Genomic DNA, 56,391 nt, shown 5'->3' with positions numbered 1-56,391 from the left:
GTCCGCAGCCGCCGCAGGACCAGCGCCCAGAGGAGCGCCGAGTCGCAGCGGGCCTCCAGGGACAGCAGCTCCGCGGCGGGCAGCCCGTGGGTCAGCGGGGCGAGCGAGTGGGGCCAGCCGAGGACGGCGCCGTTGTGGCTGAACAGCCAGGTGCCGGCGGCGAACGGCGCCGCCGCGGCCTCCCCGTCCGCTCCCGCCCGGGTGGCGTCCCGCACGGCGCCGAGCAGCGCTCCGGTCCGTACGACACGGGCCAGGTCCGTGAAGGACTGGTCGCCCCAGATGGGCCCGGCGCGCCGGTACCTGGCGGGCACCGGGTCGCCTTCGGCGTACCAGCCGATCCCGAAACCGTCGGCGTTGACCGTCCCGTACCGCTGCCGTCTCGGCGCCCAGGACTGCCGGAACAGACTGTGCGGCGGTTCCGTCAGCAGCCGGCCGATCGGCGTGTCGGGCCCCAGGTAGGCCAGATGACGGCACATCAGACGCCTCCGTCGCGGGCCGTCCGGAAACCGGAGAAGATCTGCCGCCGGATCGGGTAGTCCCAGTTGCGGAAGGTGCCCCGGCAGGCGACCTTGTCCACGGCGAACGAGCCGCCGCGCAGCACCTTGTGCTCCGGCCCGAAGAACACCTCCGAGTACTCCTTGTACGGGAAGGCCGCGAAGCCGGGGTAGGGCCGCAGGTCGCTCGACGTCCACTCCCACACGTCCCCGATCAGCTGCCGTACGCCGAGCGCCGATTCGCCCGCCGGGTAGCTGCCCGCCGGGGCCGGGCGCAGATGGCGCTGGCCGAGGTTGGCGTGCTCGGGGGTGGGATCGGCGTCGCCCCAGGGGTAGCGGGTGGAACGGCCGGTGGCCGGGTCGTGGCGGGCCGCCTTCTCCCACTCGGCCTCGGTGGGCAGCCGGCGTCCCGCCCAGCGGGCGTAGGCGTCGGCCTCGTACCAGCAGACGTGCAGCACGGGCTCGTCCGGCGGTACCGGCTCGGTGACGCCGAACCGGCGCCGCAGCCACTGCCCGCCCTCCCGGTGCCAGAACAGCGGCGCCTCGATGCCGTGGGTCCGGATGTGGGTCCAGCCCTCGGGGCTCCACCAGCGTTCCGTGGTGTAGCCGCCGTCCTCGATGAACGCCCGGTAGGCGGAGTTGGTCACCGGCGTGGTGTCGATGAAGAACGCCGGGACCTCGCGCCGGTGCGCGGGCCGCTCGTTGTCCAGGGCCCATGGCTCGGTGGACGTGCCCATCGTGAACGGCCCGCCGGGGACGAGGACTTCGGCCGGTCCCGTGAACCGCGGGACGGGATCGGGGTCGGGCGCGGTGAGAGCGGCGGGACCTCTGCGTAGCTGGTGGGTGATGAGCATCGTCTCGTCGTGCTGCTGCTCGTGCTGCGCGATCATGCCGAAGGCGAAGCCCGACTCGGTCAGCGGAGTACCCCGGAAGGCGGTGCCCTCCAGGACGTCCAGCGCGCGGCCGCGGACCTCGGCGGCGTACTGCCGGGCCTCCGCGGGCGGAAGGAGCGGCAGGGTGGGCCGCTCGGCGCGCGGATGCTCGAACGCGTCGTAGAGCCCGTCTATCTCCGGCCGCATGGCGTCACGCCCCGCTACCGCGCGCAGCAGCCACAGCTCCTCCTGGTTGCCTATGTGCGCGAGGTCCCAGACCAGCGGGGACATCAACGGCGAGTGCTGGGCGGTCAGCTCGGGCTCCTCCACGCAGGACGTGAGGAGCGCGGTGCGGTCACGGGCCGTGGTCAGTGCTTCGAGCGCGCGCTCCCTGAGCGACTCGGGGTCCGTCGGTGAGGTGGGGGCGGTCATGTGCGGATGTCCTTCCCGTGGGACCGGTCCGGTGAGCGGTCGTCGGACCGGCCGCCGGACAGGTCGTGGGACCGGTCGTGGAGCCGACCGTGGAATTGGCTGTGGAAGCTGCTCAGCAGGTCGTCGGCGGGGCAGCGGCCGCGGGCCACATAACGGTCCGTGAACTCCGCGACGGCCTGCAGCACCTCGGCGCCGGCGCCGAGGCGGGGCAGCGCCTCGGCGGCCGCCGCGAAGCAGGTGACGGCGGCCTCGCGCAGTTCGGGATCGGTCAGACCGTGCCGGGCGGCGTCGATCCACAGCGGATTGCACGGAGCCGGCAGTCCGCCCGCCCGCTCCGCGAGGGGTTTGACGGTCCGGTAGGCGATCTCCGCCGCCTCCGGGTCGTCGAACAGGGCCGCCGTCACCGCCAACGGCACGATCCACCCGTCCTCGCCCGGCTGCGCGTCGATCATGCGCAGTTCCAGATGGCCGCGAGGGCGGACCGGCGGGAACAGGGTCGTGAGGTGGTAGTCCAGATCCGCCCGGGTCGGCGGGTTGCCGGACCGGGTCCACTCCCGGAAGGTCAGGCCCTCGGGAACCTCCCAGGGGCCCTCGTCCGCCCGGACGCACATCACCGGCGCGTCCAGGACGTGCCGGGCCCAGGCGGCGCGCGGGTCGCCGCCCAGCGCGGGCGCGGCGGACCGCCCCGGGTCCATGGCCGTCCACAGGGACTGCCGCGTGGAGCGCCAGCCCGTGGCGCGGCCCCGGGCGAACGGGGAGTGCGCGAACGCGGCCACCAGCACCGCGCCCAGCTGGTTCGCCATCCACCAGCGGCGCCCGTGACCGAGCGGGCCGGGCTCCTCGTACCCGGCGTCCAGGCACACCTGGACCGAGGCGGACGAACACATCATGGCCCGGCCCTCGGGGCCGGTGCGGTCCAGACAGCGCTCCATGGCTTCGTAGCGCGGCTCACGGAGGTAGCGGCTCGGGGGGTTCCAGGGTTCGTGGCCGTGGCCACTGAGACCGAGGCCGGACTCGCGCAGTACCGCGCGCACCGCGTGAAGGTCGGCCGAGACGGACCCGATGCACTCCGTCAGGGAGCCGGCGGGTGCGGAGCTGAGCTCCAGCTGGCCGCCGGGTTCGACGGTGAGCGCCGAACGCAGGGTCAGGGTCCGCAGAGCGGCGTACGCCGCTTCGAGCTGTTCGGATGTTGCCGGGAGCTGCGGCCGCCGCAGCTCGTGGACGAGCCATTCCACTTCGACACCGAGGGTGCGGGGCGGCCCGGTCTTGAAGCATATGCCCCGGACCAGCGCTTCCACCTCGGCCTCGGTGACGGCGGAGCGTCGCTCCGTACAGTCACTCACCGAATCGGACATGTAGGGATCCTCCTGAGATTCCACCATGCCGCCGGCCCGACGTCTGTGGTGCCGGACCGGCATTGCTCGTCCCACCCAAGACCCTCGCGCCGATTCGCACAAGGGTGCAAATCGGCGTGCCCGGGATCCGGTGCACCGCCGCGGCGGTGCACCCGAATCACCGCGCGCGGTGGAGCGAAACTCTGTTGCGCCGCACGACCAGCATCGCTCACGATGCGTTCATGGGCACGACGGGGGAGATCGCGCGGGGCGTTCGCGTGGCGTGTACGGGGGTGACGCCATGAGCGCACGCCTGCGCGCGATCGCACGGCAGACCGAGGAGGCCGTGGCCGGGGGTTCGTACCGCGGGCCGCGCGGGCGGCTGGTGCCGATCGCCGCGGCGGTCGAGGCCGCGCGGGCCGGCACATGGATGTTCGGACCGGGGCCGATCGGGTTACCGGCCGGTGGTCCCGCCGCCCCGGCCGCGGGGTTCGCGGGCACGTCGTTCGAGGTCACCGGCGAGAGCAGCACGGGGGCCGCGAGACGGCTGACGGCCGCGGGGGCGGACGGATCCGCCCAGGGCCCGCGGGGTCCGGTGGCCGTCCTGAACTTCGCCTCCGCGCGAAACCCCGGCGGGGGCTATCTGAGGGGCGCGCAGGCCCAGGAGGAGGACCTGTGCCGGGCCTCGGCGCTCTACGCCTGCCTGTTGGAGGTCCGTGAGTTCTACGACCACCACCGCGCCCACCCGGACCCCTTCTACAGCGACCGGGTCATCCACTCGCCCGCCGTGCCGGTCATCCGGGACGGCCGGGGTGAGCTCCTGGACGAGCCGTACACCGCGGGTTTCCTGACCGCCGCGGCCCCGAACGCCGGAGTCGTGCTCCGCACGGCCCCCGAGCGCGCGGACGAGCTGCCGGGCGCCCTCGCCGTCCGGGCCGAGCGGGTCCTGGAGACCGCCGCGGCCCAGGGGTACCGGCGCCTGGTCCTGGGCGCCTGGGGCTGCGGGGTCTTCCGCAACGACCCGGCGCAGGTCGCCGGAGCCTTCCGCGGCCTGCTGGTCGGGGGCCGCTTCCAGGGGTACTTCGACCAGGTGGTGTTCGGGATCCTGGACCGCACTCCGGGCGCCGTGACACGCACGGCGTTCGAGCGTGCGTTCTCATCCGTGGCGCAGGGGCATCCGGAGGCGGACTCGCCCGATCGGGTGAGTGACCTGCTCCGGGCGCCCGACCCCACGACCTAGTTCCAGCCGTAGCGCTCCCGCAGGCGGTGCACCACGAGGTTGAAGCGCATCCGGTCCAGCGCGCACGCCTCGCGCCGCATGCCGTCCTCGTGCAGCCGCAGCACGCGGTCCACGGCCACCCACGAGTCCCGGCCCGTCCGGTCCCACGGACCGCTGCCTATCGGTACCCACTCGCGGTCGCCGTCGTGCCGCTTGCTCGACAACTGGACGGCGAGCAGGGTGCCGGCCGCCTCGCGCGCGACGACGAGCACCGGGCGGTCCTTGCCCCGCCCGTCGTTCTCCTCGAAGGGGACCCAGGTCCAGACGATCTCGCCGGGATCGGGGTCGCCGTCGTGTGCGGGCGAGTACTCCGTCCGCACCCGGCCCACCTCACGGGGCTCGGCCTCCGTGGTGGCCGAAGGGCCGTGGCGGCCGGGGACGTGTTCGTCGGTCTCATCGGAAAAGGCGTTCACACGGGCCACCGTAGAACGCCCGCGGACCCGGCCCGCCGACGGGTCCCGCGCAACGGGTCCGGAGAGCAACCCGCACCGTCCCGTATCGCCTCGTAACGTCCCGCACCCCCACGCAGAGCTGCGCGGACGGCACTTCGGGCGTACGGGAGCCGGCTCCTGTACGCCGGTCCCGTACGCCCGAAGCCTCAGCGGGTCACTTGGCGTCCCCCTCCACCGGGACCTTCTCCGCGCGCGGCGGCACGAATCCGTTGACCGCGGTGCCGTTGCCGGCGGCGGCCCCTTCCTGGTTCATCGACGAGAGCAACTGCCGGGCCAGACCCAGGCCCGTGCCGCCCATGGTGAGTGCCTTGGCGAACAGGTCCGACATGCCGTCGGCGCCGTTGAGCAGCACCATGTGGTCGACGTTGCCGAACGCGCTCGCGCCCGCCTGGACGATCTCCGGCCAGTTCTCGGCGAGTTGCTGGGCGACCACGGCCTCCTGGTTCTCGGCCAGGGCGGCGGCCCTGGCCTTGATGGCCTCCGCCTCGGCGAGACCCTGCGCGCGGGTCGCCTCGGCGTTCGCGAGTCCCTTGGCCTGGGCCGCGGCGGCCTCGGCCTCACCGGTCGCCTTGGTCGCCAGGGCGGCCGCGGCCCCTCGCGCCTTGGTCGCCTCGGCCTCGGCGTTCGCGGCGGTCTTCACCCGGTTCGCCTCGGCCGCGGCCGCGAGTTCGGTCTCCTTCGCCTTGGCCTGCGCGGCGGAGATCCGGGCGTCGCGCTCCGCCTCGGCCCGCGCGCGGGTCTCGTAGGCCTGGGCGTCCGCCGGCTTGCGGACGTCCGCCTGGAGCTGCTGCTCGCGGCGCAGGGCGTCGAGCTCGGCGATCCGGGTCTCCTGTACGACGACGTCCTGCCGGGCCGCGGCGTCGGCGAGCGGTCCGGCCTGCCGTGCCTTCGCCGCCGCCTTGTCCCGCTCGGCCTGGTAACCGGCCTGCAGGATCTCGCTGTCCCGGGTCGCCTCCGACATCCGGGCCGCCGCCTTCTGTTCGGCCTCGGTGGCGAGCCGGTTCGCCTCCGCCTGCGCGATGCGCGCGTCCCGCTGCACGGCGGCGGCGTGCGGCATCGCGAGGTTCTTGATGTAACCGGTCGGGTCCTCGATCTCGTGGATCTGCAGCGAGTCGACGATCAGACCCAGTTTCTCCATCTCGGTACCGCACGCGGCCCGTGTCTGACCGGTCAGCTTCTCCCGGTCGCGGATCATGTCCTCGACGGTCAACCCGCCGACGATGGAACGGAGATGACCGGCGAACACGTTGTGCACCCGCTCCGACATCATCTTCTGCTGGTCGAGGAACCGCCGCCCCGCGTTGGCGATCGACACGAAGTCGTCGCCCACCTTGAAGATGACCACGCCCCGCACCTTCAGCGGGATTCCCTGGGTGGTCACGCAGTCCACGTGCAGTTCGGTCTCGTTGAGGTCCAGCGAGATCTTCCGCACCGCCTGCACACCCGGTATCACCAGCGTGCCGCGTCCCGTGACGATACGGAAACCCATACCCTCCTCGAGGCCCTCGGTCCGATGCTTCGAACCGGAGATGATGAGTGCCTCGTTGGGCTCCGCCACCCGCCACATGAGCTTGAAGACCACGACCACGAAGATCAGCGCGAGGACAGCAGCCCCCGCAACGACGCCGACAACCATCGGCATACGCCCCCTTTTGATGGTGCCCTATCGGCACCGAACGAAGGGAGTGTGCTCCTGTGCGGGAGCGGGGTGAAGACGCTGACGATTCCTTGTTGCAATCTTGACGCACACCGCTCTCACCTGGGACGGAACGCGCACAGACGAGCCCCGGCCGTGCCGCGCGGTTGTCCCGCGGAGTCAACTGTCGTACGCCGCCGAGACATAGACGGTGCGTGGCGCCAGGTACTCGACGACCATCACCACGGTCCCGCGCTCGATCCGCTCCTGGGCGACGGCGGGGTACGCGAGGAAGTGCTCGGCGCCGCCCCGCACGCGGACGATCACCTCGCCGACGAGTCCGGGCCCGACCGTGCCGGTCACGCGCCCCATCAACCCGACCATCGACGCATCGCCCATGGCCACAGCGTACGGCGTGAAGTCCCCTACACGGCAGGGGAGTCCGCCGCCGCCGCGCGTGGCGGCCACCGTTCGTGCCAGCGCTGGTCGTCCTCCAGCCGCGCGGCGAGCGAGACGAGCAACGGCTCGCTGTGCGCCGGGCCGAGGAGTTGCGCACCGACTGGCAGCCCGTCACCCACGAACCCCGCGGGCACGTTCACCCCCGGCCATCCCAGGATGTTCCACGGCCAGGCGTACGGGCAGGCGGCGATCATGGCCCGGTCGGTGTCCAGCCCGCTCAGGTTCGCCATCGACCCGACGCGCGGCGGGGGCGCGGCCGTGGTGGGTGCGAGCAGCACGTCGTACGTGTCGAAGAGCGCGCCGATCCGGCGGTGCAGGGTCGCCTCGGCGCGCCGTGCCACCCGCAGCGGCGCGCCGCCGAGCAGCCGGCCGAGTCGGGCGGCCTCACGGGTGCGCGGGTCCAGGAGGTGCGGGTGGGGCGCGTCGCGCACCCGCTCGGCGATGCCCGCCGTCGCGCGGGGGACGAACGTGAGACCGATCCGCCCGTAGCGCGGCTCGGCCTCCTCCACCGTGTGGCCGAGTGCCGCGATCCGCTCCGCGAGCGCCACCACCTTCGCCCGTACGGCCGGGTCGAGCCGCGCCGGCACCGCGGTGAACGGCGGCTTCAGCGACAGCGCGATCCGCAGCCGCCCCGGCTCGCGGCCCACCGCGTCGGAGACCCGCAGCACGGGCGGCCGGTGCAGATCGTCGTCGTGGTTGCCGCTCGCCGCGTCCAGGAGCAGCGCGGCGTCCGCGACCGAGCGGGCGAGGGTGCCGTTGACCGTGATGCCCTGGAAGGACTCGGGGCGGGGCCAGGTGGAGATCCGGCCGCGCTGCGGCTTGATCCCGATGAGATGGGTCCACGAGGCCGGGATGCGCACGGAACCCGCGCCGTCCGAACCCAGCGCCGCCGGGACCAGACCCGCCGCGACCGCCGCCGCGGACCCGCCGGAGGACCCGCCGGGAGTGTGGCCGGGGTGCCAGGGGTTGCGGGTGGCGCCGAAGGCCGGGCCCTCGGTGAACGGCCACTGGCCGAGTTCGCAGGTGTTGGTCTTGCCGACGACGATCGCCCCCGCCGCGCGCAGCCGGCGTACCGCCTCCCCGTCCCGGGCCTCGGGCGGGAAGACTCCCCGGCAGCCGAACGCGGTCGGCTCCCCGGCCACGTCCATGTCGTCCTTCACCGCCACCGGCACCCCGAGCAGCGGCCGCCGGTGGCCCGCCGCGAGCTCGCGGTCCGCCGCGTCCGCCTCGGCGAGCGCGGCCTCGGCGCGGACCAGCCGGAAGGCGTTCAGCGAGGACTGCGTCGCCTCGATCCTGGCCAGCGCCCCCTCGACCAGTTCACGCGAGCTCACCTCGCCCGCGGCGAGGGCCCGGGCACACTCCGCCAGACCTGCGGCACGGTCGTCAGCCATACGGGACACCTCCGAAGGCGGGCACATCGTCCACCGCACGGTAACCGTAACCGTCCGTACGGGCCTCCCGCACGAGGGGCGGAAGTTCCCTCCTGCAAGCGGGTGTTCCGGGGTACGCGGGCCCGGGTGTTCCCCCGGCGCCGAGGGGCGCGCGGGGCTTCTGCAAGGATGCGGGGCGTCATGGTGCAGATACCGAACCAGCCCGTCCCGACGTCGCCCGCACAACGCCCCGTGCCGACGAGCGCCGATGTGGCCCGCCTGGCGGGCGTCTCCCGGGCCACCGTCTCGTACGTCCTGAACAACACCAGCGCCGTCCGGATCAGCGAACCCACCCGGCGCCGTGTCCACGAGGCGGCCAGGGACCTCGGGTACGTCCCGCACGCGGCGGCCCGCAGTCTGCGCGCCGGCCACAGCAGGATGGTCCTGATGCCCGCCCCGACCGTGCCGGTGGGCCCGCTCCACAGCCAGTTCTTCAACGAACTGCAGGGGGCGCTGGGCCGTCTGGAGTACACCGTCGTCCAGTACGGCAGTGTCGGTCTGCGCGGGGACGAGGCCGCCCGCGCCTGGGCCGAGCTGCGGCCCGTCGCCGTGCTGGTGCCCGGCAGCGGCCTCGGCCCGCAGGGGGTGGCCGTCCTCAAGCGTTCCGGGGCCCGCGCCGTGGTCACGCTGGGTCCCGAGCGGGTCGAGGGCGCGCACGCGCTCCTCATGGACCACGACCGGGTCGGCCACAGCGCGGGGACCCATCTGGCGGCCCGCGGGCGGCGCCGTGTCGGTGTCGTGGTGCCCCAGGAGCCCGGTCTGGAGATCTTCTCCCGGCCCCGTCTCGCGGGCGTCCGCCGTGCCCTGCGCGGCACCGGAGCCACGACGACCGAGTTACCCCTCGCCTACGAGGAGGAGGCCGCGGCCCGGCTCGCGGCCCGCTGGCGGGCCCTCGGCCTGGACGGTGTGTTCGCCTACAACGACGAGTACGCCATGCTGCTGATGAGGGCGCTGCAGGACGCGGGCGTCGCCGTCCCGGAGGAGACGGCGGTGATCGGCGCCGACGACCTGATGCTCGGACGGCTGCTGCGGCCCCGGCTCAGCACCGTCCACATCGAACTGCCGTCCGGCCGGGACCTCGCGGAGCTCGTCGACCGCGCGGTGCGCGAACCCGGCGCGCCGCCCGAGACGCACGAGGTGCTCGGAGCCCGGATCGTGCAGCGGGACTCCAGCTGAGGGCGGCCGGAGCCCGTCGCCGCCGGGCGGACCGGACCGGACCGGAGGCGGGAGGCGTGCCGTGCGGACCACGATCGGCATCGTGGGCCGCGGTTCCGCCGGACCCCTGCTCGCCCGGCCGCCGCGCCGCGCGGGCGTCGACCGCGTCGTCCCGGAGAGCGGAACCCGCGCCTGCGCCGAACGCCGCCTGCGTGGCGGGACGTTGGAGCCGGGCACGGTCGAGGCGCCGCGGGAGTGCGACACCCGGCCGGCTCGGCACCGGCGGCATGCCGCGCCGCGGATCGGGCCGCGCCGCGGGCGCGAACGCCATCGCATCGACCTCCGCACGCGCACCGGCGGCAGCGGCGTCATGATCTGCCCGCGGACGGAGATCGTGCAGGACCTGATCGCACGCCAACCGGCCCACGGAACACCGCTGTTGTCCGAGGCCGAGGTGCTCGCCGCGGAGAGTCCGCGCGGCGACGCCCCGTCGCGTGGTCCCAATACGAGGGCCGGGCACGGACCCTGCGCCGTGCCCGCGCGGCCGGCCGCGACGGCGGCCACGACGTCTCCCGCGAGGCGCTCCCGGCCGGTGCGTCCCGCGCCCGCGCCCACGCCCGCCCGCACTCCTGGCCCCGGATCCTCGCCGAAGTCCCGCCGTCCGGTCTCGAGTTGGCCCGGCAGGACTAGAATGTTGCACGCTCAACCGGATGGGGACGCCTTCGACCACCGGATCCAGCGCGCCCGGCTCCGCCGGCTCCCGACATCCCGCACCGCGGCCGCCGAGCCGGCCGCGCACCCCACGGGACTGCCGCCCGGACGGTGAGCCCCGCCCGCTGGTCAGCGAACGATCGGAGCCCCGACATGACGCTGCTCGACCCCAGGTCCTGGCAGTCCCGCACCCTGGCGGGGGGCGAGCACGCCGTCACCGAGCCCGCCACCGGCGAGACGCTCGCCACCGTCACCCTCGCCGCCCCCGAGGACGTCACCACGGCCGCCCGGGAGGCCCACGCGGCCCGCTCCGCCTGGTCCGGTGCACCGCACTTCGTCCGCGCCGCCGTCCTGCGCAGGGCCGGCGACCTGTTCACCGAGCACGCCGACGAACTGCGCGAATGGATCGTGCGCGAGTCCGGATCCGTTCCCGGCAAGGCCGACTTCGAGCTCCACGTCGCCGCACAGGAGTGCTACGAGGCCGCCGCCCTCGCCTCCCGCCCCACGGGACAGATCCTGCCCTCGGAAGCCCCCCGCCTGTCGTACACCCGGCGCGTCCCGGTCGGCGTCGTGGGGGTGATCGCCCCCTTCAACGCCCCGCTCATCCTCTCCATCCGCTCGGTGGCCCCGGCGCTCGCCCTCGGCAACGCCGTGGTGCTGAAACCGGATCCGCGCACCGCGGTCTGCGGAGGCCTCGCGCTCGCCGCCGTCCTCGCGGAGGCGGGCCTGCCCGAAGGACTGCTGCACATCCTGCCCGGCGGTGCCGGGACCGGCCGGGCGCTGGTGGCCGACCCCCTGGTCCCGGTGATCTCCTTCACCGGATCGACGGCCGCCGGACGCGCGGTCGGCGAGGCGGCCGGCCGGCTCCTCAAACGCGCCCACCTCGAACTGGGCGGCAACTCGGCCCTGGTCGTGCTGGAGGACGCAGACCTCGACGCCGTCGTCTCGACGGCGGCCTGGGGCTCGTTCTTCCACCAGGGCCAGATCTGTATGACGACGGGCCGCCACCTCGTCCACGCCTCCCTGTACGAGGAGTACGTCGAACGGCTCGCGGCCAAGGCCGAATCGCTGGCCGTGGGCGACCCGTACCGCGAACAGGTGCACCTCGGACCCGTCATCGACGGCGCCCAACTCACCAAGATCCAGGGGCTGGTGGAAGCCAGCACCGCACGCGGCGCGAAGCTGGCGGCGGGCGGCACGCACGAGGGACTGTTCTACCGGCCCACCGTGCTCGCCGGAGTCGACGACACGACCCCCGCGTACGCCGAGGAGGTCTTCGGCCCCGTCGCGCCCGTACGGGCCTTCGCGGACACCGACGAGGCCGTGGCCCTCGCCTCGGCCGGCCCGTACGGCCTCTCGCTGGGCATCGTCACCCGGGACACCGCGCGCGGTCTGGACCTCGCCGAGCGCATCCCGACCGGCATCGCCCACATCAACGACCAGACCGTCAACGACGAGGCGGTCGCCCCGTTCGGCGGTACGGGCGCCTCCGGCACCGGCGCCCGCTTCGGCGGTGAATCCAACCTGGAGGCCTTCACCGAGCTGCGTTGGACGACCGTGCGCGGGGACGTGGCACCGTACCCGTTCTGACACGCGCGTGGGCCCCGGCCGGAACGGTACCGGCCGGGGCCCACGGGACGTTCCCCGAGATCACTCGCCCTGCTGAGCCTGCTGCGCCTGCTGCTGTTCAGCGATGGACTTGCGCACCTCGTCCATGTCCAGCTTGCGGGCCTGCCCGATGACGTCGTCGAGGGCGGCCTCGGGCAGCGCTCCGGGCTGCGCGAAGATCGCGACCTGGTCGCGGACGATCATCAGGGTCGGGATGGACTGGATGTCGAAGGCCGCGGCGAGCTCCGGCTGCGCCTCGGTGTCCACCTTGGCGAAGACCAGGTCGGGGTTGGCCTCGGAGGCCTTCTCGTAGACCGGGGCGAACTGGCGGCACGGACCGCACCACGAGGCCCAGAAGTCGATCAGGACGAACTTGTTGTCCGTGACCGTCTGGTCGAAGTTCTCCTTGGTCAGCTCCATCGTCCTGCTCATGGCGTGACTACCTCTTCCTGCTCTCGGGCCTCGGGGCGAAGCCGGTGTGCACAACACCGTCTCCCGGCGCCGTATTCCGCGCGCGTACCCGTGTGGCCACGGCGCACACCAACAACCAGACTGGGCCCATGACGGAAACGGAATCCATCGCCTACGACGTAGTGGTGCTCGGCGCCGGACCCGTGGGGGAGAACGTCGCCGACCGCGCCCGCGCGGCCGGCCTCTCCACCGCGATCGTGGAGAACGAGCTGGTCGGAGGCGAGTGCTCGTACTGGGCCTGCATGCCCAGCAAGGCCCTCCTGCGCCCTGCCATCGCCCGCGCCGACGCCCGCCGCGTGCCCGGCCTGAGCGGGGCCGTGCAGGGCCCGCTCGACGCCGCCGCGGTCCTCGCCCACCGCGACTACTACACCTCGAACTGGAAGGACGACGGACAGGTCGACTGGATCAACGGCATCGGAGCCGATCTCCACCGCGGACACGGGCGTCTCGCCGGGCCGCGCCGGGTGAGCGTCGAGGGCCCGGACGGTGAGCTGCGCATCCTCACGGCGCGGCACGCGGTCGCCGTGTGCACCGGCACCCGCGCGCTGCTGCCGAACCTGCCCGGACTCGCCGAGGTCAAGCCCTGGACCAGCCGCGAGGCCACCAGCGCCCACGAGGTCCCGGACCGGCTCATCGTGGTCGGCGGCGGTGTCGTCGCCGTCGAGATGGCGACGGCCTGGCAGGCGCTCGGCTCCCAGGTCACCCTCCTGTGCCGCGGCCACGGTCTGCTGCCCAGGATGGAACCCTTCGCCGGGGAACTGGTCGCCGACGCGCTCAAGGAGGCGGGCGCCGACGTCCGCACCGGCACCTCGGTGACGGGGGTGACGCGCGAGGGCCCGACGGTGGTGGCCGTCACGGACACCGGCGAGCGCATCGAGGCGGACGAGATCCTCTTCGCCACCGGGCGGGTGCCCCACACCGGCGACATCGGTCTCGACACGGTCGGGCTGGAACCGGGCTCGTGGCTCGACGTCGACGACAGCCTGCGGGTGACCGGCAGCGACTGGCTGTACGCCGTCGGGGACGTCAACCACCGCGCGCTCCTCACCCATCAGGGCAAGTACCAGGCGCGGATCGCGGGCGCCGCCATCGCCGCCCGCGCGGCGGGCGTCCCGCTCCTGGAGACCGACCCCTGGGGCGCGCACGCCGCGACCGCCGACCACGGCGCGGTCCCGCAGGTCGTCTTCACCGATCCGGAGGCCGCGGCCGTCGGCCTCTCACTGGCCGAGGCCGAGAACGCGGGCCACCGGGTCCGCGCCGTCGACGTCGACATGTCCTCCGTGGCGGGCGCGGGCCTGTACGCCGACGGCTACCGCGGCAAGGCCCGCATGGTCGTCGACCTCGACCGCGAGACCGTGGTCGGCCTCACCCTCGTCGGCCCCGGCGTGGGTGAACTCATCCACTCGGCGACGATCGCGATCGCCGGCGAGGTCCCGGTCAGCCGCCTGTGGCACGCCGTGCCCTCGTACCCGACGGTGAGCGAGGTCTGGCTGCGCCTGCTGGAGGCGTACCGGGACGCGTAGGACCGGCCTTCCGGACGGCCCGGCACCTACCTCGGGCGACCCGGCCCGGCCCGTCCGGGCGGCGGGTCGGTCGGAGCGCCCGGTCGGTCCGGGCCCCGGTCCGTCCGGTACCCAGGTCGCCCGGGCCGTCCGGATCGGGCGGGTGGTCCGGGCCGAAGCGGCACGACGGCGGGGTGGGGGCCCGCTGTCCGGGCCGGACGGCCCGCCACCCCGGGCGTCCGGGTGCCGAAGTGGCCCGGACGTCCAGGCCCCGCGTGTGTCGACCACTGGGGCCTACGCGCCCCCCCGCGACCCTCAAGTGTCCGGCCCGGGCGGCCGATCCCCGGCGTCACGGCCCCGGCGCGTACGCCCCCGGAGCCGTTCGGACGCGGAGGGCACCCGGGCCCCGGCAGCCCCGACCGGGTGGGACCCGCGGAGCCGCCGACCATCAGTCTGGCAGCGCGAAGCCCAGTGCCTCCGCGGCCTCCGCCGGAGTCGGCCGGGTCCAGCGGTCCGTCATCGCCTGGTTCGAGGACAGCGAACGCAGCTCCGCGCGGTCGAGGTAGAGCACGCCGTCCAGATGGTCCGTCTCGTGCTGCACGATCCGTGCCGGCCAGCCCGTGAACACCTCGTCGACACCGCGGCCCAGCTCGTCCAGCGCCGTCAGCCGGATCTCGGCGTGCCGGGCCACCACGGCCTGCCAGCCCGGCACGCTCAGGCATCCCTCGAAGAACGCCGCCCGGCCCGCGCCGACCCCCTCGTACACCGGGTTCACCAGCACCCGGAACGGCTGCGGGACCCGCCCGCGCGCCTCCCGTACCTCCTCGGACACCGGCGCGGGGTCCTCGATGACCGCGAGCCTCAGCCCCACGCCGACCTGCGGCGCCGCGAGGCCCACCCCCGGCGCGGCGTGCATGGTCGTGCGCAGCGCGGCGACGAACCGGCCCAGCAGCGCCGGGTCCAGCTGACCGTCGAACGGTTCGGCCGGGCGGCGCAGCACCGGGTCCCCGGCGGCGACGATGGGCAACGGGCCGTCCTGGGCGAGCAGTTCCTCGACCAGGTCGTGCAGCGGGCGGGCGGCGTGGTGACGTTCGGATGCCATCGGGCCAGCATGCCAAGCGGGACCGTGCCGGGCGAGGCGGCGCAAGCCGCACCCCGGAGATGTCCCCCTGTGACCCACGCCACGTCATCGCCCGGGAACTCGGCGCCCTCCCCTCCCGACTTCTGGACCACACCGGCCGGAGAGCCCGACTCACCGGCCGACGGCCCGAGTCCGTCCCCAGCCCCACCGGAGATGCCCGCCGATGCCCACCGCGCCCACGATCACGACGGACGACACTCCGCGCCCCGTCACCCCGACCGCCTCCAGCAGAGCCCCCCTGCGTCAGCTGGTCCTGCGCCTGCACTTCTACGCCGGAGTGCTCGTCGCCCCGTTCCTCCTGGTCGCCGCCGTGACCGGACTGCTCTACGCCGCCTCGTTCCAGGCCGAGAAGATCGTGTACGCGCACGAGCTGACCGCCCCGGTCGGCGACCGCGAACTGCCGCTCTCCGCACAGGTGGCCGCCGCCCGCAAGGCCCATCCGCAGGGCACGGTCTCCTCCGTGCTTCCCTCGCCCGCGGACGGCGCGACGACGCGGGTGCTGCTCTCCGGTGTGCCGGGCGTCGACGCGGACCACACCCTCGCGGTCTTCGTCGACCCGTACACCGCCGAAGTGCGCGGCGCGCTCGAACAGTACGGCTCCACCGGCGCGCTCCCGCTGCGCACCTGGATCGACGGACTCCACGCCAACCTCCGGCTCGGCGAGACCGGCCGCCTCTACAGCGAACTCGCGGCCGGCTGGCTGTGGGTGATCTCGGGCGGTGGCCTCGTGCTCTGGTTCGGCCGCGGACGAGCCCGGCGCAGGGTCCGCGGCACGTCGGGACGCCGCCGCACCCTGGGCCTGCACGGCACGGTCGGCCTCTGGGCGGCCGCCGGGTTCTTCTTCCTCTCCGCTACCGGACTGACCTGGTCGACCTACGCCGGGGCGCACATCGACGAGCTGCGGACCTCCCTGGGACAGGCGACACCCTCCGTGTCGGCGGCGATCGGCGGCGCACACGCGGGCCACGGCGGCGCCGGGACGGGGACCGGCACCGGGACCGTGACGAGCACGCCCGCCGACCTCGACAGGATCCTCGGGGCGGCCCGTGCCGAAGGACTCGGGAACCCCGTCGAGATCGTGCCGCCCGCCGACACCTCCTCGGCCTACGTGGTCAGGCAGGTGCAGCGCAGCTGGCCCGAGAAGCAGGACGCGGTCGCGGTGGACCCGGCCACCGGGAAGGTCACCGACGTGCTGCGGTTCGCCGACCATCCGGTGCTCGCCAAGCTGACCCGCTGGGGCATCGACGCCCACACCGGTGTCCTCTTCGGCCTCGCCAACCAGATCGCCCTGATGCTGCTCGCGCTCTGTCTGATCCTGCTGATCGTGTGGGGCTACCGCATGTGGTGGCGGCGCGGCCGCGGCTCCGCGTTCGGCCGTCCCGTCCCGCGGGGCGCCTGGCAGCAGGTGCCGCCGCTGGTCCTCGTCCCCTCGATGGCGGCCGTCGCCGTCCTCGGCTACTTCGTCCCCCTGTTCGGCATCCCGCTCGCGGCGTTCGTCGCCGTCGACGTCCTGCTCGGCGAGATCGCCCACCGGCGGGGCCGGGGCACGCCCGCGGCCAGGTAGCGTGATCGTGCACGCGAACGCCGGAGGGAGACGGACATGGCGCAGCGCGACCGCAAGGTCCCCGACCGGCCTTCGAGGCGCCGCGGGCAGGGCGAACTGGAGGGCCAGGTCCTCGGCGCGCTGCGCGAGGCGGACGCCCCCGTGACCGCCGCCTGGGTGCAGGAGAGCCTCGGCGGCGACCTCGCCTACACGACCGTCGTCACCATCCTGACCCGCCTGCTCGCCAAGGACGCGGTCGCCCGTGAACGGCGCGGACGCTCCTTCGTATGGCGTCCCACCGCCGACGTCGCGAGCCTGGCCGCGCTCAAGATGCGCCGGCTCCTCGACGGCGAGAGCGACCGCGAGGCCGTCCTCGCCAGCTTCGTCACCGCGCTGCCGCCCGACGACGAACAGGTGCTGCGCGCACTCCTGGACCCGGCGCACGCGACCGGGGCGACGGGAGCGGCCGGCGGTGCGGAGGACTGACGTCTCATGGGGGTCTTCGTCTTTCTGCCGCTGGTCCTGCCGCTCAGCGCCTGGCCGGTCGCCCGCCTCGCCGAACTCCATCTGCACCCGCGCACGGCCACCCGCCTGCTGACCGCGTTCGCCACCGTCATGGCCGTGTGCAGCACGCTCTGCCTGGCCCTGCTGATGGTCGTCGGCACCGCGCAACTGCCCGGCAACCCGCTGCCGGACGGCTGGTCGGACCCCGAGGTGCGCGCGGCCGTGCCCTACGACGAGATCGCGGGCAAGGCGGCGATCCCGGCCCTGGTGCTCGTCCTCGCGGTCTGCGGGCGGACCCTCTGGCGGCACCACCGCGTCGCCCGTGCCGCCCGCCGCGCGCTCGCCGGACTGCCCGCCTCCCCGGTGGTGGTGCTCCCGGAGGAGAGGCCCTACGCGTACGCCCTGCCCGGCGGCCCCCGCGACCGGGTGGTGGTCACCACCGCCCTGCTGCGGGGCCTGACGCCGCCCGAGCGCCGGGCCCTCTTCGCGCACGAGCGGGCCCATCTGACCGCCCGCCACCACCGGTACCTGCTCGCCGTACGCCTCGCGGCGCGCGCCAACCCCTTCCTGCGCCCGTCGCGTACGGCCGTCACCTACACCACGGAGCGGTGGGCGGACGAGGACGCGGCACGGTCGGTGGGAAGCCGCACGGTCGTGGCACGGGCGATCGGCAGGGCCGCCCTGCTGTCCGCCGCGGGGGCCGCGCCAGCCGGGGCCCCGGGGTTCGCGGGGTTCGCGTCCGCGGGTCCCGTGCCGCGCAGGGTCGCCGCCCTGCTGCGGCCCGCGCCCGTGGCCCGGAGCTGGCCGTCGGCGTTCACCTCGGTGGGCCTGGCCGCCTGGGGCGCCGCCGTCGGCACGCTGGTCTCCGCGATGTCCTCCGCGAACTCGGCCGTGACGATGTTCCTGATCCTGTACGCGGCCACGCCGCTCTGAGGGCCGCCCGGAGAACCCTGACTCCTACACCCGTGTAGAAACAAGGGAGTCGTGGGGGAACTCCTCCGAGGGCGGCGCGCGGCGGGGTGGTGTCCGGTGAGCGCCGCACTCGGTCTCCTGGCCGTGCTCGTCCTGACCGCGGGCACCGGCTACTTCGTGGCCCAGGAATTCGCGTACGTGGCCGCCGACCGCCTGGCGCTGGCTCGGGAGGCGGCGGCGGGCGACCGGCGGGCCGCCCGCGCCCTCCGGGTGCTGGAGCGGCTGTCGTTCATGCTCTCGGGTGCCCAGCTCGGCATCACCGTGACCGGCCTGGTCGTGGGCTTCCTCGCCGAGCCGTCCGTGTCGGCCCTGCTCGCACCCTTGCTCCAGGGTTCCGGCCTCCCGGACGGCGCGGTCACCGGCGTCTCCGTCGTGCTGGCCTTCGTCCTGGCGACCGTGCTGCAGATGGTCCTCGGCGAGCTGGCACCCAAGAACCTCGCCCTGGCGGTCCCGGAGCGCCTCGCGAAGGCCCTGGCGAACTCGACGCTCACCTATCTCAGGATCGTCGGCCCGGTCGTACGGCTCTTCGACGGCGCGGCGGACCGGCTGCTGCGCGGGGCCGGCATCGAACCCGTGGACGAGCTGCACCACGGCGCCACCCTCGAGGAACTCGGCCATCTCATCGGCGAGTCCCACGAGCACGGACAGCTGCCCCGGGAGACCGCGGACCTCCTCGACCACGCCCTGGAGTTCTCCGACCGCACCCTCGACGAGGTCATGGTGCCCCGCGCCGACGTCGTCTTCGTCCGCGGCGACGCGACGGCGGCGGAGGCCGTCCGGCTGATCGCCGCACACGGACACTCGAACCACCCCGTCCTGGGAGACCACCCGGACGACATCAGTGCCGTCCTCGGCGTACGCGAACTGATGCGGGTGCCGGCCGACCGGCTCGCGCGGACCACGGCGGGCGCGGTCGGCCGGCGCCCGCTGCTGCTGCCGGACACCCTGCCGTTGCCGGACGCGGTGACTCAGATGCGCGCGCACGACGACGAGTTCGCCGTGGTCCTCGACGAACACGGCGGCGTGGCGGGCATCGTCACGTACGAGGACATCGCGGAGGAGCTCGTCGGAGACATCGCGGACGAGACCGACACCGTCGAGGAGATCGCGGTCGCCGACGGCACCGGCTGGCTCGTGGACGCGGGACGACGCCTGGACGAGGTGGCCGGGGTCACCGGTCTCGGCCTGCCCGAGGAGGACGACTACGACACCGTGGCGGGCCTGGTCGTGGACCGGCTCGGCCGCCTCCCCGCGGTCGGGGACCGGCTGACGCTCGAACTGTCCGACGGACGCCGCGTGTCGGTCGACGTACAGGCCCTGGACCGGCATGTCCCGCGGCGCGTGCGCCTGGAGCGGCTGCCGGCCATGAGCACCGGGAAGGAGCGGGCATGACCATCGGGACGGCTCTCCTCGTCACCGTGCTGCTGCTCGTCGGCAGCGGATTCTTCGTGGCCGCCGAATTCGCGCTGGTCGCCGCCCGCCGCCACCGGATGGAACAGGCCGCGGCGGCCGGACGGCGCGGTGCCGCGGCGGCGCTCGCCGGCATGCGGGAGCTGTCGCTGATGCTCGCGGGCGCCCAACTCGGCTCCACCGTCTGCACCCTGGGGCTGGGCTCCGTCTCCAAGCCCGCGATCTCCCACGAACTCGACCCGCTGCTGCACCGGTTGGGCCTGCCCGCCGCACTGAGCTACGGCGTGTCCTTCGCGCTGGCGATGTTCGTGGTCGTCTTCCTGCACATGGTGGTCGGTGAGATGGCCCCCAAGTCCTGGGCCATCGCGTACCCCGAACGCTCCGCGATGCTGCTGGCGCCGCCCTTCCGGGCGATCGTCCGGACGCTCCGGCCCCTGATCGTGGCGCTCGACAGGGTGAGCAACGCGCTGGTCCGGCTCTGCCGGGTCACCCCGCGCGGCGAACTGGCCTCGGTCCACAACCGCGAGCAACTGGCCCAGCTCGTCGAGGAGTCGGAGCGGGTCGGTCTGATCAGCAGGAAGGACTCCGTGCTGATCACCCGCTCCCTGACCGAACCGCAGCAGCCGGTCGGCGTGTTGCAGACCCCGGCCGACCGCATCGCCTCGGTCCCCGCGGACGCCTCCGTCGACACCGTGCTCGGTGTGGCGGCGGGCAGCGACCGCACCCGCCTGCTCGTCCGAGCCGACGACGGTGTCACCGTCGTCGGCTCGGTGCACGCCCGCGACGCCCTGGTCGCGCGCGCCCAGGGCCGCGCCGCGACCGCGCGCGAGCTGGCCCGCCCCGTACCGGAACTGGCCGCGCACGACACGGTCGCCCACGCCGTCGAACAGCTCCGCCTGCGCCGCGCCTCCCTCGCCGTCGTCCGCGACGCGTCGGGCGAACTGACCGGCCTGGTGAGTCTGGACGACCTGCTGGGGCGGTTGATGGAACCGGGGGCCGTGTGACGAGGGCGGTGCGGTGTGGCCACGTACGCGGCAGGAGTGGGGTGAGGACAGCGGCGTGAGGAGGGCGCGGGTCCGCCACCCGGCGCACGTCCAGCGCCGTGGGGGAGTCCTCGACGTCGGCGGCGGGCGGGCCCGCGAGACGCGGGCCCGGACAGCGCGACGCGGGCCGGACACCCTCCCGTGTCCGGCCCGCGTGCGGAGCACCACGGCGAGAACCCCGCGGTGCTCCGTTCCTCCGAGCGGCGATCACCTCCGGGCGGTGGTCACACCTGCTCGAACTCGCCCGCGAGCGCCGAGGCGATCCGCAGGTGCGACGCGGCCTCGTCCTCGCGCCCCTGGCGCTGGAGCGTGCGGCCCAGCATCAGCCGGGCGTAGTGCTCCACCGGGTCGAGCTCGACGAGCGCGCGCAACTCCGTCTCGGCGCGACCCAGTTGGGCCGAGTGGTAGTACGAACGTGCCAGCAGCAGCCGGGGACCGACCTGCTCCGGCACCTCCTCCACCAGCCCGCCCAGGACCCGCGCCGCCGCGGTGTAGTCCTTGGCGTCGAAGAACATCCGCGCCCGCTCCCAACGGTCCGCGGCCGTCCCGTGGTCGTAGTACTCCATGTCCACTGCTGACCTCCTTCGAGCGCCTCAACGGAGCGGGTTGGTTGAATATTCCACGAACTCGCCCCGCCGTCTGTCCGCCGGGGCCCGGCTCCCGTACCGTCCCCGTCCCCGGCGTCCGCGGCCGGTGCCGGTGCCGGACCCGAGGTCCTCCGCCGATCTCCGCGCCTGATCCCCGGGCCGGTACCCCTACGCGCCCGCGAGCTCCGCTTCGGCCCGTTCCGTGACCAGGGTCAGCACGCGGCCCACGGTCGCCAGGTCCTCCGCCGGGATTCCCGCGTAGAGCCGGGCCGCGATCTGGTTCCCCGCGGTGCGGATCCGCTCGAACACTTCGCCGCCGGTGTCGGTCAGCGACACCTGGCCGGCGGCCGGCTTCGCCAGCAGCCCGAGGTCGGTCATCTCGTCGACGGTCCCTTCGGCCGCCCGCTCCTGGATCTTCAGTGCGCCGGTCAGGCGGGCGACGAGCCGTGCGCGCTCGACGGTTCCGCCCTGGTCGGAGACGGCGCGCAGGGCCACCGACTGGTTGAAGGTGACACCGGCGCGGGCGAGCTCGGTCTCCAGGACCGCGCGGCTCGCGTAGTGGGCCAGGCCGATGACCTGCCCGTTGACAGGGGGAGTGCTGACGGTCATGACTGCTCCTCGTCGACATGGTGCTGATCGGAATGCTGCTGGGTGGAATGTGCCTGTCCGTGGGGTGGTGTGGGGTCGGAAGGTGGTGTGGGGCCGGCGGCCCGGCCGTCGCGCGGTTCGAGCGAAACCCCGAGCAGGACGGCCAGTTCGCCGCTGAACGCCCGTGTGCGCGGGCTGTCCAGCCCGCCGAGGGGGTCGAGGAGCTGATCGAGCACTCCGTGGACCACCCCGATGGCACGTCGGGCGACCTCCCGGCCGTCCTCGGTGAGTGACAGGCGGACTGCCCGGGGATCGGCCGGATCCCTGGTGCGGTCGACGGTGCCGGCCGTCTCCAGGGCACGGGCCAGCTTCGAGACGTAGAGCGGTTCGAGTCCGGTGTGGTCGGCGAGCTGCCGCTGACTGGGCCGCAGCCCGGCGTGGTGCATCCCGTACAGCGACGCGACCAGCGAGTACTGGGCGTGGGTCAGCCCCAGCGGCGCGACCGCCCGGTCGACGGCCACCCGCCATTTCATGGACAGGCGCCAGACGAGGAAACCGGGGGTCGCGTGGTCTGCTTCCGAACTCATGCGAAAAACAGTACATGGCTACTATGTACATGGCTACTGTTTTGGAGACGTCGGACCAAGGGCGCGGCTCCTCTCCGGCGGTGGTCCCAGGTCCTCCCCGGAACCCGGTCGGTTCTGAGCCAGGCACCCGCCCCTCCGGTGGAAGGGCGACCTGACGGACGGTCCTCGACGGGTCTAGGTTGGGCGCCATGAGCAATCTTGATCGCGACGCCGTTCCCGCGTTGTGCGGTGGCCGCGGGTTCGTGGTGGCCGAGCCGGTGCGTGAACTCCTCAGTCCCCGCCGGGTCAAGCTCGGCGAGTCCACCGAAGTCCGGCGCCTGCTGCCCAACCTGGGCCGACGCATGATCGGCGCCTGGTGCTTCGTCGATCACTACGGCCCCGACGACATCGCCGACGAGCCCGGCATGCAGGTCCCGCCGCACCCGCACATGGGTCTGCAGACCGTCAGCTGGCTGCACGAGGGCGAGGTGCTGCACCGCGACTCCACGGGCAGTCTGCAGACCATCCGCCCGCGCGAACTGGGCCTCATGACCTCGGGCCGCGCCATCAGCCACTCCGAGGAGAGCCCCAAGCCGCACGCCCGCCTCCTGCACGGAGCGCAGCTGTGGGTCGCCCTCCCCGACGCCCACCGGCACACGGACCCGCACTTCGAGCACCACGCCGATCTGCCCCTCGTCACGGCGCCTGGCGTCACGGCCACGCTCATCCTGGGCACCGTCGACGGCACGACCTCGCCCGGTACGACGTACAGCCCGATCGTCGGCGCCGATCTGGCCCTGTTGGAGGGCGCGGACGTACGCCTGCCGCTGGAGCCCGACTTCGAGTACGCCGTGCTGTCCATGGCGGGCGAGGCCCACGTCGACGGCGTGCCGGTCCTGCCCGGTTCGATGCTCTACCTCGGCTGCGGCCGCACCGAGCTTCCGCTGCGCGCCGCGTCGGACGCGTCCCTCATGCTCCTCGGCGGCGAACCGTTCGAGGAGGAGCTGATCATGTGGTGGAACTTCATCGGGCGCTCCCAGCGGGAGATCGAGGAGGGACGGAAGGACTGGATGGAGGGCTCCCGCTTCGGCGAGGTGCACGGCTACGACGGCGACCGGCTCTCCGCGCCGGCGCTCCCGCCGGTTCCGCTGAAGCCGCGGGGACGGGTGCGCTGACCTCTCGTCAGCTCTTCCGGGCGGGCGTCGTCCGCCACGCCCGCCGGAGGCTCTCACCGCACCGCGGAGCCGACCCTCCGTCACCGCCCGCCTGTACCTGCGCCTGTCCTGCCTGTGCCCGCCCGGTGTCCGGGCGGGTTCCCCTCTTGGACCCTGTGCCCTTCCCTGTCCCTGTCCCTGCCCCCGTCGTGCTTCACGTTCCCGAGGGGTGCCGTCGTCGGGAACCACTTTCGGGTGAGGGGTGGGTGGGTGGTGGGGTGGCGTGGTGCGGCGTTTTGGGGGTGGGGGGTATGGGGTGTGGTGTGGGTGGTTCGTCAACTTGGTGCGTTCGGGCGATGAATGGTCCTTGCATGTGAGTGTTACGGGGGTATGGATGATCCGTAACGCGTGTCCGTGTATGGCGCACATCGGTGGGGTGTGGGGGCATGGTGTGGGTGTCGGCGGGCAAGGGCCGGCCGTATTACTCGCACTCGCAGTCCTGCCTTGTGCGGTCCGGTGGTTCCGGGTCGTGGGGGGTGGGGGTGCCCGCACCATGTTGGGGGACTTCATGTCCGCATCTGTGTCTGTCCGTCGTGTTGCTGCTGCCGCGTTGACGGTGGTGGCGGTGGCCGGGGTGTCGGCGGTGCCGGCTTCGGCGGCCGATCATGGTCCGCGTCCGCGGGCCGCGGTGCAGATCAGTAATGTGCATTACGACTCTCCGGGTCGTCACCACCGTTCGAATCTGAACAACGAGTGGGTGGATGTCACGAACACGACGCGTCGGCCGGTGGATCTGGACCGGTGGACGTTGTCGGACCGGGACGGGCGGACGTACACGTTCCATCACTACCGTCTGGCGGGTCGGGCGACGGTGCGGGTGCACACGGGGATCGGTCGTGACACCTTCCGTGATCTGTTCCAGGACCGTCGTTCGTCGGTGTGGGACCGGCGTGGGGACACCGCGACCCTGCGCAACGACCACCGTCGCCTCGTCGACACCCTCAGCTGGGGCGGCCACCACGGCGGCCACCACTGACCCCGTGACCGGACCCCGTCACCCCATCGACCGACGGCGCTCCCGGCCCACCCGGCCGGGAGCGCCGTCGGCGTGTTCCGGAAGCGGACCCTGGCGGCCCGTCCACGGGCCCGCGCGCGACGGCTCCGGGCGCGGGCGCGGCCGTCCGGCCGTCCTCAACTCCCGTGTCACGGCGGGACGGAGCGGCCGGGCGGTGGACACCTCGTACCCGGCCGGGAAGCGGTCGTCCCGGCCCGGGACGGAAGGGGGGCGCGCTCCCGGACCCCGGTCGCGGCGCGGAGGGCACGTACGAGTGGTGATGGTCCGTGCGAGTGGTGGATCTCCCGGCCGGGTCGTAGCGTCGGTGGGAGGAGGCATCCTCCGTGTGGGAAGGCAGTCGGCCGCCGTCCGCCGCCGCGGGCGGAGGCGCACGGGCCGGACGCGGGGGCCGGTGAATCCAAGAAGCACGCGGCCGGGAGCGGACATGCGAAAACTCACCGTCAGGGCGGCAGTCACGTTCTGTGTCGCGGTATCGCTGGCGACGGTCATGGGGACGGCGGGGGCCGCTCCCACGACGTCGCCGCGGTCCGCGCACACTCTCGCGCAGGAGCCGACGCAGCCCCCGGTGCCCACGCAGCCCGTCGTCGTCGACTGCTTCTGGCATCCGCGGGTGGAGCCCCGCGCGTTCGTCCTGGCCTGTGGTGACGGCAACAGCCGCCTCACCTCGCTGCGGTGGTCGCGGTGGGACGCCCGTTCCGCAGTCGCCACGGGCGTCAACGCGGTCAACGACTGCAAGCCGTACTGCGCCGCGGGAACCTTCCGGAAATACCCCGTCACCGTACGGCTCGACCGCCCCCGGACGTGGAAGAAGACCCCCCGGCTCACGCAGTACGGCCGCCTGACGCTCACCTACACCGACACCAAACCCGCCGGATACGGCCGGACGATGACCTATCCCCTGTGGAACTGACGGCGTCACGGCGCCGGGACGCCGCTGCGGCCTCTCACCGGGGCGCGGACGGCCCGACCATGGTCGTCGGGTCGACGATGCGGTCGAACTCGGCCGCGCTGACATACCCACTGGCCACGGCGGCCTCGCGCAGCGTCGTGCCCTCGTCGTCGGCCTTGTGCGCGATCGCGGAGGCCTTGTCGTAGCCGATCTCCGGCGACAGCGCGGTGACCAGCATCAGGGACCGGTCGACGTAGTCGGCGACCCGCTCGCCTTGGAGTTCGGCGCCCTCGACGCAGTACTCACGCAGCTTCTCGCAGGCGTCGGCGAGGATCGTCGCGGCGTGCAGGAAGTTGTTGATGATCACCGGACGCATCGCGTTGAGCTCGAAGTTGCCCTGGGAACCCGCGAAGGCGATCGCGGAGTCCTCCGACAGGACCTGGATGCAGACCATCACCATGGCCTCGCACTGGGTCGGGTTGACCTTCCCGGGCATGATCGAACTGCCGGGCTCGTTGGCGGGAAGGACCAGTTCGCCCAGCCCGCAGCGCGGCCCCGAGGCCAGCCACCGGATGTCGTTCGCGATCTTCATCAGGGGGACCGCGAGGGCGCGCAGGCCCGCCGACGCGTTGACCATGGCGTCCAGACCGCCCTGTGCGGCGAACTTGTTCGGCGCCGTGACGAACGGGTATCCGGTCGCCTGCGCGATCTCGTGGGCGATCTCCTCGGCGAAGCCCTCCGGCGCGTTCAGGCCGGTACCCACCGCCGTGCCGCCGGCGGCGAGTTCGAACAGTCCCCGGGTGGACGCGGTCGCCACGGACATCGCCTGCCGGAGCTGATGGGCGTACCCGGACCATTCCTGTCCGACGGTCAGCGGGACCGCGTCCTCCAGGTGGGTCCGGCCGATCTTCACCACGTCCCGCCATCGCTCGGCCTTGGCGTCGATGGAGCGCTGCAGCGCCTGCACCGACGGCAGCAGGTGTTCGTGGACCTCCTTGACGGCCGCGATGTGCATCGCGGTGGGGAAGGTGTCGTTGGAGGACTGCCCCATGTTCACATGGTCGTTGGGGTGTACCGGGGTCTTGCTGCCGAGCCGGCCACCGGTCAGCTGGACGGCACGGTTGCTGATCACCTCGTTGGTGTTCATGTTGGACTGCGTGCCCGAACCGGTCTGCCAGACGTAGAGCGGGAAGTTCTCGTCGAGCGCCCCGCCGATCACCTCGTCGCAGACCCGCTCGATCAGGTCCGCCATCCAGCCCGGCAGCCGTCCGGCCCGCCCGTTCACGATCGCGGCGGCCTTCTTGACCTGACCGTAGGCGTGGTAGACCGCCTTGGGCATCCGGTCGTCACCGATGGAGAAGTGGATCAGCGACCGCTGGGTCTGCGCACCCCAGTACCGGTCGGCGGGCACCTCCACGGCGCCCAGGGAGTCGGTCTCGCGCCGTGTCCCGGTCGCCGACAGGCCGATCGGCAGATCCAGGATCACCGGCGCGGGTTCCCCGCCCGCGCCGGTCATGCCGCGCCGCCGTCGGAGTACGCGGGCTGCCACATGGCGTCCTGCACCGCCTGCACCACGTTGTCGATCTTCGCGGTGGCGACGCCCTCGGCCTGGGCGGCCCGTACGACGGCGACCGCGGTGGTGGCGGTGGAGGCCCGCAGATTCTCGACCTCGGGCAGCAGTGAGGCACCCGGCGCGCTGACGTCCACCTGGCCGGCCACCGCCTCGGCGGCCGCGATCAGCATGCCCGCGGTCACCCTGTCGGCGCCGGAGACGAGGGTGCCCAGCCCGAGCCCGGGATAGACGAGCGCGTTGTTGGCCTGGCCGAAGTGGTAGTCGACGCCCTCGTACCGCATCGGTCCGAACGGCAGCCCGGTCGCGACCAGCGCTTTGCCGTCCGTCCACGCGATCACGTCCCGCGGATCGGCCTCGATCCTGGAAGTGGGGTTGGAGATCGGCAGGACGATCGGACGGTCCACCCCCCGCGCCATGGACTTGACGACCTCCTCGGTGAACGCGCCGTGCGCGGTGGAGGTCCCGAGCAGGATGGTCGGCGCCGCGTGAGTGACGGTCTCCAGCAGCGACGCCGCTCCGTCACCGCCCCAGCCCTCGACCTCCTCGGGCCCGCGGGCGTACGGCTTCTGGAATTCCCGCAGATCGGTCATGTCACTGGTCAGCAGGCCCTGTTTGTCCACCAGCCAGATCCGCGAGGTGGCCTCCTCCTCCGTGGCGCCGTCGCGCACCATCGCGGCGTGGATCTGGTCGGCGATGCCCACGCCCGCGGTCCCGGCGCCGAACACCACGAGCCGCTGGCTCCGCATCGGCACGCCGGTCACCTTCACCGCGGACAGCACGGAGGCCAGGGTGATCGCCCCGGTCCCCTGCAGGTCGTCGTTGAAGATGCGATACCGGTGTCCGTAACTCTCCAGGATCCGCCGGGCGTTGTCGGGTCCGAAGTCCTCGAAGTGCAGCAGCGCGTTCGGGAACAGCGTGGACGCGGTCTCCAAGTACCTCTCGATGAACGCGTCGTAGGCGGCGCCGCGGACCCGCGCGTGCCGGTTGCCCAGGTAGAGCGGATCGTTGAGCAGGACCTCGTTGTCGGTCCCGACGTCCAGGGACACCGGGATCACCCGGCGCGGGTCGATCCCCGCGGCCGCCGTGTAGATGGCGAGCTTGCCGATCGCGATCTCGATCCCGCCCACGCCCCAGTCGCCGATCCCCAGGATCTCCTCGGCGTCGGTGCACACCAGCAGTTCGACGTCCTCGGACCTGAGCCCCAGGGTGCGGAAGGCCGTCTCGATGTCGTCCGGCGCGTCGATCGACAGGAAGATCCCCCGCGGACTGCGGAACTCCTCGGAGTACTGCTCGATGGCATCGCCGACCGTCGGGTCGTAGACGACCGGGAGCAGTTCGGCGAGATGGTCGGCGAGCACCCGGTAGTACAGGGTCTCGTTGCGGTCGTGCAGCTGTTCCAGGTACACGTACTTGGCCAGGTCGTCGCGCTGGCGCTGGAGTTGGCGGTAGGCCCGCTGCGCCTGCTGTCCCAACGTCAGTACGCTGGCGGGCAGTCGGCCGGTCAGCCCGTAGGTGTCCCGTTCGGCGGCGCTGAACGCGACGCCGTGGTTGCTCATCGGGTCCTGGAGGACGTCCGGCGTCGCCGGCGTCCGGACCGAGTGCGTGGTGCTCATACCGTTCCCCTCGCCATGACTGGTTCACGAACCGTCGGAGGCCGAACGCCGCGGTCGCGCCCCACGTGTGGCGCGCGGGCCGGAGATCGCGGGCGCGCCGGACCTCCCGATCGCGCCGGGCGACGCGGCCGCGTCGGGTGCCGTACGCACGCGGAACGCCGCGACGTGGCGGGGCCGTGCGCCGTACTCACGCCGAGCCCACGGTCAGCCGGACGCCACGGTCGCGGGCGCCCGGCGACGCTCGTGGCGCACCGGTCTCACGGCCCGTCGCCCTGCGCGTACGGAGCACGTGGACGGGCGCGCGTTCAGGGCCTCGCTCGTGATTTCAGGCTACGCCCGGCCGACGTTCCCGACATCTGCGGCGCGGTCGGTCCCGCAGCGTGGCGCGGCCGTCACGGACCGGCGGTGACGGCCGGGGACGTACGGGGCCGCCGGGCGTGGCACGGGGATGCCGCCGACGCGGGGGAACGGCTCGCGCCGGGCAGCACCGTGTGCGCCACGTCCTCCCGGGCGGTGGCGCACACAGGAGCCCCGTGGGCCGGGTCACCGACGTGACGCGCGGACCCTCCGCGGGCAGTCCACCGCGGCACCGGAGGGGATGCGCGAACGGCTGCCCGCCGGTCCGTCGGGGGGCGGGGTCAGCGCGTGGTGAGCATGCCCGCGCGGAGCTTTCCGAGGGTGCGGTTGAGCAGACGGGAGACATGCATCTGGGAGACGCCGAGGTCTTCGCCGATCTGGGCCTGGGTGCGCTCCTCGACGAACCGCATGTGGATGATGCGCCGTTCACGGTCGTCGAGTCCGGCGATCAGGGGGGCCAGGGCGTTGAAGTCCTCGACGAGTTCGAGGGCGCCGTCGTCGGCGCCGATGAAGTCGGCCAGCGCGGCTTCGCCGTCCTCACCGGAGTGGATCGCGGCGTCGAGGGACGACGAGGCGTAGCCGTTCGAGGCGAGGCGGGCCTCGTCGACCTCCTCCTCGCTCAGGCACATCAGCTGGGCGAGTTCCTTGACGGTGGGGGTACGGCCGAGCCGGCTGCTCAGTTCCTCGGTGGCCTTCGCGAGCTGGATGCGGGCCTCCTGCAGACGCCGGGGCACGTGGACGGCCCAACTGGTGTCGCGGAAGAAGCGCTTGATCTCACCGACGATGTAGGGCACGGCGAAGGAGGTGAACTCGACCTCGCGGGTCAGCTCGAACCGGTCGATGGCCTTGATGAGGCCGATCGTGCCGACCTGGACGATGTCCTCCATCTCGTCCTGGTCGCGGCTGCGGAAGCGCGCGGCCGCGAAGCGGACGAGGGAGACGTTCATCTCGATGAGCGTGTTGCGCGCGTACTGGTACTCGGGCGTGCCCTCTTCCAGGACGCCGAGCTGGTCGAAGAACAGCCGGGAAAGCTGACGGGCGTCCCTGGGGGCGACGCGTGACGGGTCGGCGATCTCCGGCAGCGCCGTAGGTCGCGCCTCCGTCGTCTCGGTCACTGTCATGCCAGGCCCCTCCCATGTGATCCGGCCCCCGTGCCGTCGGCCGATGGAGGCCGACGAACGTCCGGGTACCCGCCACGGGGGAATGCATACCCGTCGATCCGAAAGCGATTCATCACCCCCTGAGGGAGGGGCGGGAGAGGCGGAAAGGATGGAAGTGATGAAAGGGGTGGAAGCGGCGGGACGGGTGGAAAAGGTGGGCGGGGCGGGAGCGGTGGCGTGGGCCATGCGCCCGGCGCCCGCTGCAGATCGTCCGGGTGCCCGCACGCGGGTGGCGAGGCCGAGGGTGTCCGGACGCGGCTGCCAGGACGGCGGTCAGAGCGGGGGATGTCCCGCGACGGCCCGCCGGTAGGCCACGTGTCCGCCGAGCGCACCGCTCACGGCGACCGCCGCCAGCCCGCCGAGCGACCACAGCCACCCCTTCGCGTTGCGGCCGCGCAGACGCGCCGTCAGGGACGCGCCGTAGCAGGCCACCGCCGCGACGTTCGAGACGGCGTGGACCAGGCCGACCCGGGCCTGCTCGGGCGGCAGGTCGGCCCAGTCGGCCCAGCCGGCGACCGCCGCGGGCGTGGCTCCGGCCAGTCCGACGGCCAGGAGCGTGGCGGGCGCGCGCCGTCCGGTCGGCGTGATGTCCAGTACGGCGGCCGACAGCCAGCAGCCGATCGGCACCTGGACCAGGACGGGATGCACGGGATGGCCCAGCGGCCCGCCGCGCAGCAGGGCGCGTACGTCGCCCAGCGGGAGCGAGCGGATCCCGCGCTGGAGCACGCGGATGGCGGGGTCCGCCGCCCCGGACCGTTCGATCCGGTCCAGCGCCGTCAGCCACCAGGCCGACGCGGTGTCCAGGGCTGAGGGCGTCAGGGTCCGGGTGGAGGTGCCGGGGACGTGAGTGCTCATGCACCACGACTACCCGACACCACGCCGCCGTCCCGCCGCGGCCGCGACTGCACCCGAACGGTCCGCTCGGCGACGGCGATCCGCCGCGGGTGCGTCCACCGGAAACGCGGGCGGCATGGGTGGCCGGGGGCGGGGCACACGGACGGTGCACGACAGGGATCCCGGACCGCCGATCGGGCGGCCGGATCCCCTCTGTCCCGGGTTACGCAGCGGGCGGTAAGAGGGTGCTGTGAGGCCGAGGAGACGAGGACCCGCACGCACCGAAGAGACTGGAAGATCGGAATCGACATGATTGTCCTTGGCGCCATACTGCTCGTCATCGGCCTGCTGGTCGGTGTGTCCCTGCTGACGACCGTGGGCGGTGTGCTCGTCGTGGTCGGCGCGGTCCTGTGGATCCTGGGTGCGAGCGGCCGCACGGTGGGCGGGCGCAAACACTACTTCTAGGCCGGTCCCTCCCAGCCGGCCCCCGCTGATCCTTGTCGGGGGACGGCGCTTCACTCCTGGACCGGCGCCTCCGGCGCCGCCTCCCGAGCGGGCGCGGCGACGCGGTGCCACGGCGGGGGAGTCCGCGGCGGGCGTACCGCGGCCGGGCCGAAACCCCGTCCCGCCGAACGGCGTTCCCCCTGCACGACCCCCGGGGCCCGCGGAGAAGTTTCTTCCGCGGGCCCCGTCGGCATGTCCGGTACCGGCTCCGGCACGGGTGCGGGTGCGGAACAGCGCGCGGATTTTCCGTCCGGGGTCCGGCCCACCCGTGTTCCAGGGCGGGCGGTGGTCCGCGCCGGGGCCGTGCCGGACGTGCCCGGAGCGTCGTGGGCGCGCGACACCGCCGCGGCCGGCGGGCCCGGCGTGCCGGAAGGTGTGGCGTGCCGCAGCCTGGAGACGCGGGCCGCGAGGCACGTATCCGTCCCGGAGGTCACACACACCATGGACAGTCAGGACAACGAGGAAGTCATGGGCGACGAAGAAGTCATGGGCGACGAGGTCTACCAGCCCGAGGGGGCGGACGGGCGCGAGGACGAGGGCATCCTCGACGCGGAGGACACGCTCACCGACCGTGGATCGGATCCGTACGACGAGGGCTGGTCGCCGCCCGAGCGCCCGCTCGGGGTGGAGCACCGGGGCACGACCGCGCGGGAGCAGCACGACGGCGAGACCCTGGACGAGCGGTTGTCGGAGGAGCTGGTTGATCCGGCGCTGGAGGAACTGGAGACCGGCGACGATCTCGGTGACCTTCGGGACGGTGACGGCGAACTGCTGGACGACGAGGTGGGCCGGGACCGCGCGGGCCGCCTGGTCGCGTCGGACGAGGGGGCTCACGAGGACGCCGAGAAGGACATGTTCGCCGAGGACGTCGGCATCGACGGCGGCGCGGCCTCGGCGGAGGAGGCCGCGGTCCACCTCGTGCGGGACGAGGACGACGGCGCCCTCTGACCCGGTACGGCACCGCGGCGCAGGGGTCCCCGCCTGTCCGCCGCCTGTCCCTCCGCCCGCCCGCCCGTCCGTCCGCCCGTTCGCGCCTGCGGCCGTCCGGCGGTGGCCGCGCCCGGTCGGCGTTCCCGGGTCGCGGGCGGGGCGGTCCTCGGCTGGAGTGGTGGGTACGGTCCGCCCTCGCGTGTCTCCCACGGCAGCGGGAAGGCGTTGGACGGAACGGCCGTGCGGCCGTTCCGTCCGCACGTCCGCGGCAGAGGACGACAAGGAGAGATGTCATGCCGGCAGGTTCCAGCCCCAAGCGGGAGCGTCAGTACGAGCACATCAAGGAGGGCGCCGAGAAGCGCGGTGTCCCCACCGGCCGGGCGAAGGAGATCGCCGCGCGGACCGTGAACAAGGAGCGGGCCAGGGCCGGCGAGGCGAAGACGGCCGGGCGGGTCTCCCTGCGCGACAAGAAGTCCGCGCCCCAGCGCGGCGGCGAGCGTTCCCACAGCGGTGCCCAGGGGCCCACGAGGGATCAGCTCTACGAAGAGGCCAGGAGGAAGGGCGTCGAGGGACGCTCCACCATGAACAAGCAGCAGCTGCGCGACGCGCTGGGCCGCTGACCGGAACGGTCCAACAGGACCACCCGGCGGGGCTGCCCGGCGGGGCTGCCCGGCGGGGCCGGCGGGCTCGCGCGGTCCGGGCGGCAGCGGGGCTGCCGCGTGCCCCGGTGCTCATGGCCCCGGTGGACCTGGTGGACCGGGGCACCGGCCGACGGCGGGCTGCCCGGTCGGCCGCCGGGCCGACCGGCCGGCGGATCTTCACAGAAGGAGCAAGGGTGGCGTGCCCTGAGCCGGGGCCGGCCGCATCGCATCGTGATCCACTTTCGGGTGAGGGGTGGGTGGGTGGTGGGGTGGCGTGGTGTGGCGTTTTGGGGGTGGGGGGCTTGGGGGGTATGGGGTGTGGTGTGGGTGGTTCGTCAACTTGGTGCGTTCGGGCGATGAATGGTCCTTGCATGTGAGTGTTACGGGGGTATGGATGATCCGTAACGCGTGTCCGTGTATGGCGCACATCGGTGGGGTGTGGGGGCATGGTGTGGGTGTCGGCGGGCAAGGGCCGGCCGTATTACTCGCACTCGCAGTCCTGCCTTGTGCGGTCCGGTGGTTCCGGGTCGTGGGGGGTGGGGGTGCCCGCACCATGTTGGGGGACTTCATGTCCGCATCTGTGTCTGTCCGTCGTGTTGCTGCTGCCGCGTTGACGGTGGTGGCGGTGGCCGGGGTGTCGGCGGTGCCGGCTTCGGCGGCCGATCATGGTCCGCGTCCGCGGGCCGCGGTGCAGATCAGTAATGTGCATTACGACTCTCCGGGTCGTCACCACCGTTCGAATCTGAACAACGAGTGGGTGGATGTCACGAACACGACGCGTCGGCCGGTGGATCTGGACCGGTGGACGTTGTCGGACCGGGACGGGCGGACGTACACGTTCCATCACTACCGTCTGGCGGGTCGGGCGACGGTGCGGGTGCACACGGGGATCGGTCGTGACACCTTCCGTGATCTGTTCCAGGACCGTCGTTCGTCGGTGTGGGACCGGCGTGGGGACACCGCGACCCTGCGCAACGACCACCGTCGCCTCGTCGACACCCTCAGCTGGGGCGGCCACCACGGCGGCCACCACTGACCCGGTCCCGCCTCTGACGGCATGACCTGGACACCCTCGCACCACCACCCGACGGCGCGTCACCGGCCCACCCGGCCCGGCGCGCCGTCGGCGTGTCCCCGCGCATCGGCCCACCCCGGTCACTCAGGACCACCGGGGTGGGCCTTCCGCCGTCCGCGCGGGGACGGACCGCGCCGGCGGGCATGCGGGAGAGGGGACCGACCGCTGCCTCAAGTGGAGCGGTGCGAAGGCGACTTCCGCCCTCCTCCAGGTGATGTCCTGACGTCGACGGGCGCGTCCGTGATACCTTCGGCCCCGCCGTGCGCCATCACGAACCAGGGAGGTGAGACCGATCAACGCTGTGACAGGTCGGGCCTCCTCCTCTCGTATGGCCTGAGGAGTGCCCGTTCAAGGCACCCCGAAAGGCTTGACCCACCATGCGGTTCATCTCCCGGACGTCGTCCGACGGCGTCATCGAGCAGCTCTTCACCCTTGACGGCATTCCCGGTGTGCTCTGGACGCCGGAAGGAGCCACCGGTACGCGACCGCTCGTCCTGTTGGGACACGGCGGCGGGCAGCACAAGAAGGCTCCCGACATCCTGGCCCTCGCGCGCCGCGTGGTGGCCGAGTGCGGATTCTCAGCCGTGGCGGTCGACGTGCCCGGCCACGGCGACCGGCCGGTGGACGAGGAGTTCGACCGGATCGTCACCGAGAACCGGGCCCGTGTGGCCGCCGGAGCGCAACTGGCCCCGCTGATCGCGGACTTCCAGGCGCTCGTGGCCCGCCGGACCGTCCCGGAATGGCGGGCGGTGCTGGACGCGGTCCAGCGGACGGAGCACGTCGGCCCGGGTCCGGTGGGCTACTGGGGCGTCTCCCTCGGATGCGGACTCGGCGTCCCGTTCGTCGCCGCCGAACCCCGAGTCCGTGCCGCCGTACTGGGGTTGGGCGGGGCGTCCGCGTCCGCGTCCGCCGCCGCGCGGGTGACCGTACCGGTGGAGTTCCTGCTGCAGTGGGACGACGAGCGGGTGCCACGGGCCCAAGGCCTGGCGCTGTTCGACGCGTTGGGATCGTCGGAGAAGACGCTCCACGCCAACACCGGCGGACACGGAGAGGTCCCGGCCTTCGAACTGGACAGCGCACTGCGGTTCTTCGGGCGGCATCTCGCCTGACAACCGCCGTCCCGTCGGACGTCCGGCTCACGACGGTCGTCGTCCGGCGCACGACGGGTGCCGGACGACGACCGGTGCACGACGTGCGGCGTCCGGTACGGGCACCGGACGCCACACGCCCTGTCCCGTCCGGCCCGTCCGTCCGGGGTGCCGCGCGGGGAAGCAGGCGCGGAGGCGGCGCCACCGGTCGCCCCTGTCGCCGTTGCGACATGTCACATCCGTGACAGCCGAGAGCAGTGACACGCCCTGTGACACCAGCGGATTCTGTCGAACAGCGCATGACCTCGGGCTGTATGAAGGGTGCTTGACTGATGGCATGGATGCGCCTGTCGGCGGCTGTATCGACCGTTCTGGTGGCGACCATCGGGGGTGTGTCACCCGTCTCGGCCGGTACGAGCGCGGACGGAACGTCGCGTATCACCCCCGGCGACAGGACGGTCACCGCCACCGTGCGGCTGCTCACCGGCGACCGGGTGACCGTGACCACGCTGCCCGGCGGACGCCACACCGCGTCGGTGCGGCCCGGACCGGGGCGCGAGGACATCGCCTTCCGCACCCTCGAAGGAGACGACAAGGCGCTCACGGTGGTGCCGTCCGACGCCCAGGCACTGGTGAACGCGGGCACGCTCGACCGTCGGCTCTTCGACGTGACGGCCCTCATCGCCCAGGGCTACGACGAGTCCCACGCCTCCGCCCTCCCGCTGATCGTCTCCTCCGGGCCGACGGCGGACGGAGCCAGGAGCACCGCTCGCGCGACCCGCGCCGCCGCCGGCACCGCCGACCGGCTGGCCGCCCTCGGCACCTCCGCGTCGCCGGTCCGTGACCTCGCGAGCATCGGCGCGCGCTCGCTGAGCATCGCCGACGACGACCTGGCCACCTTCTGGAAGACCCTGAACACCGGCGCCACGTCCGACGCCGCTCGTGCCGCGGTCACCCCGAAGGTCTCCCTGGACGGCAGGGTCGAGGCCGTGCTGGACCGCAGCACCGCGCAGATCAACGCCCCGACCGCCTGGAAGGCGGGCTACGAGGGCCAGGGCGTCAAGGTCGCGATCCTCGACACCGGCGTCGACGCGAACCACCCGGACCTGGCGGGTCGCGTCGCGGACGCCAAGGACTTCTCCGGCAGCACGAGCACGAACGACGCCTTCGGGCACGGCACGCACGTCGCCTCGATCGTCGGCGGTACGGGCGCCGCGTCCGGCGGGACCCGGCGCGGGGTCGCGCCCCGCGCCGACCTGCTGATCGGCAAAGTGCTGGGCGACGACGGCTACGGCAGCGAGTCGTCCGTCATCGACGGCATGGAATGGGCCGCCGCCCAGCACGCCAAGGTCGTCAACATGAGCCTCGGTTCGGGCACGCCCACCGACGGCACCGACTCGATGAGCGAGGCCGTCGACGCCCTGACCGCGTCGACCGGCACCCTCTTCGTCGTCGCCGCGGGCAACGAGGGGCCCAACCCCACCACGGTCAGCTCGCCGGGCGCGGCCGACGCCGCGCTGACCGTCGGCGCCGTCGACCGCGACGACTCCCTCGCCTCCTTCTCCAGCCGCGGCCCGCGCCTGGGCGACGCGGCCGTCAAGCCCGACGTGACCGCCCCCGGCGTCGGCATCGTCGCCGCCCGCGCCGCCGGCACCACGATGGGCACCCCGGTCGACGCCGACTACACGTCCGCGTCCGGTACGTCGATGGCCACCCCGCACGTCGCCGGAGCCGTCGCGCTGCTGGCCCAGCAGCACCCCGGCTGGGGCGCGCAGCAGCTCAAGGACGCCCTGATCAGCACCGCGCACGAGGTGCCCGGCACCAAGGTGACCGAACAGGGCGGCGGCCGTATCGACCTGGCCACCGCCATGGGCCCGGTCACGGCCACCGGTTCCCTCACCCTCCCCCCGGTCCAGGTCGGCGCCACCAAGAAGCTCCAGCAGGCCGCCACCGTCCGCTACACCAACACCGGTGACCACGCGGTCACGCTCACGCTGGCCGCCTCCCTCGCCACCACCACGGGACGCGTCCTGCCGGCCGGCGTGGTCGGTGTCGGCAGCGGCACGGTGCAGGTGGCGGCGGGCGCCACGGCCGACGTGCCGCTGAGCCTCGACGGCGCCAAGGCCACCCGGGGCAAGTACTACGGTCACGTCACCGCCACCTCCGCCGACGGCACCGTGCTCACCCACACCACCGTGTCCCTGAACGCGCACGGCGCGCTGCACAAGCTCACCGTGATCGCCCGCGACCGCGACGGCAAGATCATGGAGGGAGCCGCCCCGACGATCTGGGGCGCCGACGGGTTCGTGGACTACACGAGCCTGGAGCCGGCCGTCGCCGAGGTCGAGGAAGGCACCTACCAGGTCAGCTTCAACACCATCGACAAGGCGGCCGACGGTGAGGAACTGCGCGAGGTCGTCGACCCGGAGGTGAAGGTCACCAAGGACACGTCGGTGACCCTCAGCGCCGCCGACACCGTCCAGGTGCAGATCCGCACCCCCCGCCCCGCCGAACAACGCGGTGTCCTCAGCTACCAGACCTACCGGAAGATCGACGGCAACGGCCTGATCCAGGGCGTCATGTACTTCGACGTCGCCCGGCGGATCTACGTCAGCCCCACCGCGCGCGTCACCGACGGCGACTTCGAGTTCGCCTCGCGCTGGCAGATGGTGGCTCCGCAACTGCGGGCGAAGGTCCCCGGCTCCTCACTCGGTTTCACCCCGTACTACGTGGACGCCTCCCCGGCCTTCGACGACAAGGGCGCGCGGCTGACCGCCGTGGACGCCGGTGCCGGTACCGCCGCCGACCTGCGCGCCGCCCATGTGCGCGGCAAACTGGCCGTCGTCCGCTGGGACTTCTCCGACGACCGGGCACTCGCCCGGGCGGCCGCGGACGCCGGGGCCAAGGCCCTGATGCTCGTCATGGAGGACGGCTTCTACCCCTGGACGCGGTGGAGCCCGACCGGCGACCGGATGGCGCTGCCGACCATGCGTGCCGGCGCGGCCGAGGGCACCGCGCTGCTGAAGCGGGCCAAGTCGCGCTCCACCACGGTGGAGTTCACCGGCACGGTCCACAGCCCGTACCTCTACGACGTGATGCAGGTGTCCAAGGGCTCCGTGCCCAAGTCGCTGGTGCACACCGTCTCCGAGCGCGAGAGCGCCGTGGTCCGCAGCACCTACACGCGCACGGGGGCCACCTCCTGGGCGGGCGAACAGCGCTTCGGCTGGCGGCCCTACCAGGACACCGCCTGGAACCAGTACACCCGCTACGTCCCCACCGGTGGGGAGCGCGTCGAGTACGTGACCGGCGGCGACACCCAGTGGCGCCAGACGGTCCGGCACAACGTCGTCGGCGACCCCGACATGCCGCTCCTGGCCGGCATGAGCGACCTGCCGCGCACCTACCGGCCCGGCGAGCACGTCACGGAGCGGTGGTTCGGAGCGGTGGTCCGTCCCGCCATCCCGCGGGGCGCGGCCTGGCAGTCGGTGCGTAACGGCGACACCCTGTCCGTGTACGTCCCGGAGTTCTCCGACTCGGGCACCGGCCACTGGGCGTTCGGCGAGATCCCCAGCGGCGGTGTCGGCAGCGGCATACGCGCCGGTTCACCGTCCGCCGCGGCGGACGACCTGCCCGACACGGCCACGGCGGAGCTGTACCGGAACGGGAAGCGGATCGCCGCGTCCGACAACGGCGCGTGGGGCGACATCGAGGTGCCCGCCGGCGACGCCGCGTACCGGCTGGACCTGGCCACCGCCCGCGTCTCGGACGACTGGGACTTCGCCACCGGCACGCGCACCTCGTGGGCGTTCCGCTCGGGCACCGCGGCCACGACGGCCATGCTGCCGCTGCTCCAGGTGGACTACTCCGTCCCCGTGGACGCGCGGAACGCGGTGGGCCGGGGACGCACGCACCGCCTGGGGCTGACCGTCCGGATGCAGGACGGCATGAAGGCACCGAGCGGGGTGACGCTGAAGGCCGAGACGTCGTACGACGGCGGACGGACCTGGACCACGGCGTCCACCACCCGCGAGGGCGGCGGCTTCAGCGCCACCGTGACGCGCCCGGCCCGCGTGCACGGCGACGCGTACGTGACGCTGCGGGTCACCGCGCGGGACGCGGCGGGCGACACCGTCCGGCAGACGGTGGACCGTGCCTACCTGCACCCCGGCGACCGGTGACGGTGACCGGGGGCCGTCCGTCCTGACAACGGGGTGGGTGCCGGGGGTTCGTCCCCGGCACCCACCCCGTCTCAGTGCGACACCTCACGGCCGGCCGGACCCGGTTCCGGGTGGGCGCCGGTGAGTTCCGGCTCCAGACCGCCCCTCAGCCCGGTGTGTCCGCGGCCCGCGTCGACCCGCCAGGCCTCGAAGGCCCAGGCCGTCAGGGCGACGACCGCGAGCCCCAGCAGCCAGCCGCCCACCACGTCACTGAACCAGTGCACGCCGAGCGCGACACGGGTGAAGCCGACACCGAGCACCGAGACGACGGCCAGGCACCAGACCGGGGGCCGCCAGGCGCGCGGGACCAGGGGGAGGAGGACGAGCAGCAGCACCGCGAACGAGGTGGTGGCCGTCATCGCGTGCCCGGACGGGAAGGAGAACCCCGGGGCGTGCGCGACCGGGTCCGCCAGGGACGGCCTGGCCCGCTCGACCACCGTCTTGACGAGCAGTCCGATCAGGCCGCCGGCCACGGCCGTCACGGCGGACCAGGCCGCCAGCCGCCACGCCCTGCGGTACAGCAGCCAGAGCGTGAGCAGCGCGACGGCCGAGCGCAGGGTGACGGGATCCCACACCCGGTCGGAGAGGAAGCGCAGGGTGCCCGTCCAGGCGGGATGCTCCAGCGCCGTCCCGTGCAGCCGCCGCGCCGTGCCGGAGTCCAGCCGGCGCAGCGGCTCCCACCGGCCCTCCAGGAGGACGAGCAGGATCCCGAAGGGGACGGCGGCGACCGCGGCGACGGCCGCCGATCCGAGCAGCCGGACCCCGAATCTCCGGTCTGCCGCCCGGCGCCGCCGGTCACGCAGGCGAAGGGCGACGGTGCGCACCGGCATTCACACTCCAGGGTCGGGATGGATCGGACCGGGCCGCAGCGCCCGGGACGCCTCCAGCTGCGCGGCGAACGCCAGTCCGAGGAACAGGGCGATGGAGGTCAGATAGGCCCAGAGCAGCAGCGACATGAACGCGCTGAGCGGCCCGTAGATCGTGTCGAAGGACCCGCTGATCCCGAGGTAGAGGCTCAGCAGCCAGGTCAGCAGGGTCCACAGCACGAGGTAGACGGTGGCGCCGAAGGCCAGCCAGGTGTACCCGGGCTGCTGTCTGCGCGGCGAGCGGCGGAAGATCGCGCTGGCGGAGATGAGCGCGAGCAGGAAGCCGACCGGCCACCGGATGATCTCCCAGGCGGTTCTGGCCGCGCCGTCCAGTCCGTACACCGTCACCGCGGCGGAGGCCAGGTCGCCGCCGGCCACCATGACGACGAACCCGAGCCCCAGCGGGATCCCGGCGCTGAGCGACATCACCAGGCCGCGCAGGTACTTGCGGTGGAAGGGGCGGTCCCGCTCGTTCCCGTAGATCCGGTTGGCGCCGCGCTCGATCTGGCACATCGCCGTCGTGACGTTGACCAGGGAGAAGACCAGACCGAACCAGAGGGCGACCTCCGCGCCGTCGCCCGCCGTGTGCCGGCTGCGCCGCAGCGCGTCGTCCACCACCTCGGCGCTCGGACCCGCGGCGATCCGGTGGATCGTCAGCTCGGCGAATCTGCCGATGTCCTCCGAGTGCAGCGCCGTGGAGAGTCCGACGAACGCGATCGCCAGCGGGATCACGGCCAGCACCGTCTGCAGGGCGAGCGCCCGGGAGTGGCTGAAGCCGTCCGCGTAGCGGAACCGGACGAAGGAGTCACGCAGCAGCGGCCAGCGGCCGTACCGGCGCAGCGACGCGAGCGCCTCGTCCGCGGACAGCTCCTCACCGGTCATGTCACGGGTCTCGGGGACCCTGGTGGCGGTACCCATTCACTTCTCCCGGGACGGCAGCAGCACGGTCAGGGCGCCGGGCCTGACCTCGGCGGTCAGCCGGCGGCCACGGCCGACCGGGTCTCCGTCGAGTTCGCGGGACTGCGGTGCGTCGAAGGCGAGTTCGGCCCGCCGGAAGGTGAAGAACTCCACCGGTACGCCCTTCCGGTCGCCGTCCGGGGTGGCGAGGGTGTGGACGGTGCCGGGCCGGTGCGTCCGGGACCGGCCGCGCAGCAGCGTGCCGATCGCGCGCAGCCAGCCGCCGGGACCCCGTGGGTCGAGGACCAGGAGATCGAGGTGACCGTCGTCGGGGCGGGCGGACGGCAGGAGGGTCAACCCGCCCTGGACCGTGCCGACATTGGCGACGAGGACCATGCGGGCGGTACGGCGCAGGGCGGGCGCGTCGTCGAGCCGGAGGGTCAGACCCATGCGGGGGGTGCGCAGGGTGCTGACACCCGCCAGCAGGTAGGCGGGCCAGCCCACGGCCGACTTGGCGCGGTCGTCGGTGTGCTCGATCATCGCGGCGTCCAGCCCGGCCCCGGACATCGCGGCGAAGTGGGTGGCGGGGAGGCCGTCGCCCTCGATGTGCCCGAGGTCCAGCCGGTGCGACGTGCCGCGCAGCGCGGCCTCCAGGGCCTCGGCGGGGGAGAGCGGCAGGCCGAGGTTGCGGGCCAGCAGGTTGCCGGTGCCGCAGGGTACGACGGCGAGCGGGACCCCGCTGCCGGCCAGGGCGTCGGCCACCGTCCGCACGGTGCCGTCCCCGCCGCAGACCACGACCAGCGTCGCGCCGTCGCGGACCGCGCGGGCCGCCTGTCCGCCGCCCGGGTCGTCGCGGGTGGTCTCGATGAACACCGGCGCGCGGTGGCCGTGGTGGTCGAGGACCCGGCGCAGGGACACCCGGGTGGCCTCGTCGGTCACCGTCGGGTTGAAGATCACGGCCGTGGTGCCGTGGTGCCGTTCGGCGCCGGTGGCCTCGGTCGCGGGCGGCGGATCCTCCCTGGGCGGCGCCGTCACGGTCCGGTCGGTCAGCAGGGCGCGTCCGACGATCAGCAGGGACAGGCCGCCGTTGACGAGTCCGCCCACGACGTCCGAGGGGTGGTGCATGCCGCGGTAGAGGCGGGCGACGCCCACCAGCAGCGGTACGAGGAGCAGCAGCACGCCCACGACGCGGCGCCAGGGGCCACGGCCGCGGGAGAGCACCACCACGGCGAGGCCCGCGTACAGGGCGGTGGCGGCGCCGGTGTGGCCGGAGGTGTAACTGGACGTGGGCGGGGAGGCGTCGAGGCGGTCCACGTCCGGCCGGTGGCGGTCCACCGACAGGGTGATGGTCAGGAAGACCAGCGCCTGGAGGGAGACGGCGACGGCGAGGAAGGCCGCCTGCCGCCACATCGGCAGACGGGGCATCAGGACCAGTACCAGGCATGCCGCCAGGGTGAGGGTGATGACCGTCAGCGTGTTGCCGGCCTCCGAACCGATGAAGGACAGGGTGGTGAGCGTGCCGGTGCGGCCCCGCTCGAAGGCCTCGTCGAGGCGGTCCTCGACCGTCAACGGCCACAGGTGGCGCGCCGGGCCGGTGATCAGGAGCCCGAGGCCCACCAGCAACCCGGCCTGGCACAGCGTCAGTACGGCGATCCGCGCGCCGGTCCGTCCGAGGCCCCGGGGCAGGGTCGCCGGCCTGCCGGAGCCGGCCTCCACCGACGGGGCACGGGACAGTCCGGCAGGTCTTTCCGGCACGGCGGTCGGCATCGGGGCTCCTACGGATCGGCGCCTTGCGGCGGCGTTCGGCCGGGGGCGACTCCCCCGACCCCACGCCGTCTGCCCCGGGACCCGCCGGGCAGACCTCCCGGACGCGGAATCGCCCCGCGGACCGTCACACCGGGTGTCCACCGTGACGTGTGCCGACGGCCGTGGCCTGCGGGCGTCCGCGTCCGGGGACCGGCCGCCGGGCCGCCGGGCCGCCGGGCCGCCGGGCCGCCGGGCCGCCGGGCCGCCGGCCGGGGGAGGGGACGCGTCCGGCGCGTCGGGAACCGCTGCCTCGTGCCGGGGCCGTCGTGTACGGCCGCTCCGAGGGACCGGAAACATCTCAACTCCCGGTGCATGAACGGGTGCCGGGAGGGCACCCGGAGTGGCGGAGGTTGATGACGATGATTCCCCTGCTGCTCGTACTTCTGCTCGCCCTGGTCCTCTTCGGTGCCGGGTTCGCCCTGAAGGCCCTGTGGATCGTGGCCGTGATCGTGCTCGCCGTATGGCTGCTCGGCTTCGTCATGCGCTCCGCCGGGACCGGTGGCGGACGTGGCCGCTGGTACCGCTGGTAGAGATCCCCTGTACCCACGTGGTGGTGGTGCGGGGCGGCCCCGGACGATCTCGTCCGGGGCCGCCCCCTGTCCGGATGTTCCCCGGCGGGGTGCTCCCGGTCCTGGTGCTCCCTGACCCGGTGACGGCCGCGGCCGAAGGTCCGGTGCGATTCTTCCCGTGTCCGGGTCAGCCCGCGGCGGACGTCAGGGTGCGGTGCAGCGCGGCCAGGCCGTCCGTGTAGATGCCGTGGAACAGGGCGACCGCCTCGGCGTCGCCCGTGCCGTCGGGCGTGAAGCTGCCGGACCACTCCACGCGGGCGCTGTCCCGGCGGCCGGTCTCGTGCACCGTGAGCGTCGAGACGTAGCCGGTGACGGGGAAGGGCGCCCGCAGGATGGAGTAGCTGTAGGTGCGGGCCCGCTGGTCGAAGGCTTCGAGGCGTTCGACTATCACGCCGCCCTCCTCGCTCGTCAGCGTACGGACGCGGCCGCCCTCGCCGAGTTCGCTGGTCGGGATGTACGGCAACCAGTCGGGCAGTGAGCCGAAGCCGCCGATGAGCTGCCAGACGCGGTCGGGTGAGGCGGGGACGTCGAGGGACGCGGTGGTCGTGGCCACGGGATTCTCCGTCGGGCTGAGGGTGAACGGGTCGGGCTGGGGGTGAACGGGCCGGCCGGGGTGCACGATCCGGCAAGAGGGGAACTGCCCCTGCGTGGGCCGCTGTCGGCCGGTTCGTGCGGCGGCCGGTGCTGGGGCCGGGGCGGGGGCCGGTCAGGAGGCGGCGGGCACCGGAGCGTCCTCGGCCACCAGCCGCTCCGCACGCAGATCCGCCCAGAACGCGGCGGGAATCCGTTCGGTGAGCGCGGCGATGTCCTCCGCGATGCGCTCGGGCCGCGTCGCGCCGGGGATCGCGGCCACGGCCGCCGGGTGGGCGAGGGCGAACTGCAGCGCGGCGGCCTTGACGCCCACGCCGTGCCGCTCGGCCAGCGCCTTGATGCGCTCCACCTTCTCGACGATGTGCGCGGGCGCCTTCTGGTACTCGAAGTGCGTGCCTCCGGCGAGGATGCCCGAGCTGTACGGGCCGCCGACCACGATGTCGACGTCCTGGGCCGCGGCGGCGGGCAGCAGCCGCTGCAGGGCCCGCTCGTGGTCGAGCAGGGTGTACCGGCCCGCGAGAAGGAAGGCGTCGGGCTTCGGCTCGTCCAGGTCGAGGGTGAGCTCCAGGGGTTCCACCCGGTTCACGCCCAGCCCCCACGCCTTGATGACGCCTTCGTCGCGCAGCCTCTGCAGCACACGGAAGGCACCCGTGCGCGCGCTCTCGTAGGCCGCCAGCCACTCGTCCCCGTAGAAGTCCTGCGCGACGTCGTGCACCCACACGATGTCGAGGCGGTCCGTCCGCAGCCGCTTCAGGCTGTCCTCGACGGAGCGGAGCGTGGCGTCGGCCGAGTAGTCGTTGACCATCTTGTTCGGACGGCCGTGTGCGAAGAGGCCGCCCTTCTCGCCGAGGTCGCGGGCGGACGGGTCCTCGGCCTCGTCCAGGATGACCCGGCCGACCTTGGTGCTCAGCACGAACTCGTCGCGGGGGTGCCCGGCCAGCACGTCACCGAGCCGGATCTCCGAGAGCCCGGCGCCGTAGAAGGGCGCGGTGTCGAAGTAGCGGACGCCCTGGGCCCAGGCGGCCTCCACGGTGGCCGCCGCTTCCTCTTCCGGGATGGCGCGGAACATGTTGCCGAGCGGCGCGGTGCCGAAGCCGAGCGAGCCGGGCAGGAGGGACTTGATGCTCATGGAAGATCCTCGGAACTGGGGAAAATGACGGATTCGTCACGTTGTGGGCGATCCGTCGGCGTGATGTGTTCGAGGTTAGGATCTGCATATAAGACTGTCCAAGACTTGCTCGGACACAGTTGAGTCCTTTGAGGTCCTACATGCTTGACCTGCGACAACTCCGCTATTTCGTCGCCGTCGCCGAGGCCGAACACGTCGGTCGCGCCGCCGAGCGGCTCCACATCTCCCAGTCGCCCCTCAGCCGCCAGATCGCCCAGCTGGAGAAGAACCTGGGACTCACGCTCTTCGAGCGCAGTCAGCAGCGCATCCGGCTGACCTCCGACGGCCGCGTCTTCCTGACCGAGGCGCGGGCCCTGCTGCGCCACGCGGACCGGCTGGAGAACCTGGGCCGACGGCTCGGCCGCGGGGAGGAGGGCGGCCTCTGCATCGGCTACGTCGCCGACGCGATGCACACCGGCATCCTGCCCTCCGCGCTGCGCACCCTGCGTGACAGGCGCCCGGGTATCCACGTCGCTCTGTACGACCAGGAGTCGGCCGAGCAGTTCGAGGGGCTCCGGCAGCGCAGTCTGGACATCGCGCTGGTGCGCACTCCGCCCTCCGACGACGACCCGGACCTGAACTCGGCCCCGTTGCTGCGGGATCCGCTGCTGCTCGTGCTGCCCACCGGACATCCCCTCGCTGAACAGCGGGAGTTGACGCCGGACGTGCTCGACGGGCAGCCGTGGATCGCGGTGGGCGACTCTCCGGACCCCGCGTGGCGCGACACGTTCGTCGCGTCCTGTGTGGCCTCCGGCTTCACGCCCGACATCCGTCTCGACGCGGCGGATCCTCTCACCGCACTGGGCCTGGTCGCCTCCGGCCTCGGTCTCGCGCTCATCCAGAAGAGCATGGTGCGCGGCACGTCCGACGGGGTCGCGATCCGTGAACTGCCCTGGTACGGAAGGTCCGTCCGGCTGTGGGCGGCCTGGCATCGGGTCGATCTCCGGCCCGTCGTCGCCGAGTTCCGCGAGACGGTCCTCGCGGAACGGGACCCTGACTGAGGGGCTGAGGGGCTGAGGGACTGAGGGACTGAGGGGGTTGAGGCGATGGTCGGGTGCCGCGGGGCCGTGCCGGTGCGGCACGGCCCCGCGGTGCCGGGCCCGGTCCAGGCGTCAGCGGTCCTGGGACAGGGCGTGGAGTTCGCCGAGGAGACTGCCCTCGGTGGCGACGAGGTCCTCGAAACGGCCCTCTTCGCGGATGCGGCCCTGGTCGAGCACGATGACCCGGTCGGCCATCCGCACGTTGTCGAGGCGGTGGGTGACCACGATCGTGATCCGGTCCCGGGCCGTCTCGCGCAGCTCGCGGAAGATCGTGTGTTCGCCGCGCGCGTCCATCTCGCTGGTCGGCTCGTCCAGCACGAGCACGGCCGGCTCCCGGTACATCGCCCGTGCGCAGGCCAGTCGCTGCCACTGACCGCCGGACAGCTCGTGCCCGCCCCACACGGAGCGGGCCAGCAGGGTGTCGAGCCGGCGGGGGAGTCCGCGCAGGGCCTCCGCCATGCCGACCCGGTCGGCGGCCGCCCAGATCCGGTCGTCGCCGTCCTCGCGGGGCCGGCCGAGGGTGATGTTCTCCCGGGCGGCGAGTGGCCAGCGTCCGGTCCGCTGCGGGACGAGGCCGACGTGCCGCCACACCGATTCCGCGTCGGCGGTGGCCAGGTCGGTGTCGTCCCAGCGTACGGCGCCCTCGCCGGCCGTGGTCAGTCCGGTGAGCAGCCTGATCAGGGTGGACTTGCCGGCACCGTTCTCGCCGACCAGGGCGACGACCTCCCCGCGATGGAGGGTGAGGTCGACCGGATGCAGGGCCGGTGTCTCCTTGGCCGGGTAGGTGTACCCGGCGCCCTCGAACCGGATCCGCCGCGGCGCCTCGACCCGCGTCGTGCCACGGGACGTCACCATGGACGCGACCTCGTCGACGAAGGCGTGGTAGTCGTTGAGGTAGAGGCCGTGGTGGAACATCACCGCGCCGTACCGCACGATCGAGTGGAGCGCGCGCCCCGCCGTCTGCGCGGCGACGACGGCCGTGCCCGCGAGCGCCGCCGACATCGCGCCCGCCAGCACCAGGGCCGCCAGCGAGGCCCACATGCCCAGGGTGAAGACGCCCGCCAGCGACGCGGCCAGCAGGGTCACGAGCAAGTAAGGCCGGGCGCCCTCCAGTTCGCGGTCCTCGACCCGGTCGCACATCGTCCGGTACCAGAACTGCAGGTACGGGCGCATGGTGTTGGCGCGCAGCTCGTCGGCGAGGTCCGCCGTGGTCAGCCACCAGCGCATCATGCCGCGCAGGTTGCGGGCGGAGAGGGTGCGGTCGTGGACGCGGTAGTCGATACGGGCCGCGATCACCCCGCCCAGTCCACGCGGGATCACGGACAGCAGGAGCACGCCCAGCAGCAGTGGGTGCAGCGAGGTGAGGACGGTCGCCGCGGAGACCAGTTGGACGAGCCCGTTGGTGAGGCTCTTCGCGTCGTCGGCGAGATCGACGGCCCGGAGCGCCCCGATCTCGGCGGCCTGGCTGCGTTCGCTGAACCCCTCCGTGTCGTAGGCGGAGAGCTCGGCGCGCATATGGAGGTCGACCAGGGTGAGATCGGCGGCCGAGGCGATCTTCGGATTGAGGCGCCGGGTCGCCCAGTCGGCGAGGATCCACAGGGCCGAGCCACCGGCCATCGCGGCGACCGCGACGGTCAGGGCGGGCCACGCCTGCGCCGGCCCCTCCCGGGGGTCGGAGGCGGTGAGCCGCGGCAGGGCCCGGGCGACGGCGCCGAGCATCAGGGCCGTCGCCGCACCGGAGAGCAGCTGGCACACGACGACCGTGGCGGCCATGCGCCGGTCGGCGGACCAGGCGAGCCGTGCCGTCTGCGCGAGGGCCCTGGGGATCCGGCGGGCCATGTCCCGGAGCGTCGCGTCGTCCATGGCGCGCCGGTGTCTGCGTCCGTTGTAGTCGAGTTCGGGCGGTGCGGCCGGCCGCGGGGCCCCGTCGCGTGCCGCGGGGACGGACGTCGCGCCGCCGGGGTCGCTCGCCGCCTTCGCGACGGGAGTGGCCCGCCGGCCGTGAGGCGTCGTCATGCGGGCACCCCCGCGGCGAGCCGGTCCGGGGTGTGCCGGAGGTGCGAGGGGCCGGCCGCCGGGGAGAACCGCGGCCGAGGTTTCGCGCCGGCCCGGGTGAGCGGGGCCGGCGCGGGCGTCGTCGAGTCGGTCACGCACCCCACCTCGACGACGGTCGTGACGCGGAGACGAACAGGGCTCGGCGCACATCGACGGGACGGCGGAGCGCGGTCGGGGAGACGGTCCGGGCGGGAGGGTTTTCGAACGCGGACCGGAGGGCGGCGAGGACGAGTACGGGATGCACGGGATGCTCCTTGGTGGGAGGTTCGGTGGCGGCATCCCGGACAACTGCGCTGATCACAGGACCGATACGGGGTGGAAGGAGCGAATGATCGGGCGAAAGTCCGAATCCCGGCGGTCCGGGCAAGTGCGGCCGGGCCGAGCGCCCGGCATCGACCCGTTCGATTCACTCGTCAAGGCGACGGCGCCGTCGCTGTGGCTCGAACGGGGGATTGCGGCGGCGGCGAGGACGGCTCGGACGGTGCCGGCCGTGACCCCTGGTCCGGGTTCCCCCACAGGGTGGCCCGGGACCGCACGCGCGACGCCGGCCTCCTCTCGGTGACGAGGTGGTGCGTCGTCACGTCGGGGAGACCGGCGTCGGGGCACGTGGGGTCAGGAGGCCGGGACCTCGTCCACGAACTTCGTTCCGGCCGTGCGGTAGGCGGCCACCTTCGCGGCCACCTGGGCCGGCGTCAGGACCTGGTCCTTGACGTGCAGCACGTAGTCGACCTGCTCGTCGTAGGCGCGGGCCGTGGTCGAGGTCTGCCCGGCGAGGTCGATCAGCCACTGGTTGAAGTTGATCGACATCGGGCGTTCGGGCAGGTACTGGGCGTCATGCGTGCCGAAGAGCTGCCCGTCGACGTAGTACTTGATGCTGCTGTTGTCGATGGTGAGCACCAGGTCGTGCCACCCGTTGTAGCTCTGCCTGCCCTCGGTGTGCTGGTTGACCGCCTGCCAGGGATCCGGGTTGTACGTCTCCCAGGACGTGGTGTAGAGGATGTTGCCGCTCTCGCCCCAGCCGCCGTTGGGCAGGTACTCGAAGTCGTACTCCGAGTAGTCGTCGGCCATCGGGGCCTTGAGGTCGTTGATGGTGAAGAAGGTCTGCACGAGGTGATCGCCGTCCGGCCCGGACTTGGGGGTGTCGGAGAACTTCACCCGGGCCGCGTAGGTGCCGTTCTTGAACTTGGTGCTCCTGGAGACGACTTCGGTCTGTCTGGTGGATTCCGCGGTGCCCGCGGTGGAGGTCTCCAGGTTCATCACCGTGTTGCCGGAGACGGTGGGGAAGGTGACCTTGGACGGGTCCCAGGTGGCGCCGGGCACACCGGGACCGCCGGAGTTGGAGCGGACGTTCCAGCCGTGGGCGGCGATGGCGGGGTCGGTGTACGAGGTGTAGGAGAAGTCGTCGAACAGGCTCTGGCCCCCGCCGGGCGGGTCGGTCGGATCGGTGGGGTCGGTGGGATCCGTCGGGTCGTTCCCGTCGGGCGCCGTACCCCACACGGTGCTGCCGCCGAGCTGCGCGGTGACCTTGCTCCAGTCCGCGTACGAGGTCCGGGCGGCGCTGAAGGAGTAGTCGTCCGCCTGGTTCAGGGTCTGCCAGGTGGACTGGTAGAAGCGGAGCTGCATGTCGCTGGTGTCGGTGCCCGGTGCCAGTGATCCGGCCCCCGAGGTGAAGCCGATCTCCAGATAGCGGTCCGCGGTGGCGGTGGGGTGAGCCAGCGTGCCGAAGGTGCCGGTGATGTTGGCGCACCCCTTGACCGCCCAGGAACAGGCGAAGCGGTACGAGGCGCTCGCGGAGTCGGCCTTGAAGTAGTAGCGGACCTTCACCTGGCTCAACTGCACGGTCGAGGAACCGGTGTTGCGCACCTTGAGCCAGGGCTCGCTCTGATCGGCGGTGGCCCCGGTCGCGCTGGTGCGGTACTGGACGGCGACGCCGTCGGCCGCGGCGGAGGCGGTCCCGGTCAGGGGAACAGCCGCCAGGACGGTACTGCCCAGCAGGGCCGAGAGGGCCAGGGCCACACGGCCGCGGCCGGCGGGGGGACGGGTTCTCATCGGGGTTCCTTTCAGGGGGGACTCCCGCTGCGCGCGGGAGGGCCGGGGGGAGGGCGGCCGTCAGAATCGCCACGACGATGGGGGGTGGGGTGGGCCCGGCGCCGAGGGCGGGGCGCCGAGCGGGGGAACGGGTGGTACCTCGCGATTCGCCTCCGGGAGACCTGACAGCGGACGGCACATCGTGCTTGACCAGTTGACCGACCGGGTTTACCAGTTGGTGTCGGTTGAAGGTGGCATAGACCAATGCGTGCGTCAACCCCCTTATCCTGTACGGGATTTGGGGAAGGAAGGCGCGAGCGGGCCAGTCGTGTCGCCGGCACCGAACTACTCGGAACCCTTTACCAGTGGACCAGTTATGGTCAGGGTCCCTACCAGTACCCCGTCCCGACGACGATCGAGAGTCCCGCATGGAGATCGATCCGGCCGCCTCCCGTGCGCTGCTCAAGCGCGAGAAGGTGCGCGACGCCATCCTCGAACTGATCGAGGAGCGCCGCCCGGGTGACGCGATTCCCTCCGAGCGCGTCCTGAGCGCCGAACTCGGCGTCTCCCGGCCCACGTTGCGGGCCGCTGTGGACCAACTCGTCGTGGCCGGACTCCTGGTGCGTGAACACGGCCGCGGCATGTTCGTGGCGGGCGCGAAGATCACTCAGGAACTGGTCCCGGACCGGCGGACCTTCAGCCTTCCCCAGGCCGCGGGCAACTGGACCAGCCGGCTCCTCGAGTTCAGCACCCAGCGGGCCGGCGCGCGGGTGGGCCGCAAGCTGCGCATCTCACCCGCGGCGGAGATCCGCTATGTGGCGCGCCTGCGGCTCGTCGACGGTTCTCCCATGGCCATCGAGTACCTCCACGTCCCCGCGGACCTGGCGCCGGACCTCACCCAGGACGAGCTGGAGAGCGGCGACCTCTACCAGCACCTGAAGGAACGCCACGGTGTGCAGGTCAGCGAGGCGGTGCAGGCGATCGAGCCCACGGTGGTGACGCGCGGCGAGGCGGACCTGCTGGACGTGCCGGAACTGTCCCCGGCCCTCCTCTTCGAACGGCTCACCTCGGACACCCGCGGCCGGCCGGTGGAGTACGTGCACTCGATCTACCGGGGCGACCGGTACCGCATCGTGTCCCGGCTGACGCTCGGTCCGCGGGCCGAACGGCCCACGCCGCCCGACGGCCACCATCCCGGTATCCCGCCGGGGGACTTCATGCCGGGCGAACCCGTCACGTTCTCCACTCGGGGTGTGGTGCAGAACGACCTGTGACGGACGGCGGCGCACCGTCCGCGGCGGGTCTCGTCCGGTGGAACGAGACCACCTCACCGGCCTCGCCGCCCTGGATCCTGCGCAGCAGCGATCCGCCGATCCGCTCGGCCTGGACCTTGGCCAGCTCGGCCTTCGGGCCGCTGAACAGGTCGTCCACGGTGTCCGTCCACAGGGCCAGCCAGCGCGCGAAGTGCGCGGCTTCGAGAGGGGCGAGCCGGTGCAGCCGTACATGGACCCGCAGGGCGTTGCGGCGGTAGAGGCCCGCCCGGAAGAGCACCGTCTCCCAGAAGTCGCACATCACCGGCAGGTGGGCGGCCAGGTCCATGCGGGCGATGTCGGTGAACACCGGCCCGATCAGCGGGTCCGCGAAAGCCCGCCGGTAGAACTCGGTGACCAGGCCGGACACGTCGGCGCGGTCCGCGAGGTCCTGTTCGGGCGCCATGGTCACAGCCTTTCCGGGGGTGCGGTGCCGAGCACGGTCCGAGTCTATCAAAACTGGAATGTGAGATGCATATTTTTGCCATCGCGCCTCCGGATCCGCGCCGCGCGTCCGTCCGGATCCGGGCCGGGCGTCCGTCCGTATCCGGGCCGGGCACCCGTCGGGCCCGGGTTCCCGCCGCTGCCCCTTCCCGGGGCGGTGTCTCCGACCGAGCGGTGGACGGCGCGCGTGCCTACCCTGGGGGAGGGGCCGTGGCGCGGACCGGAGGGGCGGCGCCGCGGAGACCGGGGCGCCCGGATCACACACGGTGCTTCTCCGTGGCGTTGCGCACGCGGTCCGTATCGGTCCCGGCGGCGGGTGCGCGCGCTCGGGACGCGGTCCGCACCGACGTGGACGCGTCGTCCGTGCCGGTCGGGGGCGTGCGGCCCGTGACGTCCGAGGGGGCGCGGGCGGACCGGGCGATGGCTCAGCGACCGAGGTGGGTGCGTCGATCATGAACCAGGTGGAAGAGGTCGTCGAGGACGTCGATCTCCTTGTCGTCGGTGGCGGCAAGGGAGGCAAGACCCTGGCGATGGATCTGGCGCGCTCGGGGCGCGACGTGGCCATGGTCGAGCGCGGAATGATCGGTGGCACCTGTATCAACGTGGCCTGCATCCCGACCAAGTCGCTGGTCACCAGCGCGCGTTTGCTCGACCGGCTCGCCCGGTCCGAGGAACTCGGTCTGGCCGGCGTGAAGGGCCGCGTGGACCTTGATCTGCTCCGCGCCCACAAGAGCGGCGTCGTCGAGGGAATGGTGGAGCTGAATTACCGTCAGTTCATCGACAGCGGGATGGACTTCGTGCTGGGAACCGCCCGGTTCGTGGCCGGACGCACGGTCGTCGTGGAACTGGCCGACGGCGACCGGCGCGTGCTGCGCGGCGCCGACGTGGTGATCGACACCGGTACGGTGCCTCAGATTCCGCCGGTCCCGGGGCTGGCCGCGGCCGATCCGCTCACCAGCGAGAGCATCCTGAGGCTGCCCCGCATCCCGGAACGGCTGGTGGTGCTCGGCGGCGGCTATGTGGGCCTGGAGTTCGCCCAGATGTTCACCAGCTTCGGGAGCGAGGTCACGGTCGTGGACCGGGCCCCGGGCCTGCTGCCGGGGGAGGACCCGGACATCGCCGAGGCGCTGGTGGCGATCCTGCGCGAGGACGGCGTGGCGCTGCGCACCGGCGCCGTGGTCGAGTCGGCCGGGCGCCGGGGACAGGACGTCGTCGTCCGGCTGGCGGGCGGCGAGGAGGTGTCCGGCAGCGACGTGCTCCTCGCCGTCGGACGGGAACCGGTCACGGCCGGACTGGACCTGGACCGCGCGGGCGTGGCCGTGGACGCGCGCGGCTTCGTCGACGTCGACGACCGCCTCGCCACCACGGCCCCGCACACCTGGGCGGTGGGGGACGTGGCGGGGAGCCCGCAGTTCACCCACGCCTCCCTCGACGACTACCGCGTCGTCAAGGAGAACCTCGCGGGCGGCGACCGGCGCACCACCGGGCGACTGGTGCCGTGGACCCTCTTCACCGATCCCGAACTCGCCCGGGTGGGCCTGACCGAACGGCAGGCCCGGGAGGCCGGACACGACATCCGCGTGGCCCGCATGCCGGTGGCGGCCGTTCCGCGCGCCCGCACCCTGCGGGAGACCCGCGGCGTGTGGAAGGCGGTCGTCGAACGCGGGTCGGGGCACATCCTGGGCGCGGCCCTGCTGGGGCCGGAATCCTCCGAGGTGGTGGCCACCGTCCAGACGGCCATGCTCGCGGGCCTGCCCCACCAGGCGCTCAGGGACATGATCCTCACCCACCCCACCATGGCGGAGGGCCTGAACCTCCTGTTCACGAAGTGGACGGACACGACCTAGGGAGCGGGCGTCCACACGCGCTCGGCGTAGTCGAGGAAGTTCGTGCCGAGGATCTTCTCGACGCGCCGTGACCCGTACCCGCGGGCCTCCAGCAGACGGATCAGCTCGCGGAACTGGTCCACGCCCCGCAGATCGACGACGAAGGGCAGGGTGTCGTCGCGCTCGCCCGCCGCGCTGACACCGGCCTCGCGGCGCAGGGCCACATGTTCGGCGAGGTGGGCACGGTAGGTGTCGAGGTCGTCGATCGAGGTGACCGGGCCGTCGGTGCCGATGCCGACGTGGTCCTCGCCGCACACGTTCACGGCGTGCACGATGTGGTCGACGACGTCCTCGGCGCGGGCGTGGCCGGACAGCGAGAGGAAGGGCATGAAGTAGATGCCCACGAACCCGCCGCGGTCGGCGACCAGACGCAGTTCCTCGTCGGTCTTGTTGCGGGGCAGGTCGGCGAGGGCACGGCACCCCGTGTGGTTGATGGAGACGGGCTGCCGCGAGTACGCGGCGGCGTCCAGGCAGGTGCGCTCCCCGCTGTGGGAGAGGTCGACCATGAGGTGACGCTCGTTCAGCGCGTCGACGACGCGGTGGCCGAAGTCGCTCAGACCGCGGTTCTCCGGCGCCATCGAACCGTCGCCGATGTGGTTGGCCTGGTTGTACGTGAGCTGCACGACCCGCACCCCCAGGTCGGCGAAGGTCGCGATCCGCCCGGTGTCCTCGCCCACGGCCACGGCGTTCTGGAAGCCGTAGACGATGCCGATCCGGCCCTCGGCGCGGGCGCGGCGGATGTCGTCGGCGGTGAGCACCTTGACGAGGTCGGCGGAGTGGTCGCGGACGAGCGCGTCCCACACGGCGATCTCGTGGAGGGTGTGTTCGTACGGGGGCAGATCGCCCATCGTGTAGCCGAGGGTGATGTTGACCGCGGTCAGGCCCGAGGCGTGCGCGTCGGCCAAGGTCCTGCTGTCGATGGTGAGTTGCTCGCTGGACTGATTCAACTGGGCTGCGGCGTCCGCGGAGGCCGGGGCGTTCGGGTTGTCCAGCTGCCCGAGCGCGTTGATGATCATAGGGGTGTCGGTCATCGGGATCCCTCGGGGTCGGTGCGGTCGAACTCGGCGCGCTCGAAGCGGCGTCCGCGCTTGACGGTGAGCGCGACGGTCCGCAGATTTCCGATGTCCTGGAGCGGATTCTCGTCCAGGACGGCGAAGTTGGCCAGCTTGCCGGCCTCGACGCTGCCCATGACGTCCTCGGCGCCCGCGGCCCGGGCGCCCACCAGCGTCGCGGAGCGGAGCACCTGGTCGGCCGGGATGCCGCAGCGACGGACGAGGAAGTCGAGTTCCTCGTAGAGGGCGGGGAACGGGTCCCCGGGGTCGGTCTCGTAGTCCGTCCCGGTCGAGATCGCGACGCCCGCCCGATGGGCCTGGGCGGTGAGGACCGCGGCGAGTTCCGCGTTGGCCCGCGCGCGGGCGGCGGACTCGGGCGTCTCACCGGACAGGAGATCGGTCAGCCACATTCCGGCGGTCGCGTCCAGGACCGTACCGCGCTCCTTCATCCGCGCGAAGAGCGCGGCCAGTCGCGGCTCGTCCCCCGAGGCGAACCTGGCGTGGTCGACGGCCGGTTTGTCGTGGTAGCTGATCAGCCGGTCCTCGGCCGCCTCGAAGGGGAGCAGGGTGACATGCGAGAGGCTGTCGGCGCCGGCCGCGACGAGATCGCCCGGCGTCGCGGGGAAGACCGTGGCGTGCGCCCACACGTGGATGCCCTGGCGGTGCGCCTCGGCGGTGATGGCCGCGACGGTGTCACGGTCCAGGTCCGCGTAGATCTTGACGGCGGTCGCGTGGGTGCCGCGCGCCGTCGCCACGGCCAGCGGAAGGTCCGTGTCGGCGGTGATCGCCTGCATCCACGGCACCTCACCGGGCGTCGCGCCCCGGGTGACCTGATGGGTGCGCGGGTCGTCGAAGAAGCCCGGCCCCGCCATCAGGGCGGCGTACCGGATGTCCGGGCCGGGGATCTCGCCGACCAGGGTGGCCCGGGCCAGATCGCCCACTTGGCGCAGGTCGTCGGCCATGTCGCGGACGGCCGTGACGCCGCCGAAGGCGAGCCGGCGCAGCACCGCCTCGGCGGCGGGCCGGTCGGGCGGGGTGGCGAGGTGCTGGTGGGAGTCGATCAGCCCCGGGACGACGAAACGTCCGTCGAGATCGAAGACCTCGGCGCCGGCGGGCAGCACGGCGCCGATCGCGCGGTCGTCGCCGACGGCACGGACGACCGGCCCGTCGAGGACGATCGTCGTCGAGGGCCGGAGGGGGCCGCCGGTGCCGTCGAACAGGGTGGCGCCGCGGTAGACCGCGACCGTGCCCGGCGCCGCCGGGGCGTACGGGGTCGGCGCGCCCGCGTTGTCGTCCGCCATCTTCACCTCTCCGCAGGACTGTTACGCTCAGCGCAACAGTCGTATCGTCACTGGAAACATTCGGCACTGTACCCCCGCT

General features: G+C 73.0%; 49 protein-coding genes (1 of these 49 cut by a window edge). 23 read left to right on the top strand and 26 right to left on the bottom strand.

Annotation, left to right across the window (positions count from 1 at the left end):
- The 3 genes in view from egtC to egtA are tightly spaced (each overlapping or abutting the next) and all read right to left on the bottom strand, a layout consistent with a single transcriptional unit that may run on beyond the window.
- On the bottom strand, window positions 1–476 hold the 5' portion of the coding sequence (gene egtC, locus OG776_RS09325) for an ergothioneine biosynthesis protein EgtC (protein WP_329320050.1). 352 nt of this gene lie to the left of the window's left edge; only the first 476 of its 828 coding nucleotides appear in the window; its start codon is at window positions 474–476; its stop codon lies beyond the left edge, outside the window.
- Window positions 476–1,798: an ergothioneine biosynthesis protein EgtB gene (gene egtB / locus OG776_RS09320; protein WP_329320048.1), complete on the bottom strand. Its 1,323-nt coding sequence runs from the start codon at window positions 1,796–1,798 to the stop codon at window positions 476–478. The genes egtC and egtB overlap by 1 nt, the downstream gene beginning before the upstream one ends.
- Window positions 1,795–3,153 (bottom strand): ergothioneine biosynthesis glutamate--cysteine ligase EgtA, encoded by a 1,359-nt coding sequence (gene egtA, locus OG776_RS09315; protein WP_148009680.1) that lies wholly within the window; start codon window positions 3,151–3,153, stop codon window positions 1,795–1,797. Before egtA ends, egtB begins: the two co-directional genes overlap by 4 nt.
- 280 nt (window positions 3,154–3,433) lie before the next feature.
- On the opposite strand from egtA, the gene OG776_RS09310 reads away from it, so the two are divergent.
- A complete protein-coding gene (locus OG776_RS09310) occupies window positions 3,434–4,372 on the top strand; it encodes a TIGR02452 family protein (RefSeq protein ID WP_187285649.1) in 939 nt (312 codons plus the stop codon).
- Here OG776_RS09310 and OG776_RS09305 read toward each other — a convergent pair.
- The 4 genes from OG776_RS09305 to OG776_RS09290 all read right to left on the bottom strand — a co-directional run bounded on the left by OG776_RS09305 (window position 4,369) and on the right by OG776_RS09290 (window position 8,349).
- Window positions 4,369–4,824: a type II toxin-antitoxin system PemK/MazF family toxin gene (locus OG776_RS09305; RefSeq protein WP_148009682.1), complete on the bottom strand. Its 456-nt coding sequence runs from the start codon at window positions 4,822–4,824 to the stop codon at window positions 4,369–4,371. The two genes, OG776_RS09310 and OG776_RS09305, sit on opposite strands and share 4 nt — an antisense overlap.
- 193 nt (window positions 4,825–5,017) lie before the next feature.
- Window positions 5,018–6,505, bottom strand: a complete 1,488-nt coding sequence (locus OG776_RS09300) for an SPFH domain-containing protein (protein WP_148009683.1) — start codon at window positions 6,503–6,505, stop codon at window positions 5,018–5,020.
- Window positions 6,506–6,679: 174 nt separating this feature from the next.
- Window positions 6,680–6,904 carry a hypothetical protein gene (locus OG776_RS09295; RefSeq protein WP_148009684.1) on the bottom strand — a complete coding sequence of 75 codons (225 nt, stop codon included), beginning with the start codon at window positions 6,902–6,904 and terminating at the stop codon, window positions 6,680–6,682.
- Window positions 6,905–6,924: 20 nt separating this feature from the next.
- Window positions 6,925–8,349, bottom strand: a complete 1,425-nt coding sequence (locus tag OG776_RS09290; protein ID WP_148009685.1) for an amidase — start codon at window positions 8,347–8,349, stop codon at window positions 6,925–6,927.
- A gap of 180 nt (window positions 8,350–8,529) precedes the next feature.
- Between OG776_RS09290 and OG776_RS09285 the strand changes: the two genes are divergently transcribed.
- From OG776_RS09285 to OG776_RS09275, 3 genes are all read left to right on the top strand, one after another.
- Entirely contained in the window at window positions 8,530–9,564 is a 1,035-nt protein-coding gene (locus OG776_RS09285; RefSeq protein WP_148009686.1) for a LacI family DNA-binding transcriptional regulator, read from the top strand.
- 61 nt (window positions 9,565–9,625) lie between these two features.
- Window positions 9,626–10,369, top strand: a complete 744-nt coding sequence (locus tag OG776_RS09280) for an FAD-dependent monooxygenase (RefSeq protein ID WP_329320043.1) — start codon at window positions 9,626–9,628, stop codon at window positions 10,367–10,369.
- A gap of 38 nt (window positions 10,370–10,407) precedes the next feature.
- On the top strand, window positions 10,408–11,844 hold the full coding sequence (locus OG776_RS09275; RefSeq protein WP_329320041.1) for an aldehyde dehydrogenase family protein: 1,437 nt from the start codon (window positions 10,408–10,410) through the stop codon (window positions 11,842–11,844).
- A 60-nt stretch (window positions 11,845–11,904) separates the two neighbouring features.
- Here OG776_RS09275 and trxA read toward each other — a convergent pair whose 3' ends face one another.
- Window positions 11,905–12,294, bottom strand: coding sequence for a thioredoxin (trxA, locus tag OG776_RS09270; RefSeq protein ID WP_329320039.1), 390 nt, complete (start codon window positions 12,292–12,294; stop codon window positions 11,905–11,907).
- 128 nt (window positions 12,295–12,422) lie between these two features.
- Here trxA and OG776_RS09265 point away from each other — a divergent pair, with 128 nt between their 5' ends.
- Entirely contained in the window at window positions 12,423–13,856 is a 1,434-nt protein-coding gene (locus OG776_RS09265; protein ID WP_329320037.1) for a dihydrolipoyl dehydrogenase family protein, read from the top strand.
- Between the two features lie 427 nt (window positions 13,857–14,283).
- Here OG776_RS09265 and OG776_RS09260 read toward each other — a convergent pair whose 3' ends face one another.
- On the bottom strand, window positions 14,284–14,937 hold the full coding sequence (locus OG776_RS09260) for a peptide deformylase (RefSeq protein WP_148009690.1): 654 nt from the start codon (window positions 14,935–14,937) through the stop codon (window positions 14,284–14,286).
- A 202-nt stretch (window positions 14,938–15,139) separates the two neighbouring features.
- On the opposite strand from OG776_RS09260, the gene OG776_RS09255 reads away from it, so the two are divergent.
- From OG776_RS09255 to OG776_RS09235, 5 genes are all read left to right on the top strand, one after another.
- A complete protein-coding gene (locus OG776_RS09255) occupies window positions 15,140–16,540 on the top strand; it encodes a PepSY-associated TM helix domain-containing protein (RefSeq protein ID WP_148009691.1) in 1,401 nt (466 codons plus the stop codon).
- A 36-nt stretch (window positions 16,541–16,576) separates the two neighbouring features.
- Window positions 16,577–17,005: a BlaI/MecI/CopY family transcriptional regulator gene (locus tag OG776_RS09250; RefSeq protein WP_148009692.1), complete on the top strand. Its 429-nt coding sequence runs from the start codon at window positions 16,577–16,579 to the stop codon at window positions 17,003–17,005.
- Between the two features lie 6 nt (window positions 17,006–17,011).
- Complete coding sequence (locus tag OG776_RS09245) at window positions 17,012–17,956, top strand: M56 family metallopeptidase (protein ID WP_148009693.1); 945 nt, start codon at window positions 17,012–17,014, stop codon at window positions 17,954–17,956.
- Between the two features lie 96 nt (window positions 17,957–18,052).
- Entirely contained in the window at window positions 18,053–19,387 is a 1,335-nt protein-coding gene (locus OG776_RS09240) for a hemolysin family protein (protein ID WP_329320023.1), read from the top strand.
- Complete coding sequence (locus OG776_RS09235; RefSeq protein WP_329320021.1) at window positions 19,384–20,409, top strand: CNNM domain-containing protein; 1,026 nt, start codon at window positions 19,384–19,386, stop codon at window positions 20,407–20,409. Before OG776_RS09240 ends, OG776_RS09235 begins: the two co-directional genes overlap by 4 nt.
- Window positions 20,410–20,672: 263 nt before the next feature.
- Here OG776_RS09235 and OG776_RS09230 read toward each other — a convergent pair whose 3' ends face one another.
- From OG776_RS09230 to OG776_RS09220, 3 genes are all read right to left on the bottom strand, one after another.
- Window positions 20,673–21,020 carry a tetratricopeptide repeat protein gene (locus OG776_RS09230; protein ID WP_187285651.1) on the bottom strand — a complete coding sequence of 116 codons (348 nt, stop codon included), beginning with the start codon at window positions 21,018–21,020 and terminating at the stop codon, window positions 20,673–20,675.
- 183 nt (window positions 21,021–21,203) lie between these two features.
- The gene (locus OG776_RS09225) at window positions 21,204–21,644 is read right to left on the bottom strand and encodes a MarR family winged helix-turn-helix transcriptional regulator (protein ID WP_148009696.1); all 441 of its coding nucleotides are present in this window, start codon (window positions 21,642–21,644) and stop codon (window positions 21,204–21,206) included.
- On the bottom strand, window positions 21,641–22,210 hold the full coding sequence (locus OG776_RS09220) for a MarR family winged helix-turn-helix transcriptional regulator (protein WP_148009697.1): 570 nt from the start codon (window positions 22,208–22,210) through the stop codon (window positions 21,641–21,643). The genes OG776_RS09225 and OG776_RS09220 overlap by 4 nt, the downstream gene beginning before the upstream one ends.
- Window positions 22,211–22,398: 188 nt before the next feature.
- Here OG776_RS09220 and OG776_RS09215 point away from each other — a divergent pair, with 188 nt between their 5' ends.
- The 3 genes from OG776_RS09215 to OG776_RS09205 all read left to right on the top strand — a co-directional run bounded on the left by OG776_RS09215 (window position 22,399) and on the right by OG776_RS09205 (window position 25,328).
- Window positions 22,399–23,364: a pirin family protein gene (locus OG776_RS09215; protein ID WP_148009698.1), complete on the top strand. Its 966-nt coding sequence runs from the start codon at window positions 22,399–22,401 to the stop codon at window positions 23,362–23,364.
- A gap of 373 nt (window positions 23,365–23,737) precedes the next feature.
- Window positions 23,738–24,379, top strand: a complete 642-nt coding sequence (locus OG776_RS09210; RefSeq protein ID WP_315986965.1) for a lamin tail domain-containing protein — start codon at window positions 23,738–23,740, stop codon at window positions 24,377–24,379.
- A gap of 463 nt (window positions 24,380–24,842) precedes the next feature.
- Window positions 24,843–25,328, top strand: a complete 486-nt coding sequence (locus OG776_RS09205) for a hypothetical protein (RefSeq protein WP_148014857.1) — start codon at window positions 24,843–24,845, stop codon at window positions 25,326–25,328.
- Between the two features lie 34 nt (window positions 25,329–25,362).
- Here the strand turns inward: OG776_RS09205 and fumC are convergent, their stop codons facing one another.
- The 4 genes from fumC to OG776_RS09185 all read right to left on the bottom strand — a co-directional run bounded on the left by fumC (window position 25,363) and on the right by OG776_RS09185 (window position 30,865).
- Complete coding sequence (gene fumC / locus OG776_RS09200) at window positions 25,363–26,856, bottom strand: class II fumarate hydratase (protein ID WP_329320015.1); 1,494 nt, start codon at window positions 26,854–26,856, stop codon at window positions 25,363–25,365.
- Window positions 26,820–28,493, bottom strand: coding sequence for an NAD-dependent malic enzyme (locus tag OG776_RS09195; RefSeq protein WP_329320013.1), 1,674 nt, complete (start codon window positions 28,491–28,493; stop codon window positions 26,820–26,822). The genes fumC and OG776_RS09195 overlap by 37 nt, the downstream gene beginning before the upstream one ends.
- A gap of 638 nt (window positions 28,494–29,131) precedes the next feature.
- Window positions 29,132–29,971, bottom strand: a complete 840-nt coding sequence (locus OG776_RS09190) for an RNA polymerase sigma factor SigF (RefSeq protein ID WP_329318288.1) — start codon at window positions 29,969–29,971, stop codon at window positions 29,132–29,134.
- A 312-nt stretch (window positions 29,972–30,283) separates the two neighbouring features.
- Window positions 30,284–30,865, bottom strand: a complete 582-nt coding sequence (locus OG776_RS09185; RefSeq protein WP_148015067.1) for a DUF2231 domain-containing protein — start codon at window positions 30,863–30,865, stop codon at window positions 30,284–30,286.
- 288 nt (window positions 30,866–31,153) lie between these two features.
- Here OG776_RS09185 and OG776_RS09180 point away from each other — a divergent pair, with 288 nt between their 5' ends.
- The 6 genes from OG776_RS09180 to OG776_RS09155 all read left to right on the top strand — a co-directional run bounded on the left by OG776_RS09180 (window position 31,154) and on the right by OG776_RS09155 (window position 39,260).
- Window positions 31,154–31,309 (top strand): DUF6131 family protein, encoded by a 156-nt coding sequence (locus tag OG776_RS09180; protein WP_187286150.1) that lies wholly within the window; start codon window positions 31,154–31,156, stop codon window positions 31,307–31,309.
- A 480-nt stretch (window positions 31,310–31,789) separates the two neighbouring features.
- Entirely contained in the window at window positions 31,790–32,296 is a 507-nt protein-coding gene (locus OG776_RS09175; protein ID WP_187286149.1) for a DUF5709 domain-containing protein, read from the top strand.
- A 275-nt stretch (window positions 32,297–32,571) separates the two neighbouring features.
- The gene (locus OG776_RS09170; protein ID WP_148014557.1) at window positions 32,572–32,898 is read left to right on the top strand and encodes a plasmid stabilization protein; all 327 of its coding nucleotides are present in this window, start codon (window positions 32,572–32,574) and stop codon (window positions 32,896–32,898) included.
- Between the two features lie 415 nt (window positions 32,899–33,313).
- The gene (locus OG776_RS09165) at window positions 33,314–33,955 is read left to right on the top strand and encodes a lamin tail domain-containing protein (RefSeq protein ID WP_315986965.1); all 642 of its coding nucleotides are present in this window, start codon (window positions 33,314–33,316) and stop codon (window positions 33,953–33,955) included.
- A gap of 416 nt (window positions 33,956–34,371) precedes the next feature.
- On the top strand, window positions 34,372–35,103 hold the full coding sequence (locus tag OG776_RS09160) for an alpha/beta hydrolase (RefSeq protein ID WP_329320008.1): 732 nt from the start codon (window positions 34,372–34,374) through the stop codon (window positions 35,101–35,103).
- 311 nt (window positions 35,104–35,414) lie between these two features.
- Window positions 35,415–39,260, top strand: a complete 3,846-nt coding sequence (locus OG776_RS09155; protein ID WP_148012774.1) for a S8 family peptidase — start codon at window positions 35,415–35,417, stop codon at window positions 39,258–39,260.
- A 71-nt stretch (window positions 39,261–39,331) separates the two neighbouring features.
- Here the strand turns inward: OG776_RS09155 and OG776_RS09150 are convergent, their stop codons facing one another.
- Genes OG776_RS09150 through OG776_RS09140 form a run of 3 tightly spaced genes read right to left on the bottom strand, consistent with a single transcriptional unit; the run spans window position 39,332 to window position 42,829 of the window.
- On the bottom strand, window positions 39,332–40,129 hold the full coding sequence (locus OG776_RS09150) for a phosphatase PAP2 family protein (RefSeq protein ID WP_148012775.1): 798 nt from the start codon (window positions 40,127–40,129) through the stop codon (window positions 39,332–39,334).
- Window positions 40,130–41,083, bottom strand: coding sequence for a YihY/virulence factor BrkB family protein (locus tag OG776_RS09145; protein WP_148012776.1), 954 nt, complete (start codon window positions 41,081–41,083; stop codon window positions 40,130–40,132). It lies immediately after the preceding gene.
- On the bottom strand, window positions 41,084–42,829 hold the full coding sequence (locus OG776_RS09140) for a diacylglycerol kinase family protein (RefSeq protein ID WP_148012777.1): 1,746 nt from the start codon (window positions 42,827–42,829) through the stop codon (window positions 41,084–41,086).
- Window positions 42,830–43,227: 398 nt separating this feature from the next.
- Here OG776_RS09140 and OG776_RS09135 point away from each other — a divergent pair, with 398 nt between their 5' ends.
- The gene (locus OG776_RS09135; protein WP_187285930.1) at window positions 43,228–43,398 is read left to right on the top strand and encodes a hydrophobic protein; all 171 of its coding nucleotides are present in this window, start codon (window positions 43,228–43,230) and stop codon (window positions 43,396–43,398) included.
- A 166-nt stretch (window positions 43,399–43,564) separates the two neighbouring features.
- Here the strand turns inward: OG776_RS09135 and OG776_RS09130 are convergent, their stop codons facing one another.
- Together OG776_RS09130 and OG776_RS09125 are read right to left on the bottom strand one after the other, a co-directional pair.
- Window positions 43,565–43,990, bottom strand: a complete 426-nt coding sequence (locus tag OG776_RS09130) for an SRPBCC family protein (protein ID WP_329320004.1) — start codon at window positions 43,988–43,990, stop codon at window positions 43,565–43,567.
- A gap of 153 nt (window positions 43,991–44,143) precedes the next feature.
- Window positions 44,144–45,157 carry an aldo/keto reductase gene (locus OG776_RS09125; RefSeq protein WP_148012780.1) on the bottom strand — a complete coding sequence of 338 codons (1,014 nt, stop codon included), beginning with the start codon at window positions 45,155–45,157 and terminating at the stop codon, window positions 44,144–44,146.
- A 140-nt stretch (window positions 45,158–45,297) separates the two neighbouring features.
- Between OG776_RS09125 and OG776_RS09120 the strand changes: the two genes are divergently transcribed.
- On the top strand, window positions 45,298–46,197 hold the full coding sequence (locus OG776_RS09120; RefSeq protein WP_148012781.1) for a LysR substrate-binding domain-containing protein: 900 nt from the start codon (window positions 45,298–45,300) through the stop codon (window positions 46,195–46,197).
- A 111-nt stretch (window positions 46,198–46,308) separates the two neighbouring features.
- Here the strand turns inward: OG776_RS09120 and OG776_RS09115 are convergent, their stop codons facing one another.
- Together OG776_RS09115 and OG776_RS09110 are read right to left on the bottom strand one after the other, a co-directional pair.
- Window positions 46,309–48,252 carry an ABC transporter ATP-binding protein gene (locus OG776_RS09115; protein ID WP_329320001.1) on the bottom strand — a complete coding sequence of 648 codons (1,944 nt, stop codon included), beginning with the start codon at window positions 48,250–48,252 and terminating at the stop codon, window positions 46,309–46,311.
- Between the two features lie 651 nt (window positions 48,253–48,903).
- A complete protein-coding gene (locus OG776_RS09110) occupies window positions 48,904–50,340 on the bottom strand; it encodes a cellulose binding domain-containing protein (protein WP_148009844.1) in 1,437 nt (478 codons plus the stop codon).
- A gap of 407 nt (window positions 50,341–50,747) precedes the next feature.
- Here OG776_RS09110 and OG776_RS09105 point away from each other — a divergent pair, with 407 nt between their 5' ends.
- Window positions 50,748–51,593 (top strand): GntR family transcriptional regulator, encoded by an 846-nt coding sequence (locus tag OG776_RS09105; protein WP_148014658.1) that lies wholly within the window; start codon window positions 50,748–50,750, stop codon window positions 51,591–51,593.
- Here OG776_RS09105 and OG776_RS09100 read toward each other — a convergent pair.
- Window positions 51,553–52,035, bottom strand: a complete 483-nt coding sequence (locus OG776_RS09100; RefSeq protein WP_329319998.1) for a group III truncated hemoglobin — start codon at window positions 52,033–52,035, stop codon at window positions 51,553–51,555. The two genes, OG776_RS09105 and OG776_RS09100, sit on opposite strands and share 41 nt — an antisense overlap.
- Window positions 52,036–52,525: 490 nt before the next feature.
- On the opposite strand from OG776_RS09100, the gene OG776_RS09095 reads away from it, so the two are divergent.
- Window positions 52,526–53,920: a dihydrolipoyl dehydrogenase family protein gene (locus OG776_RS09095; RefSeq protein ID WP_329319996.1), complete on the top strand. Its 1,395-nt coding sequence runs from the start codon at window positions 52,526–52,528 to the stop codon at window positions 53,918–53,920.
- Here the strand turns inward: OG776_RS09095 and OG776_RS09090 are convergent.
- Window positions 53,917–54,990 carry a dipeptidase gene (locus OG776_RS09090; RefSeq protein ID WP_148014660.1) on the bottom strand — a complete coding sequence of 358 codons (1,074 nt, stop codon included), beginning with the start codon at window positions 54,988–54,990 and terminating at the stop codon, window positions 53,917–53,919. The two genes, OG776_RS09095 and OG776_RS09090, sit on opposite strands and share 4 nt — an antisense overlap.
- Entirely contained in the window at window positions 54,987–56,312 is a 1,326-nt protein-coding gene (locus OG776_RS09085; protein ID WP_148014661.1) for an amidohydrolase family protein, read from the bottom strand. Before OG776_RS09085 ends, OG776_RS09090 begins: the two co-directional genes overlap by 4 nt.
- Window positions 56,313–56,391 lie beyond the last annotated feature (79 nt).

Origin of the sequence: Streptomyces sp. NBC_01689, assembly GCF_036250675.1 — a bacterium.
Taxonomy (GTDB): Bacteria; Actinomycetota; Actinomycetes; order Streptomycetales; family Streptomycetaceae; genus Streptomyces.
This window is presented reverse-complemented; position numbering and strand designations above follow the sequence as displayed.

Excerpts from the sequence above, each read along its gene's own strand:
- OG776_RS09115 (WP_329320001.1), bottom strand. The coding sequence starts at position 48,252 with ATGACGACGCCTCACGGCCGGCGGGCCACTCCCGTCGCGAAGGCGGCG.
- OG776_RS09085 (WP_148014661.1), bottom strand. The coding sequence starts at position 56,312 with ATGGCGGACGACAACGCGGGCGCGCCGACCCCGTACGCCCCGGCGGCG.
- OG776_RS09235 (WP_329320021.1), top strand. The coding sequence starts at position 19,384 with ATGACCATCGGGACGGCTCTCCTCGTCACCGTGCTGCTGCTCGTCGGC.
- OG776_RS09250 (WP_148009692.1), top strand. The coding sequence starts at position 16,577 with ATGGCGCAGCGCGACCGCAAGGTCCCCGACCGGCCTTCGAGGCGCCGC.
- OG776_RS09120 (WP_148012781.1), top strand. The coding sequence starts at position 45,298 with ATGCTTGACCTGCGACAACTCCGCTATTTCGTCGCCGTCGCCGAGGCC.
- OG776_RS09245 (WP_148009693.1), top strand. The coding sequence starts at position 17,012 with ATGGGGGTCTTCGTCTTTCTGCCGCTGGTCCTGCCGCTCAGCGCCTGG.
- OG776_RS09220 (WP_148009697.1), bottom strand. The coding sequence starts at position 22,210 with ATGAGTTCGGAAGCAGACCACGCGACCCCCGGTTTCCTCGTCTGGCGC.
- OG776_RS09160 (WP_329320008.1), top strand. The coding sequence starts at position 34,372 with ATGCGGTTCATCTCCCGGACGTCGTCCGACGGCGTCATCGAGCAGCTC.
- OG776_RS09180 (WP_187286150.1), top strand. The coding sequence starts at position 31,154 with ATGATTGTCCTTGGCGCCATACTGCTCGTCATCGGCCTGCTGGTCGGT.
- OG776_RS09110 (WP_148009844.1), bottom strand. The coding sequence starts at position 50,340 with ATGAGAACCCGTCCCCCCGCCGGCCGCGGCCGTGTGGCCCTGGCCCTC.
- OG776_RS09265 (WP_329320037.1), top strand. The coding sequence starts at position 12,423 with ATGACGGAAACGGAATCCATCGCCTACGACGTAGTGGTGCTCGGCGCC.
- OG776_RS09285 (WP_148009686.1), top strand. The coding sequence starts at position 8,530 with ATGGTGCAGATACCGAACCAGCCCGTCCCGACGTCGCCCGCACAACGC.
- OG776_RS09215 (WP_148009698.1), top strand. The coding sequence starts at position 22,399 with ATGAGCAATCTTGATCGCGACGCCGTTCCCGCGTTGTGCGGTGGCCGC.
- OG776_RS09300 (WP_148009683.1), bottom strand. The coding sequence starts at position 6,505 with ATGCCGATGGTTGTCGGCGTCGTTGCGGGGGCTGCTGTCCTCGCGCTG.
- OG776_RS09090 (WP_148014660.1), bottom strand. The coding sequence starts at position 54,990 with ATGACCGACACCCCTATGATCATCAACGCGCTCGGGCAGCTGGACAAC.
- OG776_RS09275 (WP_329320041.1), top strand. The coding sequence starts at position 10,408 with ATGACGCTGCTCGACCCCAGGTCCTGGCAGTCCCGCACCCTGGCGGGG.
- OG776_RS09095 (WP_329319996.1), top strand. The coding sequence starts at position 52,526 with ATGAACCAGGTGGAAGAGGTCGTCGAGGACGTCGATCTCCTTGTCGTC.
- OG776_RS09185 (WP_148015067.1), bottom strand. The coding sequence starts at position 30,865 with ATGAGCACTCACGTCCCCGGCACCTCCACCCGGACCCTGACGCCCTCA.
- OG776_RS09290 (WP_148009685.1), bottom strand. The coding sequence starts at position 8,349 with ATGGCTGACGACCGTGCCGCAGGTCTGGCGGAGTGTGCCCGGGCCCTC.
- egtA (WP_148009680.1), bottom strand. The coding sequence starts at position 3,153 with ATGTCCGATTCGGTGAGTGACTGTACGGAGCGACGCTCCGCCGTCACC.
- OG776_RS09140 (WP_148012777.1), bottom strand. The coding sequence starts at position 42,829 with ATGCCGACCGCCGTGCCGGAAAGACCTGCCGGACTGTCCCGTGCCCCG.
- OG776_RS09205 (WP_148014857.1), top strand. The coding sequence starts at position 24,843 with ATGCGAAAACTCACCGTCAGGGCGGCAGTCACGTTCTGTGTCGCGGTA.
- OG776_RS09195 (WP_329320013.1), bottom strand. The coding sequence starts at position 28,493 with ATGAGCACCACGCACTCGGTCCGGACGCCGGCGACGCCGGACGTCCTC.
- egtB (WP_329320048.1), bottom strand. The coding sequence starts at position 1,798 with ATGACCGCCCCCACCTCACCGACGGACCCCGAGTCGCTCAGGGAGCGC.
- OG776_RS09105 (WP_148014658.1), top strand. The coding sequence starts at position 50,748 with ATGGAGATCGATCCGGCCGCCTCCCGTGCGCTGCTCAAGCGCGAGAAG.
- trxA (WP_329320039.1), bottom strand. The coding sequence starts at position 12,294 with ATGAGCAGGACGATGGAGCTGACCAAGGAGAACTTCGACCAGACGGTC.
- OG776_RS09150 (WP_148012775.1), bottom strand. The coding sequence starts at position 40,129 with ATGCCGGTGCGCACCGTCGCCCTTCGCCTGCGTGACCGGCGGCGCCGG.
- OG776_RS09100 (WP_329319998.1), bottom strand. The coding sequence starts at position 52,035 with ATGGCGCCCGAACAGGACCTCGCGGACCGCGCCGACGTGTCCGGCCTG.
- OG776_RS09175 (WP_187286149.1), top strand. The coding sequence starts at position 31,790 with ATGGACAGTCAGGACAACGAGGAAGTCATGGGCGACGAAGAAGTCATG.
- OG776_RS09170 (WP_148014557.1), top strand. The coding sequence starts at position 32,572 with ATGCCGGCAGGTTCCAGCCCCAAGCGGGAGCGTCAGTACGAGCACATC.
- OG776_RS09260 (WP_148009690.1), bottom strand. The coding sequence starts at position 14,937 with ATGGCATCCGAACGTCACCACGCCGCCCGCCCGCTGCACGACCTGGTC.
- OG776_RS09155 (WP_148012774.1), top strand. The coding sequence starts at position 35,415 with ATGGCATGGATGCGCCTGTCGGCGGCTGTATCGACCGTTCTGGTGGCG.
- OG776_RS09190 (WP_329318288.1), bottom strand. The coding sequence starts at position 29,971 with ATGACAGTGACCGAGACGACGGAGGCGCGACCTACGGCGCTGCCGGAG.
- OG776_RS09125 (WP_148012780.1), bottom strand. The coding sequence starts at position 45,157 with ATGAGCATCAAGTCCCTCCTGCCCGGCTCGCTCGGCTTCGGCACCGCG.
- OG776_RS09225 (WP_148009696.1), bottom strand. The coding sequence starts at position 21,644 with ATGACCGTCAGCACTCCCCCTGTCAACGGGCAGGTCATCGGCCTGGCC.
- OG776_RS09310 (WP_187285649.1), top strand. The coding sequence starts at position 3,434 with ATGAGCGCACGCCTGCGCGCGATCGCACGGCAGACCGAGGAGGCCGTG.
- OG776_RS09135 (WP_187285930.1), top strand. The coding sequence starts at position 43,228 with ATGATTCCCCTGCTGCTCGTACTTCTGCTCGCCCTGGTCCTCTTCGGT.
- OG776_RS09255 (WP_148009691.1), top strand. The coding sequence starts at position 15,140 with ATGCCCACCGCGCCCACGATCACGACGGACGACACTCCGCGCCCCGTC.
- OG776_RS09210 (WP_315986965.1), top strand. The coding sequence starts at position 23,738 with ATGATCCGTAACGCGTGTCCGTGTATGGCGCACATCGGTGGGGTGTGG.
- OG776_RS09165 (WP_315986965.1), top strand. The coding sequence starts at position 33,314 with ATGATCCGTAACGCGTGTCCGTGTATGGCGCACATCGGTGGGGTGTGG.
- OG776_RS09145 (WP_148012776.1), bottom strand. The coding sequence starts at position 41,083 with ATGGGTACCGCCACCAGGGTCCCCGAGACCCGTGACATGACCGGTGAG.